Annotated in this window: 49 protein-coding genes and 1 pseudogene (1 of these 50 cut by a window edge); 17 read left to right on the top strand and 33 right to left on the bottom strand. The window is 71.5% G+C overall.

Translation table 11 applies throughout. The features are described from left to right. From ACWGKQ_RS38575 to ACWGKQ_RS38565, 3 genes are all read right to left on the bottom strand, one after another. Positions 1–619, bottom strand: partial view of a pirin family protein gene (locus ACWGKQ_RS38575; protein WP_453296710.1) — the 5' portion only. It extends 353 nt beyond the left edge of the window; the window shows 619 of its 972 coding nt (coding positions 1–619); the start codon lies at positions 617–619; its stop codon lies off the left edge, out of view. Between the two features lie 112 nt (positions 620–731). Next, the gene (locus tag ACWGKQ_RS38570; RefSeq protein WP_453296709.1) at positions 732–2687 is read right to left on the bottom strand and encodes an Ig-like domain repeat protein; all 1956 of its coding nucleotides are present in this window, start codon (positions 2685–2687) and stop codon (positions 732–734) included. A gap of 246 nt (positions 2688–2933) precedes the next feature. Further along, positions 2934–3416, bottom strand: a complete 483-nt coding sequence (locus tag ACWGKQ_RS38565) for an SseB family protein (RefSeq protein WP_453296708.1) — start codon at positions 3414–3416, stop codon at positions 2934–2936. Positions 3417–3592: 176 nt separating this feature from the next. Between ACWGKQ_RS38565 and ACWGKQ_RS38560 the strand changes: the two genes are divergently transcribed. From ACWGKQ_RS38560 to ACWGKQ_RS38540, 5 genes are all read left to right on the top strand, one after another. Further along, positions 3593–5419, top strand: a complete 1827-nt coding sequence (locus tag ACWGKQ_RS38560) for an acyl-CoA dehydrogenase (protein ID WP_453296707.1) — start codon at positions 3593–3595, stop codon at positions 5417–5419. A gap of 82 nt (positions 5420–5501) precedes the next feature. Further along, the gene (locus ACWGKQ_RS38555; protein ID WP_453296706.1) at positions 5502–6812 is read left to right on the top strand and encodes a M18 family aminopeptidase; all 1311 of its coding nucleotides are present in this window, start codon (positions 5502–5504) and stop codon (positions 6810–6812) included. An 87-nt stretch (positions 6813–6899) separates the two neighbouring features. Next, positions 6900–7145 (top strand): DUF6458 family protein, encoded by a 246-nt coding sequence (locus ACWGKQ_RS38550; protein WP_453296705.1) that lies wholly within the window; start codon positions 6900–6902, stop codon positions 7143–7145. Between the two features lie 166 nt (positions 7146–7311). After that, positions 7312–8418, top strand: coding sequence for a glycosyltransferase (locus tag ACWGKQ_RS38545; RefSeq protein ID WP_453296704.1), 1107 nt, complete (start codon positions 7312–7314; stop codon positions 8416–8418). Between the two features lie 70 nt (positions 8419–8488). Next, positions 8489–8647 carry a hypothetical protein gene (locus ACWGKQ_RS38540; protein WP_453296703.1) on the top strand — a complete coding sequence of 53 codons (159 nt, stop codon included), beginning with the start codon at positions 8489–8491 and terminating at the stop codon, positions 8645–8647. A 94-nt stretch (positions 8648–8741) separates the two neighbouring features. On the opposite strand, the gene ACWGKQ_RS38535 is transcribed toward ACWGKQ_RS38540, so the two are convergent. The 3 genes from ACWGKQ_RS38535 to ACWGKQ_RS38525 all read right to left on the bottom strand — a co-directional run bounded on the left by ACWGKQ_RS38535 (position 8742) and on the right by ACWGKQ_RS38525 (position 12048). Further along, positions 8742–10553 carry an NHL domain-containing thioredoxin family protein gene (locus ACWGKQ_RS38535; protein WP_453296702.1) on the bottom strand — a complete coding sequence of 604 codons (1812 nt, stop codon included), beginning with the start codon at positions 10551–10553 and terminating at the stop codon, positions 8742–8744. 99 nt (positions 10554–10652) lie between these two features. Next, positions 10653–11510, bottom strand: coding sequence for a calcium-binding protein (locus ACWGKQ_RS38530; RefSeq protein WP_453296701.1), 858 nt, complete (start codon positions 11508–11510; stop codon positions 10653–10655). A gap of 145 nt (positions 11511–11655) precedes the next feature. After that, positions 11656–12048 carry a cupin domain-containing protein gene (locus tag ACWGKQ_RS38525; RefSeq protein WP_453296700.1) on the bottom strand — a complete coding sequence of 131 codons (393 nt, stop codon included), beginning with the start codon at positions 12046–12048 and terminating at the stop codon, positions 11656–11658. A gap of 53 nt (positions 12049–12101) precedes the next feature. Between ACWGKQ_RS38525 and ACWGKQ_RS38520 the strand changes: the two genes are divergently transcribed. Further along, a complete protein-coding gene (locus ACWGKQ_RS38520; RefSeq protein ID WP_453296699.1) occupies positions 12102–13100 on the top strand; it encodes a GlxA family transcriptional regulator in 999 nt (332 codons plus the stop codon). Next, positions 13097–13591: an LURP-one-related/scramblase family protein gene (locus ACWGKQ_RS38515; RefSeq protein ID WP_453296698.1), complete on the top strand. Its 495-nt coding sequence runs from the start codon at positions 13097–13099 to the stop codon at positions 13589–13591. Before ACWGKQ_RS38520 ends, ACWGKQ_RS38515 begins: the two co-directional genes overlap by 4 nt. 7 nt (positions 13592–13598) lie before the next feature. On the opposite strand, the gene ACWGKQ_RS38510 is transcribed toward ACWGKQ_RS38515, so the two are convergent. After that, the gene (locus ACWGKQ_RS38510; protein WP_453296697.1) at positions 13599–14396 is read right to left on the bottom strand and encodes a carbon-nitrogen family hydrolase; all 798 of its coding nucleotides are present in this window, start codon (positions 14394–14396) and stop codon (positions 13599–13601) included. Between the two features lie 183 nt (positions 14397–14579). Here ACWGKQ_RS38510 and ACWGKQ_RS38505 point away from each other — a divergent pair, with 183 nt between their 5' ends. Together ACWGKQ_RS38505 and ACWGKQ_RS38500 are read left to right on the top strand one after the other, a co-directional pair. Then, positions 14580–15404: a maleylpyruvate isomerase family mycothiol-dependent enzyme gene (locus ACWGKQ_RS38505; protein WP_453296696.1), complete on the top strand. Its 825-nt coding sequence runs from the start codon at positions 14580–14582 to the stop codon at positions 15402–15404. A 108-nt stretch (positions 15405–15512) separates the two neighbouring features. Further along, the gene (locus ACWGKQ_RS38500; RefSeq protein ID WP_453296695.1) at positions 15513–16277 is read left to right on the top strand and encodes an SAM-dependent methyltransferase; all 765 of its coding nucleotides are present in this window, start codon (positions 15513–15515) and stop codon (positions 16275–16277) included. 107 nt (positions 16278–16384) lie between these two features. Here the strand turns inward: ACWGKQ_RS38500 and ACWGKQ_RS38495 are convergent, their stop codons facing one another. Both ACWGKQ_RS38495 and ACWGKQ_RS38490 read right to left on the bottom strand, forming a co-directional pair. After that, positions 16385–17686, bottom strand: coding sequence for an MFS transporter (locus tag ACWGKQ_RS38495; protein WP_453296694.1), 1302 nt, complete (start codon positions 17684–17686; stop codon positions 16385–16387). Further along, the gene (locus ACWGKQ_RS38490; RefSeq protein WP_453296693.1) at positions 17683–18333 is read right to left on the bottom strand and encodes a GntR family transcriptional regulator; all 651 of its coding nucleotides are present in this window, start codon (positions 18331–18333) and stop codon (positions 17683–17685) included. The genes ACWGKQ_RS38495 and ACWGKQ_RS38490 overlap by 4 nt, the downstream gene beginning before the upstream one ends. A 197-nt stretch (positions 18334–18530) precedes the next feature. Here ACWGKQ_RS38490 and ACWGKQ_RS38485 point away from each other — a divergent pair, with 197 nt between their 5' ends. Further along, complete coding sequence (locus ACWGKQ_RS38485; protein ID WP_453296692.1) at positions 18531–19430, top strand: D-alanyl-D-alanine carboxypeptidase family protein; 900 nt, start codon at positions 18531–18533, stop codon at positions 19428–19430. Between the two features lie 178 nt (positions 19431–19608). Continuing rightward, a pseudogene (locus ACWGKQ_RS38480) lies at positions 19609–20565 on the top strand (BRO-N domain-containing protein). Between the two features lie 181 nt (positions 20566–20746). Here ACWGKQ_RS38480 and ACWGKQ_RS38475 read toward each other — a convergent pair. From ACWGKQ_RS38475 to pdhA (ACWGKQ_RS38465), 3 genes are read right to left on the bottom strand one after another with little or no spacing between them, the layout of a single operon-like run. After that, positions 20747–22183, bottom strand: coding sequence for a dihydrolipoamide acetyltransferase family protein (locus ACWGKQ_RS38475; RefSeq protein ID WP_453296691.1), 1437 nt, complete (start codon positions 22181–22183; stop codon positions 20747–20749). Positions 22184–22193: 10 nt separating this feature from the next. Then, positions 22194–23174: an alpha-ketoacid dehydrogenase subunit beta gene (locus ACWGKQ_RS38470; protein WP_453296690.1), complete on the bottom strand. Its 981-nt coding sequence runs from the start codon at positions 23172–23174 to the stop codon at positions 22194–22196. Between the two features lie 2 nt (positions 23175–23176). Further along, positions 23177–24388 carry a pyruvate dehydrogenase (acetyl-transferring) E1 component subunit alpha gene (pdhA, locus tag ACWGKQ_RS38465; RefSeq protein WP_453296689.1) on the bottom strand — a complete coding sequence of 404 codons (1212 nt, stop codon included), beginning with the start codon at positions 24386–24388 and terminating at the stop codon, positions 23177–23179. Between the two features lie 545 nt (positions 24389–24933). On the opposite strand from pdhA (ACWGKQ_RS38465), the gene ACWGKQ_RS38460 reads away from it, so the two are divergent. Next, a complete protein-coding gene (locus ACWGKQ_RS38460) occupies positions 24934–25950 on the top strand; it encodes a phosphotransferase (protein ID WP_453296688.1) in 1017 nt (338 codons plus the stop codon). Positions 25951–26014: 64 nt separating this feature from the next. On the opposite strand, the gene ACWGKQ_RS38455 is transcribed toward ACWGKQ_RS38460, so the two are convergent. After that, positions 26015–27604, bottom strand: a complete 1590-nt coding sequence (locus tag ACWGKQ_RS38455) for a protein kinase domain-containing protein (RefSeq protein ID WP_453296687.1) — start codon at positions 27602–27604, stop codon at positions 26015–26017. Positions 27605–27922: 318 nt separating this feature from the next. Between ACWGKQ_RS38455 and ACWGKQ_RS38450 the strand changes: the two genes are divergently transcribed. After that, positions 27923–29578: a protein kinase domain-containing protein gene (locus ACWGKQ_RS38450; RefSeq protein ID WP_453296686.1), complete on the top strand. Its 1656-nt coding sequence runs from the start codon at positions 27923–27925 to the stop codon at positions 29576–29578. 77 nt (positions 29579–29655) lie between these two features. Here the strand turns inward: ACWGKQ_RS38450 and ACWGKQ_RS38445 are convergent, their stop codons facing one another. Further along, positions 29656–30195: a bacterial proteasome activator family protein gene (locus ACWGKQ_RS38445; RefSeq protein WP_351486401.1), complete on the bottom strand. Its 540-nt coding sequence runs from the start codon at positions 30193–30195 to the stop codon at positions 29656–29658. 189 nt (positions 30196–30384) lie between these two features. Between ACWGKQ_RS38445 and ACWGKQ_RS38440 the strand changes: the two genes are divergently transcribed. Next, a complete protein-coding gene (locus ACWGKQ_RS38440; RefSeq protein WP_453296685.1) occupies positions 30385–30981 on the top strand; it encodes a hypothetical protein in 597 nt (198 codons plus the stop codon). 36 nt (positions 30982–31017) lie between these two features. Here the strand turns inward: ACWGKQ_RS38440 and ACWGKQ_RS38435 are convergent, their stop codons facing one another. The 7 genes from ACWGKQ_RS38435 to pdhA (ACWGKQ_RS38405) all read right to left on the bottom strand — a co-directional run bounded on the left by ACWGKQ_RS38435 (position 31018) and on the right by pdhA (ACWGKQ_RS38405) (position 39145). Continuing rightward, complete coding sequence (locus tag ACWGKQ_RS38435; RefSeq protein WP_453296684.1) at positions 31018–31998, bottom strand: NAD(P)H-quinone oxidoreductase; 981 nt, start codon at positions 31996–31998, stop codon at positions 31018–31020. Positions 31999–32075: 77 nt separating this feature from the next. Further along, on the bottom strand, positions 32076–33173 hold the full coding sequence (locus ACWGKQ_RS38430) for a potassium channel family protein (protein WP_453296683.1): 1098 nt from the start codon (positions 33171–33173) through the stop codon (positions 32076–32078). After that, the gene (locus ACWGKQ_RS38425; RefSeq protein ID WP_453296682.1) at positions 33170–34552 is read right to left on the bottom strand and encodes a molybdopterin molybdotransferase MoeA; all 1383 of its coding nucleotides are present in this window, start codon (positions 34550–34552) and stop codon (positions 33170–33172) included. Before ACWGKQ_RS38425 ends, ACWGKQ_RS38430 begins: the two co-directional genes overlap by 4 nt. Continuing rightward, the gene (locus ACWGKQ_RS38420; RefSeq protein ID WP_453296681.1) at positions 34549–35463 is read right to left on the bottom strand and encodes an NTP transferase domain-containing protein; all 915 of its coding nucleotides are present in this window, start codon (positions 35461–35463) and stop codon (positions 34549–34551) included. The genes ACWGKQ_RS38425 and ACWGKQ_RS38420 overlap by 4 nt, the downstream gene beginning before the upstream one ends. A gap of 195 nt (positions 35464–35658) precedes the next feature. After that, on the bottom strand, positions 35659–36999 hold the full coding sequence (locus tag ACWGKQ_RS38415; RefSeq protein ID WP_453296680.1) for a dihydrolipoamide acetyltransferase family protein: 1341 nt from the start codon (positions 36997–36999) through the stop codon (positions 35659–35661). Next, on the bottom strand, positions 36999–38003 hold the full coding sequence (locus ACWGKQ_RS38410; protein WP_453296679.1) for an alpha-ketoacid dehydrogenase subunit beta: 1005 nt from the start codon (positions 38001–38003) through the stop codon (positions 36999–37001). Before ACWGKQ_RS38410 ends, ACWGKQ_RS38415 begins: the two co-directional genes overlap by 1 nt. After that, the gene (gene pdhA, locus ACWGKQ_RS38405) at positions 38000–39145 is read right to left on the bottom strand and encodes a pyruvate dehydrogenase (acetyl-transferring) E1 component subunit alpha (protein ID WP_453296678.1); all 1146 of its coding nucleotides are present in this window, start codon (positions 39143–39145) and stop codon (positions 38000–38002) included. Before pdhA (ACWGKQ_RS38405) ends, ACWGKQ_RS38410 begins: the two co-directional genes overlap by 4 nt. Positions 39146–39320: 175 nt before the next feature. Here pdhA (ACWGKQ_RS38405) and ACWGKQ_RS38400 point away from each other — a divergent pair, with 175 nt between their 5' ends. Next, positions 39321–39821, top strand: a complete 501-nt coding sequence (locus ACWGKQ_RS38400) for an Lrp/AsnC family transcriptional regulator (protein ID WP_453296677.1) — start codon at positions 39321–39323, stop codon at positions 39819–39821. Between the two features lie 34 nt (positions 39822–39855). On the opposite strand, the gene ACWGKQ_RS38395 is transcribed toward ACWGKQ_RS38400, so the two are convergent. Further along, on the bottom strand, positions 39856–40443 hold the full coding sequence (locus ACWGKQ_RS38395) for a TetR/AcrR family transcriptional regulator (RefSeq protein WP_453296676.1): 588 nt from the start codon (positions 40441–40443) through the stop codon (positions 39856–39858). Then, positions 40440–41954: a 3-hydroxyacyl-CoA dehydrogenase gene (locus ACWGKQ_RS38390; RefSeq protein ID WP_453296675.1), complete on the bottom strand. Its 1515-nt coding sequence runs from the start codon at positions 41952–41954 to the stop codon at positions 40440–40442. Before ACWGKQ_RS38390 ends, ACWGKQ_RS38395 begins: the two co-directional genes overlap by 4 nt. A 148-nt stretch (positions 41955–42102) precedes the next feature. On the opposite strand from ACWGKQ_RS38390, the gene paaN reads away from it, so the two are divergent. Continuing rightward, positions 42103–43794 (top strand): phenylacetic acid degradation protein PaaN, encoded by a 1692-nt coding sequence (gene paaN, locus ACWGKQ_RS38385; protein ID WP_453296674.1) that lies wholly within the window; start codon positions 42103–42105, stop codon positions 43792–43794. Positions 43795–44031: 237 nt separating this feature from the next. Here paaN and ACWGKQ_RS38380 read toward each other — a convergent pair whose 3' ends face one another. From ACWGKQ_RS38380 to pepN, 4 genes are all read right to left on the bottom strand, one after another. After that, positions 44032–44775, bottom strand: coding sequence for a TrmH family RNA methyltransferase (locus ACWGKQ_RS38380; RefSeq protein ID WP_453296673.1), 744 nt, complete (start codon positions 44773–44775; stop codon positions 44032–44034). Continuing rightward, the gene (locus ACWGKQ_RS38375) at positions 44772–45983 is read right to left on the bottom strand and encodes an HTTM domain-containing protein (protein ID WP_453296672.1); all 1212 of its coding nucleotides are present in this window, start codon (positions 45981–45983) and stop codon (positions 44772–44774) included. Before ACWGKQ_RS38375 ends, ACWGKQ_RS38380 begins: the two co-directional genes overlap by 4 nt. Continuing rightward, positions 45980–46735, bottom strand: coding sequence for a DUF5819 family protein (locus ACWGKQ_RS38370; protein WP_453296671.1), 756 nt, complete (start codon positions 46733–46735; stop codon positions 45980–45982). The genes ACWGKQ_RS38375 and ACWGKQ_RS38370 overlap by 4 nt, the downstream gene beginning before the upstream one ends. A gap of 370 nt (positions 46736–47105) precedes the next feature. Then, positions 47106–49550, bottom strand: a complete 2445-nt coding sequence (gene pepN, locus ACWGKQ_RS38365) for an aminopeptidase N (protein WP_453296670.1) — start codon at positions 49548–49550, stop codon at positions 47106–47108. A gap of 169 nt (positions 49551–49719) precedes the next feature. On the opposite strand from pepN, the gene ACWGKQ_RS38360 reads away from it, so the two are divergent. Next, positions 49720–50874: an acyl-CoA dehydrogenase family protein gene (locus ACWGKQ_RS38360; protein WP_453296669.1), complete on the top strand. Its 1155-nt coding sequence runs from the start codon at positions 49720–49722 to the stop codon at positions 50872–50874. 127 nt (positions 50875–51001) lie between these two features. On the opposite strand, the gene ACWGKQ_RS38355 is transcribed toward ACWGKQ_RS38360, so the two are convergent. The 6 genes from ACWGKQ_RS38355 to ACWGKQ_RS38330 all read right to left on the bottom strand — a co-directional run. Next, positions 51002–51331 carry a rhodanese-like domain-containing protein gene (locus ACWGKQ_RS38355; RefSeq protein ID WP_453296715.1) on the bottom strand — a complete coding sequence of 110 codons (330 nt, stop codon included), beginning with the start codon at positions 51329–51331 and terminating at the stop codon, positions 51002–51004. A 49-nt stretch (positions 51332–51380) separates the two neighbouring features. Continuing rightward, complete coding sequence (locus ACWGKQ_RS38350) at positions 51381–52193, bottom strand: hypothetical protein (RefSeq protein ID WP_453296668.1); 813 nt, start codon at positions 52191–52193, stop codon at positions 51381–51383. A 9-nt stretch (positions 52194–52202) separates the two neighbouring features. Beyond that, positions 52203–52667, bottom strand: coding sequence for a hypothetical protein (locus ACWGKQ_RS38345; RefSeq protein ID WP_453296667.1), 465 nt, complete (start codon positions 52665–52667; stop codon positions 52203–52205). A 48-nt stretch (positions 52668–52715) separates the two neighbouring features. Further along, complete coding sequence (locus ACWGKQ_RS38340) at positions 52716–54134, bottom strand: DUF2252 domain-containing protein (protein WP_453296666.1); 1419 nt, start codon at positions 54132–54134, stop codon at positions 52716–52718. A gap of 294 nt (positions 54135–54428) precedes the next feature. Continuing rightward, positions 54429–55088: a response regulator transcription factor gene (locus tag ACWGKQ_RS38335; protein WP_453296665.1), complete on the bottom strand. Its 660-nt coding sequence runs from the start codon at positions 55086–55088 to the stop codon at positions 54429–54431. Beyond that, positions 55061–55897: sensor histidine kinase (locus ACWGKQ_RS38330; RefSeq protein WP_453296664.1), on the bottom strand; the 837-nt coding region annotated here is incomplete at its 5' end. The genes ACWGKQ_RS38335 and ACWGKQ_RS38330, both read right to left, overlap by 28 nt.

The raw sequence follows: 55897 nt of genomic DNA, 5'->3' as shown, positions 1-55897 counted from the left end.
CCAGCGTCGCGTGCACCATGCTGATCGGGGTGTGGGTGACACCGGGACCCTTGTGGCCGTCCAGCTCACCGGCGATGACCCGCAGCAGCGCGCCGCCGTCCGGGGTGGTGAGCAGCTGGACCGTGCCACCGCGGATGTCCTGGTAGCGCGGGGCCATCATCTTGTCCTTGGCCGGGAGGTTCACCCACAGCTGGAGGCCGTGGAAGAGCCCGCCGGACACGACGAGGGACTCCGGCGGGGCCTCGATGTGGAGGAGACCGGCACCGGCCGTCATCCACTGGGTGTCACCGTTGGTGATGGTGCCACCGCCACCGTTGCTGTCCTGGTGGTCGAAGATCCCGTCGATGATGTAGGTGACGGTCTCGAAGCCGCGGTGCGGGTGCCAGGGGGTGCCCTTGGGCTCGCCCGGCGCGTACTCCACCTCACCCATCTGGTCCATCATGATGAACGGGTCGAGATGGCGGTAGTGGATCCCCGCGAACGCCCGGCGCACCGGGAAACCCTCGCCCTCGAAACCGCTCGGCGCGGTCGTGACGCCGAGCACGGGACGGGACACGGCGTCGGCCGACGCGGTCACCCGGGGCAGGGTCAACGGGTTCTCGACAGTCACTGCAGGCATGTTGGCTCCTCCTTGTGCGCCCAGTTTAGTTGAGCGTTGAACTTTCTGCCACCCCTAACGACGAAGGCCCGGAGGACATTCCCTCCGGGCCGGTCATCCCCCGTTCGGTGGATCAGTTGCTGAAGTAGAGGTACTTCCACCCGCCGTAGGTGGTCGAGTTCACGGTGTCGCCGGACGCCCCGTTGACGTACACCGAACGCATCCGCGCCCGGACACCGGACTCACCGGGGGCGTCGAACTGCACGGACGACTTGCCGCTCGTGCCGAGCTTGAAGTACTCGGAGTCCGTCGAGTACCACTTCCCCTGGTAGTAGACCTCCAGGTCAAGACGGTGCTCACGGCCCGGGTAGTAGGTCATGGTCGTGTTGAACACCGGGCCGGTGTTCTTGTGGAACCAGTAGTACGAGGTCGAACCGATCTTCGCCGTCTTGTAGTACTTGGAGAGAGAGGTGGAGATCTTGACCCGCGCGTAGGCCGTGGCCTTCACGGTCTTCGGCGCGTACCGGGCGTCGCCGTCGAAGACCGCGGAGACGGCCGTGTCACGGGTCATGTCGACCCAGGCGGCGATGTTCCCGTGGGAGTCCACCTTGCCGGTCTTGATCAGCTTGTTCGGCTTGTCGCCGCCGAAGGGGTCCGCGTAGATCTTGACCGAGCGGTTCTTGTACGTCGTCCCGAGGTGGGCGGTGAACTTCACGTCGGTGCCGTAGTTGTACAGCTTGCCGTTGTTGTTCAGGCTCAGGCTCGTCCCCGCACGGGAGACCGCGACCTTGTCGGAGGCGGTGGCCGTGGTGTGCCCGGCGTCGCCCGCGTAGGTCACCTTGTAGGTGACCGTGCCGCCGGCCGGCGGGGTGTCGGTGAAGGAGTAGGTGCCGTCCGCCTTGACGGTGACGGCGGCGAGCGCCTTGCCGCCGGGGCTCTCGACGTCGGTGCGGGTCACGGAGAGCTTGGCACCGGCGGGCAGCGGGATGGTCGCCGACAGCTTGCCGGTGACGGTGAGCTTCTTGGCGCGGGGCGCCGAGCTCGGGGCGTTGACCGTGAGCGTCGGCACGTTGAGCGTCGGCTGGGTCAGGACCTTGAGCGTGTAGGAGCCGCCGTTCGGCGCCAGCGCGAAGATCCGCGAGGAGTCCGGCGCCCAGCGCAGGTTGCCGGTGGTGTAGTCGGTCGAGGTGCCGACGTTGTAGGTGCGCAGCGGCGTGCTGGTGTCGGGCCGGTAGACCGTGACCTTGCCGGAGTTGAACTGGGCGACCAGGCCGTTCGGCGCGACGTCGGCGCTCCACGCGCCGGGGTAGGAGCCGGCCTTGCTGAACTTGCCGTCCGCCCACGCGTCCCGGTCGGTGCCGTTGATCAGCACCTGGTCCGCGCCGGGGACGAGGTCGATGTCGGAGATGCCGCTGTTCAGGGTGTAGTCGCCGTTGTACCAGGCGGTGAGCTTCGCGGTGCCGTCCGAGACGTCGAGGACGGCCATGGAGTCGGTGGAGATGCCGGTCTCCCCGACGGCCAGCAGGCCCGGCCGGGCCGGGTCGGTGTCCAGCAGCCCCTGGCCCCAGATGCCGGAGGAGGTGCCCTCGGTGGGGAACTGCGTCATCGCGACCGGGTCGGTCCCGCCCGCCGGGTCCACCGCCGGGTCGATGGACCCGATGTCGCCGTCCCACTGGTCGCCGTACGAGAACCACGCCTTGCCGCCGGCGAAGGCCAGGTGGCGTGGGCCGGTGTCGGTCGGGATGCTGTACGTCGTCTTCACGTCCAGCGTGGCCGCGTCGAGGGCGAGGACCTGATGGGTGTTGGGCAGGGCCGCGTACAGGGTGGAGCCGTCGTCCGACAGGGCCAGGTCGCTGACGCTGCCGAGGCCGGCGTCCGAGTCGACGAGGGTGCCGCTGTAGTCCGAGGCGACGATCCTGCCGTTCGCCGCGTCGCCGACGAACACCCGCTGGAGGGCGCCGTCCACGACGAAACCGCCGATGTTCGTGACGGTGGCGGCGGCCGCCGAGGCGGTCCCCGCCGCCACGACGCTCAGCGCCGCCGAGCTGAAGACGACCGCGAGCGCCGTCGCGACCGAAGTGCTGCGCATGCGCACAGTGATGAAACCCCCAGTGAGAACCCGGGACTGCCGGGTGGATGACAGCGCCGCGCGGCACCCGGACACGACCGCCTGAGAGCGGTTGAGCGCGGGGCGCGGCTGCCAGGGGGCAGCCTATGGCATGGCTGTGACAAACAGGGGGTGAGTTCCGACCGGGATGAGTTTCCGGAGGACGTCGTGAAGGCGTCGTGAGGGCGTGGCGAGGGCGCGGCGAGGGTGTGGTCCGGAGCTCGGCGCCTAGCCGTACATCCGGCGCATCGCGAACTCCACCATCTGCTCGACCGCCTTCGCGTCGAAGACCATCCGGTGCTCGCCCTCCATGTCCAGGACGAACCCGTAGCCGGTCGGGAGGAGGTCGATCACCTCCGAGCCGGTGATCACGAAGTACTTGGACTCCTTGCCCGCGTACCGGCGCAGCTCCTTCAGCGAGGTGAACATCGGGATCACCGGCTGCTGGGTGTTGTGCAGCGCCAGGAATCCAGGGTTGTCGCCGCGCGGGCAGTACACCTTGGACGTGGCGAAGACCTGCTGGAAGTCCTCGGCGGTCACCTGCCCCGTGGTGAAGGCACGCACCGCGTCGGCGAGCGAGGGCGGGGACGGCTCGGGGTAGAGCGGCGCCTGCTGGCCGTACCCGCCGAGACCGCCGGCCATCGGCTGCTGCGGGGAGGCGTACGGCTGCTGGGCCGCGCTCCCGTCCATGGGCTGGCCGTATCCATACATGCGCGCAAGCCTACCGAGACGCGCGGGGTCTGGGAGAAGGTAGACCCTTCTCACACTTCGCCCGATGGGGGTTGCGTCTTATTACCGACGGGTAGCATCATCGGGACCACTCGTTGGTATGTGAAAGCTTGCGCGAGGATTCAGTGCCTCGCCGATCCGGATACGGAGCCGTCACCATGGGGCACTACAAGTCCAATCTCCGCGACATCGAATTCAACCTGTTCGAAGTGCTCGGGCGCGACAAGCTGTACGGCACCGGCCCGTTCGCCGAGATGGACACCGACACCGCGAAGAGCGTCCTGGAGGAGCTGACCCGGCTCGCCGAGAACGAGCTGGCGGAGTCCTTCGCCGACGCCGACCGCAACCCCCCGGTCTTCGACCCGGAGACCAACACCGCGCCGGTCCCGGCGTCCTTCAAGAAGAGCTACAAGGCCTTCATGGACTCCGAGTACTGGCGCCTGGGCCTGCCCGAGGAGATCGGCGGCACCACCGCCCCGCCGTCGCTCATCTGGTCGTACGCGGAGCTGGTCCTGGGCGCCAACCCGGCCGTGTGGATGTACTCCTCCGGCCCGGCGTTCGCCCGCATCCTCTTCGAGGAGGGCACCGAGGAGCAGAAGAAGTGGGCGCAGCTCGCCGTGGACCGGACCTGGGGTTCGACCATGGTGCTCACCGAGCCCGACGCGGGTTCGGACGTCGGCGCCGGCCGTACCAAGGCGGTCCAGCAGGAGGACGGCTCCTGGCACATCGAGGGCGTGAAGCGCTTCATCACCTCGGGTGAGCACGACATGGAGGAGAACATCCTCCACTACGTGCTGGCCCGCCCCGAGGGTGCCGGCCCGGGCACCAAGGGGCTGTCCCTCTTCCTCGTCCCGAAGTACCTGTTCGACTTCGAGACCGGCGAGCTGGGCGAGCGCAACGGCGTCTACGCGACGAACGTCGAACACAAGATGGGCCTGAAGGCCTCCAACACCTGCGAGATGACCTTCGGCGACCGCCACCCGGCCAAGGGCTGGCTGATCGGCGACCGGCACGACGGCATCCGCCAGATGTTCCGGATCATCGAGTTCGCCCGGATGATGGTCGGCACGAAGGCCATCTCCACGCTCTCCACCGGCTACCTGAACGCCCTGGAGTACGCCAAGGAGCGCGTCCAGGGTCCGGACCTCGCGAACTTCATGGACAAGACCGCGCCCAAGGTCACCATCACCCACCACCCCGACGTGCGCCGCTCGCTGATCACGCAGAAGGCCTACGCCGAGGGCATGCGGGCGCTGGTGCTGTACACCGCCTCGGTCCAGGACGCCATCGCCGTCAAGGAGGCGAACGGCGAGGACCCGAAGACCGAGCACGCGCTCAACGACCTGCTCCTGCCGATCGTCAAGGGCTACGGCTCCGAGAAGGGCTACGAGCAGCTCGCCCAGTCGCTGCAGACCTTCGGCGGCTCCGGCTTCCTGCAGGAGTACCCGATCGAGCAGTACATCCGCGACGCCAAGATCGACACCCTGTACGAGGGCACCACCGCGATCCAGGGCCAGGACTTCTTCTTCCGGAAGATCGTCCGCAACCAGGGCGCGGCGCTGAACTCCCTCGCCGAGGACATCAAGAAGTTCCTGGCGCTCGGCACCGGCGGCGAGGAGCTGGCGGGCGCCCGCGAGCACCTCGCGAAGGCCGCCGTCGAGCTGGAGGCGATCGTCGGCCTGATGCTGACCGACCTCGCGGCCACCGAGCAGGACGTCAAGAACATCTACAAGGTGGGCCTCAACACCAGCCGCCTGCTGCTCGCCTCCGGTGACGTGATCGTCGGCTACCTGCTGCTCAAGGGCGCCGCGATCGCCGCCGAGAAGCTGGAGACGGCCTCTTCGAAGGACAAGCCGTTCTACACCGGCAAGATCGCGGCGGCTAAGTTCTTCGCGGCCAACGTGCTGCCCGGCGTCACCCTGGCCCGCAAGATCGCGGCCGACGTGGACCTCGACCTGATGGAACTGGACGAGGCCGCCTTCTGACCGTCGCGGCCGACCGAGTCGCCCACGGTGGCCCGCTCCCTCTCCGGGGAGCGGGCCACCGTACGTCGTTAAGGTGAGGCACATGAGCGCACCCTCCCGCTTCGACCGCGGCCACACCGACGACCTGATGTCCTTCCTCGCGGCGAGCCCCACGCCGTACCACGCCGTGGCGAACGCCGGCGAACGGCTGGAGAAGGCCGGTTTCCGGCAGGTCGCCGAGACGGACGCCTGGGACACGGAGACTTCGGCGGCCGGCGGCAGGTACGTGCTGCGCGGCGGCGCGATCATCGCCTGGTACGTCCCGGAGGGCGCCGCGCCCCACACGCCGTTCCGGATCGTCGGCGCCCACACCGACTCCCCGAACCTGCGGGTCAAGCCCCGCCCGGACACCGGGGCGCACGGCTTCCGCCAGGTCGCCGTGGAGATCTACGGCGGACCGCTCATGAACTCCTGGCTCGACCGGGACCTGGGCCTGGCCGGCCGGCTCAGCCTGCGCGACGGCTCCACCCGGCTCGTCGACGTGAACCGGCCGCTGCTGCGGGTGCCCCAGCTCGCCATCCACCTGGACCGTTCGGTCAGCAGCGAGGGCCTCAAGCTCGACAAGCAGCGCCACCTCCAGCCGGTCTGGGGCCTCGGCGACGACGTCCGCGACGGCGACCTGATCGCCTTCCTGGAGCAGGAGTCGGGCCTGCCGGCCGGCTCGGTGACCGGCTGGGACCTGATGACCTACGCCGTCGAACCGCCCGCCTACCTGGGCCGCGACCAGGAGCTGATGGCCGGCCCCCGGATGGACAACCTGCTGTCCGTGCACGCCGGTACGGCGGCCCTGGCGGCCGTGGCGACGGGCGCCGGCCCGGAGCTGCCCTGCATCCCCGTCCTCGCCGCCTTCGACCACGAGGAGACCGGCTCCCAGTCGGACACCGGCGCGGACGGGCCGCTGCTCGGCAGCGTGCTGGAGCGCTCGGTGCTGGCGCGCGGCGGGTCCTACGAGGACCGTGCCAGAGCCTTCGCGGCCACCGTCTGCCTCTCCTCCGACACCGGGCACGCCGTCCACCCCAACTACGCCGAGCGGCACGACCCCACGCACCACCCCCGCCTCAACGGCGGCCCGATCCTCAAGGTCAACGTCAACAACCGCTACGCGACCGACGGTTCGGGCCGCGCGGTATTCGCCGCCGCCTGCGACAAGGCCGGTGTGCCGTTCCAGAACTTCGTCTCCAACAACTCCATGCCCTGCGGCACCACGATCGGCCCGATCACCGCGGCCCGCCACGGCATCCGGACCGTCGACATCGGCGCGGCCATCCTCTCCATGCACAGCGCCCGCGAACTGTGCGGCGCCGACGACCCGTTCCTGCTGGCGAACGCGCTGGTGGCGTTCCTGGAGGGGTAGTTGCGCGGCGGGGTCGCACATACCCCGGCCGCCCCCGGGTACCCGGCGGGAACCGGAAGCACCGGACCTGAAGGGAAGGCGACACTCATGGGGCTCGGCGGGTGCATCATCCTCATCGCCGTGGGGGCCATCCTCACGTTCGCGACCGACTGGCACATGCAGGGCGTCAACCTCGATGTCGTCGGCCTGATCCTGATGGCCGTCGGGATCATCGGCGTCGCCACGTTCAGCAGCATCGCCCGGCGCCGCCGGGTCGTCGTGCCGCCGACGGCCGTGGTCGACGAAGAGCGGCATCACGGGCGTGACGGATACGGCAGCGGGTACGGCGCGTAAGGGACACAGCCACACCCACAGGGTCATCACAGGCAACCGTGAGCAATCCGTTACAGCATTCAACTATTCGAGTTGTAGGGGTTTCGTGAAGACTGTGGATCACTGACGGTTCCGGAACATCGACTTCCGGATCCACCACGGTCTTCACGACAGGGGGTACCGAGCCGTGCGCCGTCACGCCACGCGCCGTGCCCACGCCGCGCCCGAGGAGCCGGGCGACAGACCCAGAATCGCCGTCCTGATCCCGGCCCACAACGAGCAGAAACGTATCGCCGACGCGATCGACGGCCTCTGGGAACAGACCCGGCGCCCCGACCTGATCGTCGTCGTCACCGACAACTGCACCGACGACACGGCCGGCGTCGCCGCCGCCCACGGTGCCCAGGTCTTCCCCACCCAGGGCAACACCCACAAGAAGGCCGGTGCCCTCAACCAGGCCATCGCCTGGGTACTGCCGCACCTCGACGACCGGGACCTGCTGCTCGTCCAGGACGCCGACACCGTCCTCAACCCCTGGTTCGTCGAGACCGCGCTCACCACCTTCAACCGCAAGGTCGGCGCGGTCGGCGGGGTCTTCTACGGCGAGGCGGGCGGCGGCCTGCTCGGCCTGCTCCAGCGCATGGAGTTCCACCGCTACGCCTGGGAGCTGGAGCGCACCGGCGGCAGGGCCCAGGTCCTCACCGGCACCGGCACGATGTTCCGCGCCCGCGTGCTGCGCGAGGTCCGGGCCGCCCGCCGGGCCGGCGAACTCGGCGGCGGCACCGGCTACTACAGCCTCGCCTCGCTCACCGAGGACGACGAGATGACCAAGGCGGTCAAGACCCTCGGCTACCGGGCCATGTCCCCGGCGGGCTGCGCGGTCACCACCGAGGTCATGCCCACCCTGCCCAAGCTCTGGCACCAGCGGCTGCGGTGGCAGCGCGGTGCGCTGGAGAACCTCCGCGACTACGGCTGGACCCGGGTCACCGCCCGCTACTTCCTCCAGCAGTTCCTGATGGGCTTCGGCGCGCTCTCCTTCCTCGTCTACCTGACCTTCATGGCCACGTACACCTCGATGTACGGCTGGCCGGGCCTGTCGCCGTTCTGGACGGCGATCGGCCTGATCTTCGTCGTCGAGAAGACCGTCTCCGTACGGCGGGCGGGCGCCAGGGCCGTGCTGGTCGCCGCCGTGATGATCCCGGAGATGCTCTACGACCTCTTCCAGCACGCCGTCTACTTCACCTCGCTGTGGGGGCTGGTGCGCCGCAGCGAGGAGAAGTGGGTCGCGACGTGAGCGGGTGCCCGTTGCCGGGCAACCCCACCGACCCCGCCCCCCACATGGACACCCTCATAGGAGAAACACGATGTACGGACGAGTGATCGGCGCGGGCACGGCGGGCGCGGGCGGTGCGACCCTGGCCGCCACCGGGCTGTGGATCAACAGCATGGCGCTGGTGGTGACGGCCACGACGCTGGTGGCGGCCGGGGTTGCCGTGTTCAAGTTGGTTCCGCGGAGGCGGTAGCCGGGTTGGCCGGTTGTGTTGTGGCTGCGGGTGCGTGGGGGCTGAGCGCGCCCACGCGGCGGCAGCCGCAAATCGACACAGCCCCGCGCCCCTTTCAGGGGCGCTGATCCATCCCGGCGAGAATCAGTGGAAGCCGGTCCGTGCCGCCCTGCGTGATCCGCAGCGGTACGCCCCAGTCCTGCTGGTGGACATGGCAGGCCGGGTACTCGTTCGCCGGGTCGTCGTCGCAGCTCGCTGCCATTGCCGAGACGTGCAGGACGCCCTCCTCGATCGCCGGGTTCAGGTCCAGCTCTCTCGACAGGTCGGTGTCGGCGCCCTCGCCCTTGAGGAGCAGCTCCGGCGGGGTCGAGGACACCAGCAGCCGCGTCGACGGACCGTACCTCGTGTCCAGCTTCTGGCCTGCCGGGGCCTGGAAGATCACGTCCAGGCGGAGCTCGCCCGGGGCCACCTCGGTCGCGGCGCGCCGGGTGCGGTGGGCGACCGACTCCACCCGGACGGCCTCCTCGGGCAGCCGCAGCCGGGTCAGCCGGTGGCGGGCCGACTCGACCACCAGGATGTCGTCGCCGGCCAGCACCGCGCCGCTGGGCTCCCGCAGATCCGTCGCCAGGGTGGTGACCTCGCCGGTCGCCGGGTCGTAGCGGCGCAGCGCGTGGTTGTAGGTGTCGGACACCGCGACCGAGCCGTCGGGCAGGGCCGTCACGCCCAGCGGGTGCTGGAACAGGGCCTGGCCGGCCGCGCCGTCCCGGTGGCCGAAGTCGAAGAGGCCGGTGCCGACGGCCGTGTGGACCTCTCCGTCCGGGTCGACCCAGCGCAGGGCGCTGCTCTCGGAGTCGGCGAGCCAGAGCCGGTCGGCGGTGGCCGCGAGGCCGGACGGCTGCGCGAACCAGGCCTCGGCGGCGGGGCCGTCCACCAGCCCCTCGTTGGTGGTGCCCGCGGCGACGGCGACCTCGCCGCTCTCCGGGTCGTACGTCCACAGCTGGTGCACGCCCGCCATGGCGATCCACACCTTGCCGCCGAAGACCGCCACGTCCCAGGGGGAGGAGAGATCGATCTCACGGGCCGGGCCGGAGGTCGGGGAGCCCTGCCACCACTGGCGGCCGGTGCCGGCGAGGGTGCTCACCTCGCCGGTGGCCGGGTCGAGGCGGCGCAGGGCGTGGTTGACGGTGTCGGCGACGACCACCGAGCCGTCGCCGAGGAGGGCGAGGCCCTGCGGTTCGCTGAAGGAGGCGGTGTCCGCCGTACCGTCGGTGAAACCGCGCGTGCCGGAGCCGAGCCGCCGTACGACCGTCTCCGCGTCCTCGGCCAGCTCCACCAGCTGGTGCCGGGTGGTGTCGCTGACCAGGAAGTGCCCCGAGGGCAGCTGCAGGGCCTTGCCGGGGAAGCGCAGGGCGGTGGGCTCGGGCTCCGGCGGCACGTACGGGCCGTCGCCGCGCCGCAGGGTGCCCTTCGCCTCGTGCTCCGCCTCCAGCTCCTCGACCAGCCGCGCGATCGCGTGCGCGTGGCCCTCGCCGGCGTGCTGGGCGACGACGTACCCCTCGGGGTCGATGACGACCAGCGTCGGCCAGGCCCGGACCGCGTACTGCTTCCAGGTGGCGAGCTCCGGGTCGTCCAGCACCGGGTGCTCCACGCCGTACCGCTCCACGGCGTCGACGACCGCCTGGTGCTCCGCCTCGTGCACGAACTTCGGCGAGTGCATCCCGATGATCACCACCGTGTCCCGGTGCCGCTCCTCCAGCTCTCGCAGCTCGTCCAGGACGTGCAGGCAGTTCACGCAACAAAATGTCCAGAAATCAACAATTACGATGCGCCCACGGAGCTCCGCGAGGCTGAGCTGCTTGTCACCTGTGTTGATCCAGCCGCCCTTGCCGATCAGCTCGGGGGCGCGGACACGTACGCGTTTTGCCATGATTCAAGCCAACCACACGCACGCGTGACGCTATTCCTCACCAATGTCGCACCCGGACGATCCGGGGCCCGGCTGCGGGCCCCGGACCCGTCGGTCCGCTCAGTTCTGGTGCACCACGTTCCGGCCGGGACCGCCGGAGAGCCTGTCGCTGCCGGGACCGCCGTACAGCTTGTCGTTGCCGCTGTTGCCGTACAGCACGTCGTTGCCGCTGTTGCCGTAGAGGACGTCGTCGCCCTTGCCCCCGTACAGCGAGTCGTTGCCGGTTCCGCCGTAGATGGTGTCGTTGCCGTCGTCGCCGGACAGGTACTGGGCCCCGGCGCCGCCGTGCAGCACGTCGTTGCCCTTGCCGCCCTGCACGATGTTGTCGCCGCCGCTCGCGTAGATCGTGTCGTTGCCGTCACCGCCCCACGCGAGGCCCTCCGCGCCCACGGTGAGGGTGTCGTTGCCCGCGTCGCCCGAGACGTAGCCGCCGTCGAGGCGACCCGAGTCGGTCGATCTGTCGTTGCCGGCGCCCAGCGAGATCTCGGCGTACGCATAGACCTGGTCGGTGTTGTTCTTGTACGCGAGCGTGTCGTCGCGGTCACCGAGGTCCACGATCAGGGCGGCGTACGGGTCCTGGGTGTCGATGAAGGTGACCGTGCAGGAGACCTTCGTGCGGTCCGCGCTGTCGGGGTGGACGCAGCCCTGGCCTGCGTCGATCGGGACGACGTCGTTGATCACATAGGTTATGCCTGTTTTGTCCGCGGTGAGGGTCCCCGTGACGGCGGCCTTGTTGGTCTGGCCGGGGGCGGCCTTGTAGGTGAGCTGCCAGCCGTGGTTGACCACGGCGGTGGCCGGTGTCGTCGCGGCGTCGGCGGTGCCGGCCGTGGTGAGTGCCGCGGCCATGGCCGCACCGAGAGCCAGCGCCATCGCCGGGACGGCGCGGATGACCCGGCGGCGGACGGGACGAGCGTGCATGGAGACCTCCGAGAGGAAGGTGCGCGATTGCGCGGACTACGCACTGTCGGACTCGGAGCCCACCTCGTTGGTTGGGCGGCTTCCGCACACGCACGAGGACTTCAACTCCCGGACACCCATTGGACCGAGGGAATCCGAGACCCGGTCAGGAGAGGACGTGTCCGGTCGTCGCGTCCACGTGGGACGGGATGTCGTCATGCCGGTCGCCGACCGTGGACGTGCCGGTCGGCTCGAAGAGGAGGATCGCCGTTCCGGAGGCGGCGGCCGGCTTGTGCTCGGTGCCCCGGGGGACGGTGAAGACGGAGCCCTTCGGGAGGACGACCGTGCGCTCGCCGGCCGGCTCCCGCAGGGCGATGTGCAGTTCGCCCTCCAGGACCAGGAAGAACTCGTCGGTGTGGTCGTGCACGTGCCAGAGGTGCTCGCCCTCGACCTTGGCGACGCGGACGTCGTAGTCGTTGACGGCGGTGACGATCCGCGGGCTCCACAGGTCCCCGAAGGAGGCGAGGGCGGCGGAGAGGGAGATGGGTTCGCTGGTCATGGCGGCCATCCTCGGCTCTCGTCCGGTGTCCGCGTGAGTGCTAGAAATCGCATATGGCGCAAGAATCCTCTCAGTCGTCCCATCGGGTGGCGGTGATCGTCGACGCGGGCACCAACCCCTTCGAGGTCGGCGTCGCCACCGAACTGTTCGGCCTGCCGCGGCCCGAACTGGAGCTGTCCGTACCGCCGTACGAGGTGACGCTGTGCGCGCCCACCCGCGAAGTACGCATGAACCACGGCTTCTTCACGCTCACCGGGGTGGCCGGGCTGGGCGCGGTGGACCGGGCCGACACCCTGGTCGTACCGGGGCGCCCCGACAACGTCGTACCGCGCGGTGCCGACGTTCTCGACGCCGTCCGGCGTGCGCACGCGCGCGGGGTGCGGATCGTGAGCTTCTGCACCGGGACCTTCGCACTCGCCGAGGCCGGGCTGCTGGACGGCCGGCCCGCCACCACGCACTGGCGCTGGGTGGACGCGTTCCGGGAACTGCATCCCCGGGTGCTGCTCCGGCCGGACGTGCTGTTCGTCGACGACGGCGACCTGCTCACCGCCTCCGGCAGCGCGGCCGCGCTGGACCTGGGGCTGCACATCTGGCGGCAGGACCACGGAGCCGAGATCGCCAACGCGGTCTCCCGGCGACTGGTGTTCGCCTCGCACCGGGACGGCGGGCAGCGGCAGTTCGTGGAGCGGCCGGTGCCCGAGGTGCCGGACGAGTCGCTCGGGCCGTTGCTGGCGTGGGCGCAGGAACGCCTCGGCGAGCCGCTGACCGTCGCCGGCCTGGCCGCACGCGCGGCCGTCTCCCCCGCGACCCTGCACCGCCGGTTCCGCGCCCAGCTGGGCACCACCCCGCTGGCCTGGCTGACCGAGGAGCGGGTGGCCCTCGCCTGCCGGCTGATCGAGCGCGGGGAGGAGCGGCTGGATGTGGTGGCGGCGCGCAGCGGTCTCGGTACGACGGCCAATCTGCGCGCGCGTCTGCGCCGCAGGACGGGGCTCAGTCCATCGGACTACCGTCGGCGTTTCGGACCGGTCGCCCGGGAAGGGGTAAGGGCATGAGATTCCTGGTGCGGGACCGGCTCCTCGGGTTCGGGGAGGACTACTGGATCGAGGACGAGCACGGCGGCAAGGTGTTCCTCGTCGACGGCAAGGCCATGCGGGTGCGCGACACGTTCGAGCTGAAGGACCGGCAGGGGCGGGTGCTCGTCGACATCCACCAGAAGATGTTCGCGCTGCGCGACACGATGGTGCTCGAACGCGAGGGCGAGCCCCTGGCGACCATCAGGCGCAAGCGGCTGTCGCTCCTGCGCAACCACTACCGGGTCAACCTGGTCGACGGCACCGAACTCGACGTCAGCGGCAAGATCCTCGACCGGGAGTTCGCCGTCGAGTACGACGGCGAACTGCTGGCCGTGATCTCCCGGCGCTGGCTGCACGTGCGGGAGACCTACGGCGTCGACGTCGTCCGCGACGACGCGGACCCGGCGCTGCTGATCGCGGTGGCGGTGTGCGTGATCCACCTCGCGGACAAGGAGCGGGACGAGGACTAGGGAGGGCCTAGCGGTGGCGCGGGGGGTCCAGGCCCAGGAGGCGGTCCTTGAGGGCCGGGAACTGTTCGCGGGTGGCGGCGACCTTGGCCGGGTCGAGGTCGACGGTGAGGATCTCCTCGCCGGCGCCCGCCTCGGCCAGCACCTCGCCCCACGGATCGACCACGATCGAGTGACCCGCCTGCGGAACTCCGGCGTGCGTCCCGGCCGTTCCACACGCGAGCACGAACGCCTGGTTCTCGACCGCCCGCGCCTGGGCCAGCAGCGTCCAGTGCGCGCGTCGCCGCTCGGGCCAGCCCGCCGAGAGCACCAGCGTCTCGGCGCCGGCGTCGACGAGTCCACGGAAGAGTTCGGGGAAACGGAGGTCGTAGCAGGTGGCCAAGCCCAGCGTGGTCTCGGGCAGCCGGACCGTCACCAGTTCCCGTCCCGCGCCCATCAGCACCGCCTCGCCCTTGTCGAAGCCGAAGCGGTGGATCTTGCGGTAGGCCGCGGCCAGCTCACCGGAGGGGGAGAAGACGAGAGCCGTGTTGTAGAGGGGGCCGTCAGGGTCTCGCTCGGGGATCGAACCAGCGTGCAGCCAGACGCCCGCGTCGCTCGCCGCCTTCGCCATCGCCTCGTACGTCGGGCCTTCGAGCGGCTCGGCCTCCGTCGCGAACTCCTCGTAGGCGAACGCGCCCGTGGTCCACAGTTCGGGCAGTACGACGAGATCGGCATCCGTCTGCTCGCGCACCAGGGCGGTCACGCGTTGCCGACGAGATTCGACCGATTCGCCCTCGTTTACGTCGATCTGGATGAGCGAGGCGCGCACACTACCACCGTCCTGGCAATTCGAGCCGTCCACACGGGCCTACGATCGTCACACGAAAGCACTGCCGGGGTGCCTCACAGCAGCGTAACTTAGCGTCTCAAGACACCCGCCGACAGCAGCCACCGCCCACTGGCAGCGCCGCCATCACCTGCCCGAGTACCGACCGCCGAGGGGTCCCGTTCCGTGAGTCTGCATCCCACCCTCCAGCCCTACGCCGACGCTTGGACCCACTCCATCGAAGCGATATCCGAGCTGGTGACGCCGCTTGTCGAGGGCGAGTGGAACCGGCGGACACCGTGCCCGGGCTGGTCGGTGCGGGACGTGGTCTCCCACGTCATCGGCCTGGACTGCGAGATGCTCGGCGACCCGCGGCCCATCCACACCCTGCCGCGCGACCTCTACCACGTCACCAACGAGGCCCAGCGCTACACGGAGATGCAGGTCGACGTACGACGCCACCACACGGCGCCGGAAATGACCTCGGAGCTGGAGTACACGGTCATCCGCCGCAACCGCCAGCTGCGCAACGAGTCGCGGGAGCCGGGGCACCTGGTGCGCGGGCCGATGGGCAAGGAGATCACCCTCGAGGACGCCATGCGCAACCACGCGTTCAACGTGTGGGTGCACGAGCAGGACCTGCGGGCGGCGCTGGGACGGCCGGGCAACCTCGACTCGCCGGGCGCGCAGGTCGCCCGGGACGTGCTGCTCGGCGAGCTGCCCCGGGTGGTCGCCAACGACGCCGACGCGCCGCGCAGCTCGGCCGTCATCTTCGACGTGCACGGGCCGATCGAGTTCCTGCGCACGATCCGCATCGACATCCAGGGCCGCGGCACCCTGGAGGCCACCCCCGCCCTCGGCCCCGCCGCCATCTTCACCCTCGACTGGGAGACCTACGTCCGCCTGGCCTGCGGCCGCACCACCCCGGACGCGGTCGCGGACCGGGTGAAGGCGGAGGGCGACCAGGAACTGACGGCGGCGATCCTGCGCAACTTCGCGGTCACGCAGTAAAAAACGGGAAAGAAAAGAGCGCGCCGGCAGCCGGGGCACGCGGCGCCGTCAATTCGGTCACCGTTAATTCAGTGCCCTGCGGGGGCCGTCGCGACCTATCTTCCCGGCATGACCACACCCACCGCACCACAGGACGACCTCCCGCCCCGCCTCACCCGGCTCACCTTCCACGGCCCGCTCTCCGAGGCCCGCGCGGCCGCGATGACAGGGCGCCTGGCCGGCACGGATCCCGGCAGCGTGCTGGACATCGGCTGCGGCTGGGGTGAGCTGATGCTGCGGCTGCTGGCGGCGGTGCCGCGGGCGCGCGGGGTCGGTGTGGACGTGAACACGGCGGACCTGGAGCGGGGACGGCGGGCCGCCGGGGCGCGCGGGCTGGCCGACCGGGTGGAGTTCGCCGAGGAGTCGGCGGTGGGCACCGGCCGGGGTCCGGCCGACGTGGTGCTGTGTCTGGGGGCGAGCCAGGCGCTGAGCGAGGACCTGGTGCCGGCCCTGCGGGAGTTGCGGCGGCTGGTGGCCGACGGCGGGCGCGTGCTGCTCGGCGAGGGCTTCTGGCAGCGCACCCCGACCGAGGCGGAGCTGGCCGGGATGTGGCCGGGCGCCTCGGCCGCCGACCACCACGACCTGGCCGGCCTGGTCGACCTGACGGTGGCCGCCGGCTTCCGCCCGGAGTGGATCGAGACGGCGAACCTTGACGAGTGGGAGGAGTTCGAGTCGGCCTACCAGGCGGACAGGGAAGTATGGCTGGCAGCCAACCCCGGCCACCCCCTGGCAACGGAGACCCGCGAACACCTCGACACCCACCGCACAGCCTGGCTCACCTACCGAGGCATCCTGGGCCTGGCCTACCTGACCCTCGCCCCGACGGCGGCCTGACTCTGTACACCTGACCCTGTATACGGAAAGCCGCCGACGGCGATCGCCCCCACAGGTCGCCCGGCCTCTCTGCCAACGGTGAACGGGCGGTGCGCGGGTGGGAAAACTCATGCAGGGACGTGCACCGTCTCCACCCGGCTCGCCACCAACCGCTCCCGCTCCCGCCGAACCGCCCGCCCCCGCAACCGCAGAATCTGGCTCACCCCCACCGCCTGGAGCACGAACACGCACGAGAAGGCCACCGAGTAGTTGTCGCCGGTCGCATCCAGCAGCACACCCACCACGAACAACGTCGTCATCGAGGCCACGAACCCACCCATGTTGGTGATCCCGGACGCGGTCCCCTGCCGCTCCGGCGGATTCGCGGGACGCGCGAAGTCGAAGCCGATCATCGACGCCGGCCCGCACGCCCCCAGCACCGCGCACAACACCACCAGGAGCCACATGGGCGCATGGTCGGCCGGATACACCAGCGTCGCCGCCCACACCACGGCCGTCGCCCCGACCGTGCCCAGCGCCAGCGGCAGCCGCGCCGTGTGGTGCCGGGCGACGATCTGGCCGTAGACGAGGCCGACCATCATGTTGCAGAGGACGACCAGGGTCAGCAGCTCACCGGCCGTGGCACGGGACAGTCCCTGCGCCTGGACCAGGAACGGCAGCCCCCACAGCAGCAGGAACACCATCGCCGGGAACTGGGTGGTGAAGTGCACCCACAGGCCCAGCCGGGTCCCCGGCTCCCGCCAGGACGCCGCGATCTGCTTCCGGACGTAGGCCGCCCCCTGGTGCGGGAAGGGCTCGGGCTCGTACCCCTCGGGGTGGTCCTTCAGGAACAGGAGGACGAGGACCAGGACGACCGCACCGGCCAGCGCGCTGCCCGCGAACGCCGGGGTCCAGCCGATGCCGTGCAGCAACCGGGCCAGGACCAGCGTGGAGACGAGGTTGCCCGCCATGCCGACCAGACCGGCGAGCTGGGCGACGAGCGGGCCGCGCCGGGCCGGGAACCAGCGGGTGCCGAGCCGCAGCACGCTGATGAACGTCATCGCGTCACCGCAGCCCAGCAGCGCCCGCGAGGCGAGCGCGGTGCCGTACGACGGGGAGAAGGCGAAGCCCAGCTGTCCGGCGGTGAACAGCACCGCGCCGATGACCAGCATCTTCTTGGTGCCGAGCCGGTCCACCAGCAGGCCGACGGGTATCTGCATGCCGGCGTACACCAGCAGTTGGAGGATCGAGAACGTGGACAGGGCCGAGGCGCCCACGTGGAAGCGGTCGGCGGCGTCGAGGCCGGCTACCCCGAGGGACGTACGGAAGATGACGGCGACGAAGTAGACCGAGACGCCTATGCCCCAGACGGCGACGGCCCGGCGGCCGCCCGGCGGATCACCGGGCAGCGAGGCGCTGCCGCGGCTCATCGGACCTCACCCCGCGCCAGGTGCGCGAACCAGTCGACGTGCCGGTGCACCAGATCGACCGCGCGGTCGGCATCCCCCGCGCGCAGCGCGTCCAGGATCTCCTCGTGCTCGGTCAGCGACTTGGCGATGCGGTCGGGGTGCGCGTGCATGATGGCGACGCCCATCCGCAGCTGGCGGTCGCGCAGTTGGTCGTAGAGGCGGGAGAGGATCTCGTTGCCGCCGTCGCGGACGATCGCGGCGTGGAAGCAGCGGTCCGTGACGGCCGCGGCGGCCAGGTCGCCGGCGGCGGCCTCGGTCTTCTGCCGGTCGAGCAGTTCCTGCAGCCGGGCCACCAGCCCCGCCGACGCCGGTACGGCCTTGCGCACCGCGTGCTCCTCCACCAGCATCCGGGTCTCCACCACGTCCGCGATCTCCTGTGCGGAGACCGGCAGCACCATGGCGCCCTTCTTCGGGTAAAGCTTGATCAGGCCCTCGACCTCAAGACGCAGCAGCGCCTCGCGGACCGGGGTGCGGGACACCCCGACGGCCTCGGCCAGCTCGCCCTCGGTGAGGAGCGTGCCGCCTTCGTAGTGGCGGTCCAGGACACCCTGCTTGACATGGGAGTACACACGGTCGGCGGCGGGGGGCTGCTTGACGGCCAGGCTCATGCCTACAGCTTAGATACAACACGTACACAAGGGACCCGTTCGTCCATCATCCGGACGTGATGTAAATCGCCCTCAGCGACCGCACAACCATCTGTGCTACTTACGTGTCACACACGTGCGGCCCCACTCGCTTCGGCACCCCCAACTCGGCCGCACGCCAGGGGCATTACGACTCGACTCGACTCGGGGTATTTCAGTTGATTACCGGTTTTAAGGGCACCAGTCTCCGCAGGGCCGTCGCCGTCGCCGTCACGTCCGGCGCGATGCTCGCCACCGGCGCCCTCACCGCGGCTCCCGCGCAGGCCGTCACCGCGCCCACGATCGTGGCCAAGGGCGGCTACGTCATGAACAACGCGAACGCGAAGACGCTGTACACGAAGAAGGCGGACACCGAGCTGTCCACCGGCTCCACCACGAAGATCATGACCGCCAAGGTCGTGCTCGCGCAGTCCAACCTGAACCTCGACAAGAAGGTGACGATCCAGAAGGCGTACAGCGACTACGTCGTCGCCAACAACGCCTCCCAGGCGCACCTGATCGTCGGCGACAAGGTCACCGTCCGCCAGCTGATGTACGGGCTGATGCTGCCCTCCGGCTGCGACGCCGCCTACGCGCTCGCGGACACGTACGGCACCGGCACCACCCGCGCCAAGCGGGTCGCCAACTTCATCGCCAAGATGAACACCGCCGCGAAGAGCCTGGGCCTGACCCACACGCACTTCGACTCCTTCGACGGCATCGGCAACGGCAACAACTACTCGACGCCGCGCGACCTGACGAAAATCGCCAGCAGCGCGATGAAGAACAGCACGTTCCGCACGGTCGTCAAGACGAAGAGCTACACGGCGAAGACGATCACCAAGACCGGCTCCACCCGCACCATGACGGCCTGGACCAACACCAACACGCTGCTCAGCAGCTACAGCGGCGCCATCGGCATCAAGACCGGCTCCGGCCCCGAGGCCAAGTACTGCCTGGTCTTCGCCGCCACCCGCAACGGCAAGACGGTCATCGGCACCGTCCTCGCCTCCTCCTCCATCACCCAGCGCGCGACGGACGCCACGAAGCTCCTGAACTACGGCTTCTCGACGATCTGACCCGACTCGAACCGAGCAGACGAAGGCCCGCCGCACCCCATGCGGCGGGCCTTTTGCCATACCCGTACGCCCCAACGCAGCAGAACTACCGTTCTTCCCTCGCAATCGTGAACATGCGGTTATTTGACTGGCATATTCGATTTTCTCCGCCCTAGGTTCCGCGGCGGAGGTGGTTCACATGAACGAACCCAACAAGCAAGCGAAACCCGCCGGCCGCCACGAGGCCATCGACGTCAGCGACTTCGTGTACGCGGCGACCGGGGCACGAGTACGACGGCTGACGATGCCGGACGGCGCTCATTGGTTCCCAGCAGTGGATGTCTGCAACCGGTTGGGTCACACCAACCCGCAGAAGGCTCTCGCCGACCATGTCCCAGAAGCCCATCGAGAGATTCTCGAGACCCTAACTGGAGGTTACGGTCTCAGCATTCCCGCAGGTAGGGAGTGACGCCGAGACCTGAATGTCATCTCTCTCCAAGGTCTCATCCTCCTCGTCAACTCCTGCACCAAGCCCGCCTGCGCCCCCTTCAAGCAGTGGGTCGCCGAAGTCATCGAGACCGTGCAGCGAGACGGGTCTTACACCCTCGAGAAGGCCGAGGTACAGCCGACCGAACCGGGTGCGCCCGTCGCGTACGCCATGCCGGAGCAGGTCGCGGATGCCATCGTCCGGCTTGAGGCGCACAACCTTCAGCTGGACGAGCAGCTCGCAAACGGGCAGCGCGAGTCGATCGAGTTGCAGCGAGAGATGCTGGCCACGCAGAAGGCCACGTTGGCCGTACAGCAGGCCATGGTCCGCGCGATGGAACGCATCGCGGACCGGCTCGACGCCCTCGTCCTCGAACGTCGTACGCCCCCCGACAGTCCCGCAGCCCTGCCGACCACCGAGTCCGTACTCGGCGACTGGCGACGGCGGTTGTCCGTGACCGAGGACGTGTGGACGGTGGCCGTCGTCATCGCCCCGGTCCTCGTCGAGAAGGGTGAGCTGCGCGAGCCGCTCGAATCGATCGCCGCGCGTACCGGCCTGACGGTGCACCGCGTCAACGAGTGTCTCCGGCTGCTGCGCAAGCACGCCTGCATTCATTCGCGGGGTGGGACGGAGGAGGGGGCGCCGGTCTACGTGCTCAACCAGCTCTAAAGGGAGTGGGCGGTCGCAATCGGAAGTTGCGGCCGCCCGCCCTGAGCCTATCCCTCTCCGGCCGAGAGTGTCCGTGAGACCGTAACCAGAAGTTACACTCTCAGCGTTTGCGCAGGTCAAAGAAGGGCGAGAGCCTGACTGGAAGTCACGCTCTCGCCCTTCTCTCAATTCTCCCCGGGGCTCACCCCCACGTGATCAACCGCTTCGGCTGCTCCAGGACCGCCGCCACGTCGGCCAGTACCTTCGAGCCCAGCTCGCCGTCCACCAGACGGTGGTCGAAGCTCAGGGCCAGCGTGGTCACCTGACGCGGCTTCACCTTGCCCTTGTGGACCCACGGCTGGAGCTTGATCGCGCCGACCGCGAGGATCGCGGCCTCGCCGGGGTTGAGGATCGGCGTGCCCGTGTCGATGCCGAAGACGCCGACGTTGGTGATGGTCACCGTGCCGCCCTGCATCGCGGCGGGTGACGTCCTGCCGTCCCTCGCCGTGCCGACCAGTTCGCCGAGCGCCTCCGCCAGTTGCGGGAGCGTCTTCGCGTGGGCGTCCTTGATGTTCGGCACGATCAGGCCGCGCGGGGTGGCCGCGGCGATGCCCAGGTTGACGTAGTGCTTGAGCACGATCTCCTGGTTCGCCTCGTCCCAGGACGCGTTGATGTCCGGGTTGCGCCGGATGGCGACCAGCAGGGCCTTGGCGATGAGGAGCAGGGGGTTCACCCGGAGGCCTTGCAGGTCCTTGTCCTGCTTCAGCTCCTCCACCAGCTTCATCGTGCGCGTCACGTCCACCGTCACGAACTCCGTGACGTGGGGTGCCGTGAACGCCGAGCCGACCATCGCCGCCGCCGTCGCCTTGCGGACGCCCTTGATGGGGACGCGGGTCTCGCGGGCGGTGTCGTGCGAGACGACGACGGGGGGCGCGGCGGTCTCGGGGACCGCCGGCTGCGGCGCCGCCGTCGGTGCGGCCGTCACCGCGGTCACCGCCGCGTGCACGTCCTCGCGCGTGATGACGCCGTCCGGGCCGGACGGGGTCACCGTGGCCAGGTCGACGCCGAGGTCCTTCGCCAGCTTGCGCACCGGCGGCTTAGCCAGCGGGCGGGCGGAGCGGTCCTCCGTGGCCGGGACCGGGGCCGGGGCGGGAACAGGAGCGGTGGCGGGAACCGGCGCGGGGCCGTGGCCGTTCAGCTCCTGCTGGACCGCGGACCGGACCGCCGTCTCGGCGGCCGTGGTCTCCGGACCCTTGCGCGGGCGGCGCTTGGTGGAGGAGGCCGCCACGCCGTAGCCGACGAGGACCGGCTGGCGGCCCTCCGGCTTCTTCTCCGGCTCCGGGGCCAAAGCCGCGGCGGGCTCCTCGGCCGGCGCCCCGCCCGTCACGTCCACCGCGATGATCGCCGTGCCCACGTCCACCGTGGTGCCCTCGGCGAAGCGCAGCTCGCGGACCACGCCGTCGTAGGGGATGGGCAGTTCGACGGCCGCCTTCGCCGTCTCGACCTCGCACACCACCTGGCCGTCGGTCACCGTGTCGCCGGGCTGGACGTACCACTTGAGGATCTCGGCCTCGGTGAGCCCCTCGCCCACGTCCGGCATCCTGAACTCGCGTACGGACGCTTCCGTCATCGTCGTCACGACCCTCTCCTCAGTACGCCAGGGCACGGTCGACGGCGTCGAGCACCCGGTCAAGGCCCGGAAGGTACTCCTCCTCCAGGCGGGCCGGCGGGTAGGGGGCGTGGTAGCCGCCGACCCTGAGGACCGGGGCCTCCAGGTGGTAGAAGCAGCGCTCGGTGATGCGGGCGGCGATCTCCGCGCCCGATCCGAAGAACACCGGCGCCTCGTGGACCACGACCAGCCGGCGGGTCTTCTCGACCGAGGCCTGGATCGAGTCGAAGTCCAGCGGGGAGACGGACCGCAGGTCCAGGATCTCCAGGGACTTGCCCTCCTCGGCGGCCGCGTCGGCGGCCTCCTGGCAGAGCTTCACCATCGGGCCGTAGGCGGCGAGGGTGAGGTCGGTGCCCTCGCGGACCACGCGGGCCTTGTGCAGCGGGCCCGGGATGGATTCGGTGTTGACCTCGCCCTTGTCCCAGTAGCGCCGCTTGGGCTCGAAGAAGATCACCGGGTCGTCGCTCTGGATGGCCTGCTGCATCATCCAGTAGGCGTCCGAGGAACTGGACGGGGAGACGATCTTCAGGCCCGCCACGTGCGCGAAGAGCGCCTCGGGGGACTCGGAGTGGTGCTCGACCGCGCCGATGCCGCCGCCGTAGGGGATGCGGACGACGACCGGCATCTTGACCTTGCCCAGCGAGCGGGCGTGCATCTTCGCGAGCTGGGTGACGATCTGGTCGTACGCCGGGAAGACGAAGCCGTCGAACTGGATCTCCACCACCGGGCGGTAGCCGCGCAGGGCGAGGCCGATCGCGGTGCCGACGATGCCGGACTCGGCGAGGGGGGTGTCGATGACGCGGCTCTCGCCGAAGTCCTTCTGGAGGCCGTCGGTGACCCGGAAGACACCGCCGAGCTTGCCGACGTCCTCGCCCATGACGAGGACCTTGGGGTCCGAATCCAGCGCGCGGCGCAGCGACTCGTTGATCGCCTTGGCCAGAGCCATCTTCTCCGCTGCCATGGTCAGGCCCCCTCTACGTCTGCGAACGACGCCTGGTAGGCGGCGAACTGGGCTCGCTCCTCGTCGACGAGCGCATGCCCGTCGGCGTACACGTTCTCGAAGATGGCGAAGTTGTCCGGGTCCGGCATGGCGCGGACCGCTTCGCGCACTCGCCTGCCCAACGCCTCGGACTCGGCCTCGAGTTCCGCGAAAAATCCGTCGTCCGCGTGGTTTGAGGCCTCCAGGTACCGGCGCAGGCGCAGGATCGGGTCCTTGGCCTCCCAGGCCTCGCGCTCCTCGTCGGCCCGGTACTTGGTCGGGTCGTCGGAGGTGGTGTGGGCGCCCATCCGGTAGGTGTACGCCTCGACCAGCGTCGGGCCCTCGCCGCTGCGGGCGCGCTCCAGCGCCCACTTGGTGACCGCGAGGCAGGCCAGCACGTCGTTGCCGTCGACCCGGACGCCGGGGAAGCCGAAGCCCTGGGCGCGCTGGTAGAGCGGGACGCGGGTCTGCTTCTCGGTGGGCTCGGAGATCGCCCACTGGTTGTTCTGGCAGAAGAACACGACCGGGGCGTTGTAGACCGCGGAGAAGGTGAACGATTCGGCGACGTCGCCCTGGCTGGAGGCGCCGTCGCCGAAGTAGGCGATCACCGCCGAGTCAGCGCCGTCCTTGGCGACGCCCATCGCGTAGCCGGTGGCGTGCAGCGTCTGGGAGCCGATGACGATCGTGTAGAGGTGGAAGTTGTTGGTGTTGGGGTCCCAGCCGCCGTGGTTGACGCCGCGGAACATGCCCAGCAGGTTGGTCGGGTCGACTCCGCGGCACCAGGCGACGCCGTGCTCGCGGTAGGTCGGGAAGACGTAGTCGTCCTCGCGGGTGGCCCGCCCGGAGCCGATCTGGGCGGCCTCCTGGCCCAGCAGGGACGCCCACAGGCCCAGCTCGCCCTGGCGCTGCAGGGCGGTGGCCTCGGCGTCGAAGCGGCGGGTGAGCACCATGTCGCGGTACAGGCCGCGCAGCTCCTCGGGGGTGATCCCGGCGACGTACGCGTCGTACTCGGCGTTCTTGACCCGCTTGCCCTCGGGGGTCAGCAGCTGGACGAGTTCGGGATCCGTGCTCTTCTTCGCGGTGGTGCGACTGGTGGTGCGAGTGGTGCGCTTGGTGCCGGTCTTGCTGCCGGTGGTGCCGGCTTTGCCTGCGGCGCTGCGTCGCGGTTCGCTCGCGGCACTGCTGTCCACGGTCACGTGTGCTCCTCCGTCGGTCCGGCCCCCGGGGTTGCCGGGTGAACCAGTGCGGCTCACCTGTTTCCGACACCCGTGGCACGGGGTGGGTGCCACTCGGCCGGGAACAGGCGTGACAGGTGCCCCGGCGAGCGCCCTGCAACATGCACGTTACCCAGTGCTCCACATTTCTGTGAAACCCCTTCTGACCTGCGTTTTTGCTTGGAAATCCAAGTACTTTTTGCTTGGATTTCCTAGTAAATCGACGCGGGCCGGAAGGTCGCTGGTCAGAGCCTTGCAGGAGGCCGGAGCAACGGCACGTTATCCCGCCGCCCGGGGCCACGGGAAGACATCGCGGGGTCCGGTCTGCTCGCCCGGCGCCGAGCGCGGCGCGGCGACCCTATGCCTCGCGGCACGCCTCCGGGACACATCTTTCGTACTTGTATTCGCCGCGGTCCATCGCGTGACCGAAAGCGACCACCAGCGACTACCTGTGACAACGCCCAGCTCACAGGGCTGACGCTTGCCCTAGCATCTGGCGCGTGCCGCGCTCTTGTTTACCACCCCCCGTGCCTCACGCGCCCCCTCTGGGCGCCCTGCTCCGGCTGTACGCCGCCGGTTCCGCACTCGCCTGCGAGCCCGTCGAACAGGGCCTGCTCAACCGCGGCTACCGCCTCCGCACCACCCGCGGCCGCTACTTCCTGAAGCACCACTTCGACCCCGCCACCGCCGACCCGGCCGCCATCGAGCGACGTCATCTGGCCACCCTGCGACTGGCCGCCCTCGGCGTCCCGGTCGCCCCGCCCCTCGCCCACCGCGACGGCCGTACGGTCGCCGTCGTCGGCGGCCACGCCTACGCGCTGCACCCCTGGATCGACGGCCGCCACCGGCACGGCGGACAGCTCACGCGCGGGGAGTGCGCACGGCTCGGCGCGCTCCTCGGGGCCGTGCACGCCTGCCTGGAGCGCGTCATGCCCCCCAAGGGGCGCACCCGCCCGGCCACCAGCCCCCATCCCGTCGAGAGCGCCGACCCCGCCGACACCTTCGCGCTCATCGACGACCTGCTCGCCCACGTCAGCCGGCACCGCCCCGCCGACGCCTTCGACGAGCTCGCCCGCCACCGGCTGCTCGAACGCCGTGCGCTCCTGGAGCAGCACGCCGGCCGACGCCCCCCGCGCGGTGCCTCGGTGGGCTGGGTGCACGGCGACTTCCACCCGTTCAACCTGCTCTACAAGGACGACGCGCCCGCCGCGATCGTGGACTGGGACCGGCTCGGCGTGCAGCCCCGCGCGGAGGAGGCCGTACGGGCGGCCGTGATCTTCTTCGTCCGCCCCGTGGGGGCGCTCGACCTGCGGAAGGTACGGGCGTACGCGCGCGCGTACCGGCGCGCGGCCGGGGCCACGCCCTCGGAGCTCGCGGCGGCCGTGCACCGCGTGTGGTGGGAGCGGCTCAACGACTTCTGGATGCTGCGCTGGCACTACGAGCGCGGCGACACCCGCGCGGACCCCCAGTTCCCGGCCGCCTCGGCGCTCGCCGTGTGGTGGACCAGGGAGTACGACGCGGTGTGCGACGCCTTCGTCCAGTAGCAGGACGCCTCGGCCCCATGGCAAGCGACCGGCGTGCCGGTCAGCCGAAGGGCGTCGGTGTCCTTCAACCGCCGCCCAGGCCGGTGCCGGAGATCGTGCCGCCACCGCCGTCGTCGCCGCCGTCGTCGCCCGCGCCCGTCGTGTCGGAGGGCTGCCCCGCCGGCGAACTCTCGGTGTCGGTCGGCTGCGAGGCGCTCGCCGTGTCGCTCGGCTCGTCGCTCGGCTCGCTGCTCTGCGTCTGGGACTGGGTGTACGACGGGGTCTGCGACGGCGTGTACCCGTTGCCGTTGCCGGTGTCCGAGCTGCTCGTGTCGGTCTCGGTGTCCGTGGCCGTGTCGCTGGCCTCGTCGGACGGGCTGGCGCTGGCGGTCTCGCCCTTGGTGGTCTGCGAGGTGGTCGGCGACTGCGACGTACCGGTGCCGCCGTCGCCGCCGCCACCGCCGCCGTTCAGCGCCAGCGCGACGCCGGTCGCCACCGCGATCACCGCGAGGACGGCCAGGATCCACAGCTTGCCGCGGCCGCTGCCCCGGTTGCCGTGCCCCTCGAAACCGCCGTCGTCGCCGCCCCCGTAGCCGCCCGGCAGGATCGGCTGCGGGATCTGCGTGGTCCCGGCGGTGGCCGGGTGCGGCATCACGGTCGTCCCGGCGAAACCCGCCGCCGGGGTGTTGCGGCCGTCGTGCACGTTGACCGGGCCGGTGTTCCAGGTGCCGGTGTGGCTGCCCTGGTCGTACAGCATCTGGAGGCCGTACTGGACCAGGCCGCGCATCTCCTCGGCGGTCTGGAAGCGGTCGTCGGGCTCCTTGGCGAGCGAGCGCATGACCAGGCCGTCCAGCTCCGGCGGGGCGACGCCCTCGGAGGTCTGGGACGGCGGCACCGGGATGTCCTGGACGTGCTGGTAGACCACCGCCAGCGGGGTCTCGCCGATGAACGGGGGACGCAGGGCGAGGAGTTCGTAGAGCAGGCAGCCGGTGGCGTACAGGTCGGAGCGGTGGTCGACGGCCTTGCCGAGCGCCTGTTCCGGGGAGAGGTACTGGGGCGTGCCCATGACCATGCCGGTCTGCGTCATCGTCGTGGACGCGCCGTGCAGCGCACGGGCGATGCCGAAGTCCATCACCTTGACGGCGCCGTTGTTCGTGATGATCACGTTGGCGGGCTTGATGTCACGGTGCACGATGCCGTGCTGGTGCGAGTAGGCCAGCGCCTCCAGCACCCCGGACGTGATGATCAGGGCCTGCTCGGGGCCCGGCGCCTCGGCGTTGATCAGCAGGTCGCGGATGGTGCGGCCCTCGACCAGCTCCATCACGATGTACGGCACGGACTGGCCGCCGACCACGTCCTCGCCGGAGTCGTACACCGCCACGATCGCATGGTGGTTGAGCCCGGCGACCGACTGTGCCTCGCGGGTGAAGCGGGCCTTGGAGACCGGATCCTCGGCGAGATCGGCGCGCAGCAGCTTGACCGCCACGGTGCGGCCGAGCCGTACGTCCTCGGCGGCGAACACCTCTGCCATGCCGCCCCGGCCGAGGCGGTGGGTAAGCCGGTAGCGGCCGTCGCCGACCAGACCTCCGTTGCCCCACAGCTCAGGCGCGTCCGACATGCCGCCGCCAGCCGCCTCGGGGTCGGACGGGCCCTGGGCGCTGTGCGTCTGTGCCATCGGTCCTCGCCGTCGTTTCTGCCCGCGGTGCGCGCGGTGTTGTCACGGTCTCCGTCGGCCACGCTACAGCCTCGGCGCAACCCGCAGGTCCGGGATCCGGCCCGTGGACGGACCGGCCATCCAACCCGTACCACGCGCCGTCGTGCAAATTCTGTGTACCGGGCGTACGGCCGCTGTAACGCTTCCGCGACTCTTCTTTCTCGTACGGTCACGGAACGGGCACCGCGCTTGACGTGTCAGGGCCCTCGGGCAGACTTGGCCGGGAATGAGACATTCGATCAACAAGGGTGCCTGAGTGCCGGGCGGGGGACGGGGAAAATGAGCCAGGACGGCGCACACGGCCGTTACACGGGGCGGGCTCTGGCCGGTGGCCGCTACCAGCTGCGCGACCTGCTCGGCGAGGGCGGCATGGCCTCCGTGCACCTGGCGTACGACGCGGTCCTGGACCGGCAGGTCGCGATCAAGACCCTGCACACCGAACTCGGCCGGGAACAGGCCTTCCGCGAGCGCTTCCGCCGCGAGGCCCAGGCAGTGGCCAAGCTCACGCACACCAACATCGTCTCCGTCTTCGACACCGGGGAAGACGAGTTGGACGGCTCGACGATGCCGTACATCGTCATGGAGTACGTCGAGGGCCGCCCGCTCGGCTCGGTGCTGGACGAGGACGTACGGCAGCACGGCGCGATGCCCGCCGACAAGGCGCTGAAGATCACCGCCGACGTGCTGGCCGCACTGGAGATCAGCCACGAGATGGGGCTGGTCCACCGCGACATCAAGCCCGGCAACGTGATGATGACCAAGCGCGGCGTCGTCAAGGTGATGGACTTCGGCATCGCCCGCGCCATGCAGTCCGGGGTCACCTCGATGACGCAGACCGGCATGGTCGTCGGCACCCCGCAGTACCTCTCGCCCGAGCAGGCCCTCGGCCGCGGCGTGGACGCCCGCTCCGACCTCTACTCGGTCGGCATCATGCTGTTCCAGCTGGTCACCGGCCGGCTGCCGTTCGACGCGGACTCGCCGCTGGCCATCGCCTACGCGCACGTCCAGGAGGAGCCGGTCGCTCCCTCCTCGATCAACCGTGCCCTTCCCCCGGCCGTGGACGCGCTGGTCGCCCGGGCGCTGAAGAAGAACCCGAACGAACGCTTCCCGACGGCCGAGTCCATGCGCGACGAGTGCCTGCGGGTCGCCGCCTCGCTCCAGCCGGCCGCGCCGAGCATCGTCCCGGGCATCCCGCCCACGCAGAGCGGCTCCGGGGTCGGCTCCGCGGTGTTCCCGCCGGTCGGCCAGGCGACGCCGGCACCTCCGGGGCCGGTGCAGACGCCGTACCAGCCGACTCCGGCCCCGAATCCTTACGGGGCCGCGGGTCCTTCCCCCGCCTACGGCTATCCGCAGCAGCAGGCGGGCTACCAGACCCCGGCCGGGTACGCCCAGCCGGTGCCGTCGACGCCGCCCCCGTACAACATCACGCCCCAGCCGGCTTCCGGTGTCGGTGGCGGCGGTGGCGGTGGCGGGAAGAGCAACCGGCCGGTGGTCATCGGGTCGATCGCGGTGTCGCTGGTCGCGGTGATCGGCCTGATCGTCGCTCTGGCGCTGAACAACGGCGGCGGCGATGACGACACCGGCGGCAGCGGCAGCGGAGGCAGCACCGCGAGCACCTCGGCCTCGCACGCGTCGGGCTACCGCGGGCCCGACACCTCGAAGACCATCGAGAAGACCGAGTGCACCGAACCGCAGGAGTCCTACGACGACCCGGACAAGATCCAGGTGCCGGACTTGAAGTTCAAGTACATCAAGTCGGTCAAGGAGTGCTTCCAGGCCGCCGGATGGCGGATGAACGTCGTCTCCGTGGACGAGAACACGTACGGCGACGGCTCGGTCATGGACCAGTTCCCGGCCTCCGGCACGGACGTCGACCCGGAGAACATGCCGACCATCGAGCTCAAGGTGTCGACGGGCAACCCGGCGACCGGCTGACGCGAGGCGCAGCGGGAAGGAAGGGCCCGGCGGTCGTCCGCCGGGCCCTTCGCCGTCTCGGGAGTGTCCTGGGGTGTCTAGAGGTACGGGCCGCCGGAGCGGCCGGCCGGGCCGTGCTCCTCGCCCTCGTGGCCGACACCCGGCGGCAGCGCGCGCCGCATCGACTCCAGCTGGGCGCGGGCGGCCATCTGCTGGGCGAACAGGGTGGTCTGGATCCCGTGGAAAAGCCCCTCCAGCCAGCCCACCAACTGGGCCTGCGCGATACGCAGTTCCGCGTCGGAGGGGGTCGCGTTCTCGTTGAACGGGAGGGAGAGCCGCTCCAGCTCCTCGACCAGCTCCGGCGCCAGACCGTCCTCCAGCTCCTTCACGGAGCTGGCGTGGATCTCCTTGAGCCGGGCCCGGCTGGCCTCGTCGAGGGGAGCCGCGCGCACCTCCTCCAGGAGCTGCTTGATCATGCTGCCGATCCGCATGACCTTGGCCGGCTGCTCCACCATCTCCGTCACCGGGATCTCGCGGGAGTCCTCGTCCCCGTTGCCGCCACCGAGTGCCATCCCGTCCTGGCCCACGACCAGGATCTGGGGATTCTCGGGCGACCGTTCGTTCCTCGGCATCTCCATGCCGCCATTCTCTCGCACCCGTACACCTCACCACCGTGGTGCCCCCCATGGGGGCTGATCCACCTTCCTGCAACCGCCCCGGACAGGCCGTAGACCCATCGGCCGAATCAGAAATGCCGGGTTTGCCGGTGAATGTGAGGGTGGTGTTCGTCTGCCCTGACGACGACTGTGCTCCGGGAGGTCACCGACGTGACTCCAAGGCCGCGACTCCCCCTTCCCCTCCCTCTCCCCCTCGCCGCGCTCGTCCGGCTGCTGCTCGTCCTCGCGGCGGTCCTGCTGCCGTGCGGCATGGCTGTCGCACACAACACCGAGCCGCCGCCCTCGGACTCCGCCGGCGCCTCGGCCGCGCCCGAGCCGTCGCTGGCCGGCACGCTGGCCGGGGAGGGCCGGATGCGGCCGGGGCGGCCCCAGGGACCGGCGACGAAGATCGAGGGCCAGGAACCCGACGACCCGAACGGCCCCGACGACCCCGATGACGAGGGGACGGCGACGGAGCCCGCGGAGAGCGGCGGCCGGAGCAGCGACACCGGGAGCATCGACGGCGGCCGGAGCAGCGATGCCGGGAGACCGGCGGCCGGCTCCGCGCAGCCGCCCCGGGAGGCCGTCCTGGCCCCCGCCACATCCCCTACCGCACCCCGGCCGCACCCCGCCGGCCAGGCCATCGGCTCCGACCAGGACGACGGCACCGAGCCCATGCTGCACATCCTTCCGCTCGGCAGCGGCCTGGTCCTGATCGGCCTCGGGCTCGGCCTCGCCTTCGTCGGCCTGCGGGTACGGCGGGGATAGGGCGCGGACAGGCCGGGGACAGGCCGGGGCCGGTTGCTACTGGGTCACCAGCAGGACCTTGCCGATGTGCTCGCTGGCCTCGACCGCCCGCTGGGCCTGCGCCGCGTCCGCCATCGGCAGCTCCCGGTCGACGACCGCGCGGACATGGCCCTGGGCGATCAACGGCCACACGTGCTCCCGCACCGCCGCGACGATGGCCGCCTTCTCGGCGAGCGGCCGGGCGCGCAGCGAGGTCGCGCTGATCGCCGCCCGCTTGCCGAGCAGGGCGCCGATGTTCAGCTCGCCCTTGACGCCGCCCTGCATACCGATGATCGCAAGCCGTCCGTTGACCGCGAGCGCCTGCACGTTCCGGTCCAGGTACTTGGCGCCCATGTTGTCGAGGATGACGTCGGCACCCGCGCCGTCGGTGGCCTGCTTCACCTCGGCGACGAAATCCTGCTCGCGGTAGTTGACGAGGATGTCCGCGCCCAGCTCGGCACAGAAGTCCAGCTTCTCCTTCGTGCCCGCGGTGACCGCCACCTTGGTGCCGATCGCCTTGCCCAGCTGGATCGCCATGGTGCCGATGCCGCTGGAGCCGCCGTGCACGAGGAGGGTCTCACCGGGACGCAGGTGGGAGATCATGAAGACGTTCGACCAGACCGTGCAGACCACCTCGGGCAGCGCGGCCGCCTGCTTCAGGTCCACGCCCTCGGGCACCGGCAGCAGCTGCCCGGCCGGCACGGCGACCTTCTCGGCATAGCCGCCACCCGCGAGCAGTGCGCACACCTCGTCGCCGACCGACCAGCCGGAGACACCGGGACCGAGCGCGGCGATCCGCCCGGAGCACTCCAGACCTGGATACGCGGAGGCGCCGGGCGGCGGGGTGTAGTTGCCCTGCCGCTGGAGGATGTCCGCGCGGTTGACGGCGCTGGCCACCACCTCGACCAGCACTTCGCCCTCGCCGGGCACGGGATCGGGAACCTCGTCCCACACCAGCGCCTCGGGCCCACCGGGTTCGGGAATCGTGATCGCATACATGCGGCCGACGCTACTCCCCGCCCGGCCGCGTTCCAGGTCAGCCCCGGTCGGCGCGAGTCAGCCCCGGTCGGCGCCGGTCAGGCGCGGGGCAGCGGTCGTACGTCCGGTGCGACCCGGCTGCCCGGGGAGGCCCGCACGATCGTGATCAGGCGGTCCGTCGGCTCGATGGTGCCGACGGCCGGATCGTCGTACCCGAGCACCCGGTGTCCGCGCAGCACGCTCACCACCAGGTCGGCCGTCTCGCGCGGGGTCCTGCCGACCTCGGCCTTGACCGCCGGGCGTTCCACGAGGTCCAGGCCGCTGCCCTGCTGGATGAGGTCCTCTATGACCATGCCGGCGGCCGGGCTGAGCACCGACAGCCCGAGCAGTCGTCCGGCCGCACTGGCGCTGGTGATGACGGCGTCGGCGCCGGACTGCTTGAGCAGCGGCGCGTTCTCCTCCTCGCGGACCGCGGCCACGATCTTCGCGGCCTTGTTGAGCTGCCGGGCCGTCAGGGTCACCAGCACGGCCGTGTCATCGCGCTGGGTCGCGATGATGATCTGCCGCGCCCGCTGCACCTCGGCCCGCTTCAGCACCTCGCTGCGGGTCGCATCGCCGATGACTCCCGCGTATCCGTCGGCGGTGGCCGCGTCGATCACCCCGGAGCTCGGGTCGACCACGACCACCTGCTCCTTCTGCAGACCGGTCGCACAGACGGTCTGGATCGCCGACCGCCCCTTCGTCCCGAACCCGACGACGACGGTGTGATCCCGCAAGGCGGACCTCCAGCGGTTCAGGCGCCATTCCTCCCGGGTGCGTTCGGTGAGGACTTCGAGCGTGGTGCCGACCAGGATGATCAGGAACAGCACGCGCAGGGGCGTGATGACGAAGATGTTGGTGAGCCGCGCGCTGTCGCTGACGGGGGTGATGTCACCGTAGCCGGTGGTGGAGAGGGTGACGGTCGCGTAGTAGAAGGCGTCCAGGAGGTCGACGGAGCTGTCGGAGTTGTCGTTGTACCCGTCACGGTCGACGTAGACGATCAACGCGGTGGCGACCAGCACCAGCAGGGCCAGGGACAGCCGCTTGACGACCTGGAGGATCGGCCGCTCCACCACTTTCGTCGGGAGTTTCACCCGATGGGTCACCAGATGTTCGTCCGCCTGGCGGGCGATGGCGTCATGGCCCGGAAGTTTCACGTGAAACACACCCCGATACCGGCGGCCGCCCATGGCAGGTCAAGGAGTTCCATCTCCTCACCCTGCTGTGCTCCGCCTGGCGGTACGACCGCGAGCGCGTCGGCGGCGGCGATGCCACGGAGCATGGCCGGGCCGTTGTAGTGCAGCGGGATCGCGGTGTCGCCGCGCAGGACGACCGGGACCAGCCGGGTGTCGTACGGATGCCCGTGCGCCGCCTCCGCCAGGGGAAGCGCGTACGGCTCGGGGGCCGGGCGGGCGGCGAGGGTGCGCAGCAGGGGTTCGGCGAGGGTGAGCAGGCCGGAGACGGCGGCGAGCGGGTTGCCGGGGAGGCCCACGAGGTGCTGGTCCTGCTTGGTCCGGGCCAGCAGCATGGGGTGGCCGGGCCGCACCTTGACGCCGTCGACGAGGAGTTCGGCGCCGATGCGCTCCAGGGTGGGATGGATGTGGTCGACCGGGCCGGAGGCGGTGCCGCCCGTGGTGACGACCAGATCGGCCGACGAGGAGGTGATCGCTTTGTGCAGGGCCTTGGCGTCGTCGCTGAGCCGGCGTACGGCGGTGACCTCGGCGCCGAGCGCGCGCAGCCAGGGCGGCAGCATCGGGCCGAGCGCGTCCCGGATGAGTCCGTCGTGCGGGAGTCCCTCGGTCAGCAGTTCGTCGCCCAGGATCAGGACCTCAGCGCGGGGGCGGGGGACAGCGGTGACGGTGTCGTATCCGGCGGCCGCGGCGAGGCCGAGGACGGCCGGGGTGGCCAGGGTGCCGACGGGCAGCAACTGGTCGCCGCTACGGCACTCCTGGCCGCGTGGGCGGATGTCCTGGCCGTGGACCACCTCACGGGTGGGGTGCAGCCGGCCCTGGGCGTCGAGACGGCCGTGCTCGCTGCGCAGCACCGCGGTGGTGTCCGCCGGGATCCGGGCACCGGTGGCGATCCGGACGGCCTCGCCGTCGGTGAGCTGCTCGGGCTGCGCGTGCCCGGCCAGCACGCCTTCCTCGCGTACCTCCCAGGGGCCGGGGCCGGCGACCGCCCAGCCGTCCATCGCGGAGGTGTCGAAGGAGGGCAGGTCGGTGAGCGCGTCCAGCGGGGCGGCGAGGGCCAGTCCGAGAGCCTCGGCCAGTGGTACGGAGACGGGGGCGCGGCGGGCGCCGGACCGGGCGGCGCGGGCGGCGGTCTCGCGGGCCTGGGGCCAGGGAGTGGCGCGGTGGCGGTGGCCGTGGGCCGACGGTCCGCCGTGCGCGTGTTCGCGGCGGGGGGTGGGCGCGGAGGTCGCGTCCTGCCGGGGCTCCCTGGGCTCTCTCACGAGGGCGAGCGCCTCCTCGACGTCGAAATCGTCGTCGGTGTCCGCGGCGGCGGGCGTGCCGGCCCGGGTACCGGGGGCGGTCACCGGCCGGGCCCGGGGGCGGGGTTCTCGGGGGCCGGCTTGTCGGAACCCGGCTCGTCGGTGGCGTTCGCCTCCTCCGCCCAGCGCAGGGCCAGCGCGGCGGCCTTGTGTGCCGCCTCGGCGACCGCCTCGGCGCCGCCCTTGCCCTGTGCGGCCGCGTAGCCGACGAGGAAGGTGGTCAGCGGCGCGGCGGGGCGGTCCACGCCGTGCGCGGCGTCCCGGGCCAGGTCGAGCAGAAGGCGGATGTCGACGTCCAGGTCGATGCCCAGTTCGTCCTTGACTGCGGAGATCCATTCATCCAACACGTGCCCATGCTCCCTGATGCGTGCCCTGGCGTCGGCGATGTCGTCCCAGGTGTCGCAGTCGAAGGACGCGAGGGGGTCCGGGACACGGGTGAGGTTCAGTGCGGCGGTCAGGCGCCGCAGGGGGAGGCCGGTGAGGCCGCGGTCGCCGTTGCCTTCGGCGAGGGCCGAGAGGGCGTGGCGGAGTGCGGTGGTGCGGTAGGCCGCGACGAGGGGCTGGTCCCGGCCGTCGGCGTCGGTGAGCAGCGCGGCGTCCGCGCCGGAGGTGCGCAGCGCCGACAACAGGCGCTCCACGGTTGCCTCTTCGAGGAACGGGAGGTCTGCCGACAGTACGACCGCGTAGTCGGCGGTGGTGTGACGCAGGCCGGCGTCGAGGGCGGCGACCGGGCCGCCGCCCGGGGGGTCCTCGCGGGTCCAGTGGACCGGGCGGGAGGTGGGGCGGGGGGCCGCCACGACGACGGTCCGCCGGGCGCCGGCGCAGGCCGCGAGGACGCGGTCGAGGAGGGGGCGGCCGCCTACCCGGACGGCGGGCTTGTCGGCCCCGCCGAGGCGCCTTGCGGCGCCGCCGGCCAGCACGATCGCGTCGTAGGGCGGGGGGGCGGTGGCGGTCACCTTTCGAGTATGGGGGGCGTTCTGATCACCTGGAACCGATGGGGAGGCATGAGATGCGCAGGGTGTGGTTGCGTGCGCCCGAGGGGCGGGGTGTGGCGGCCGTGCGCGAGTGCGGGTTGTGTGTGGCTGGTCGCGCCCACGCGGCGGAGCCGCATATCGATACAGCCCCGCGCCCCCAAGGGGCGCGCGCTGCAGTCAGAGTGTCCTGAGAAGGACCGTCGGGTTCTCCACGCAGTCGGCCACGTACCTCAGGAAGCCGCCCGCCGTGCCGCCGTCGCAGACCCTGTGGTCGAAGGTGAGCGACAGCTGAACGACCTGGCGGACCGCCAGCTCTCCCTCGTGGACCCAGGGCTTCGGGGTGATGCGGCCCACGCCGAGCATCGCTGCCTCGGGGTGGTTGATGATCGGGGTGGAGCCGTCGACGCCGAAGACGCCGTAGTTGTTCAACGTGAAGGTGCCGCCGGTGAGTTCCGCGGGGGTGAGGCGGCCGGTGTGGGCGGCCTCGGTCAGTCGGGCGAACTCCGCCGTCAGGGCCTCGGCGTCGCGGGAGTGGGCGTCCTTGACGACAGGGACGACCAGGCCCCGGTCGGTCTGGGCGGCGAAGCCCAGGTGGACGTGGTCGAGCTGGACGATCTCGCGGGCCTCGACGTCGACGTAGGAGTTCAGCTCGGGGTGGCGGGCCAGGGCGGCCGTGCAGATCCGGGCGAGGAGTGCGAGCAGGGAGATCTTCGGGCCCGCCGCCGCGTTCATCGCGGTCCGCGCACGCATCAGTTCGGTCGCGTCGGCGTCCACCCAGCAGGTCGCGTCGGGGATCTCCCGGCGGCTGCGGGAGAGCTTGTCGGCGACCGCGCCCCGGATGCCCTTGAGGGGGACACGGGTGCCGGAGGGGGCGTTCAGAGGGGCGGGCGGGGTCTTGGGGGCGGCGGCGCGGGCCGCGCTGACCCGCAGGGCGTCCTCGACGTCGGCGCGCAGGATCAGGCCGTCGGGGCCCGAGCCGGACAGCCGGCGCAGGTCCAGGTCGTTGTCCCGGGCGAGGCGGCGGACCAGCGGGGAGATCACCGGGACGGGGCCCTCGGTGAGCGGAGTGGGCGGTGCGGGCACCTGCGCGTGGGTCGCCGTCGCCGTGACGGCGGTGTGCGGCGCCGGGTCCTGGGCGCCGCCCCGGTCGGCCGTGCCGTTGGCCCGCTCCGGGGCGGTGTTGCGGACCCGTCGGCGGCGTGCCGGAGGTGTCCCCGTGCCGTATCCCACCAGGACGTTGCCGGAGCCCTCCGCCTCGGGGACCGCGGTGGCCTCGCCGACGGCGACCGTCAGGAGCGGGGCGCCGACGGGCAGTTCGGTGCCCTCCTCGCCGAAGCGGGCGGTGACCACACCGCCGTAGGGGCAGGGCACCTCGACCATCGCCTTGGCCGTCTCGACCTCCACGACCGGCTGGTCGATCGCGACGACCTCGCCGACCTGGACCAGCCAGGTGACGATCACCGCCTCGGTGAGCCCCTCCCCGAGGTCGGGCAGTTTGAACTCCAGCACCTGTGCCATCAGCCCTCGGCCTCCCATTGCAGACGCGCCACCGCGTCCAGGATGCGGTCCACGCCGGGCAGGTGGTGGCGCTCCAGCATCGGCGGCGGGTAGGGGATGTCGAACCCGGCCACGCGCAGCACCGGCGCCTCCAGGTGGTGGAAGCAGCGCTCGGTCACGCGTGCCGCGATCTCCCCTCCCGGTCCGCCGAACCCGCCCGACTCGTGTACGACGACCGCGCGCCCGGTGCGCCGTACCGACGCGCAGACCGTCTCGTCGTCGAACGGCACCAGGGAGCGCAGGTCGACGACTTCCAGGTCCCAGCCCTCCGCCTGGGCGGCCTCGGCGGCTTCGAGGCAGACCGGGACGGACGGGCCGTAGGTGATGAGCGTGGCGCTGCGCCCGGTTCGGCGCACCACCGCGCGGCCGATGGGTTCAACGTCCGTCGGGTGCTCGGGGTTCCAGGTGTCCTTGGACCAGTACAGGCGCTTGGGTTCGAGGAAGACCACCGGGTCGTCGGAGGCGATGGCCCGGCGCAGCAGGCCGTAGGCGTCGGCGACGGTGGCCGGGGTGACCACGTGCAGGCCGGGGGTGGCCATGTAGTAGGCCTCGGAGGAGTCGCTGTGGTGCTCGACGCCGCCGATGCCGCCGCCGTAGGGGACGCGGACGGTGATCGGGAGGGGCATCCGGCCGCGGGTGCGGTTGCGCATCCGGGAGACGTGGCTGATCAGTTGCTCGAAGGCGGGGTAGGCGAAGGCGTCGAACTGCATCTCCACGACCGGGCGCAGCCCGTACATGGCCATGCCGACGGCGGCGCCGAGGATGCCGGCCTCCGCGAGGGGGGTGTCGGTGCAGCGGGTCTCGCCGAACTCCTTGGCGAGGCCGTCGGTGACCCGGAAGACCCCGCCGAGGGTCCCGACGTCCTCGCCCATGACGTGCACGGCGGGGTCGGCGGCCATGGCGTCCCGCAGCGCGCGCGTGAGGGCCTGCGCCATGGTGGCGGGCTTGACGGCGACGGTCGTCATCGCGGCCCGCCTTCCTGGTCCTGCTGCTCGGCCTCCAGCTCGGCGCGGAGCAGGGCGCGCTGTTCGCGCAGTTGCGTGGTGGTCTCGGCGTACACCTGGTCGAAGAGGTCCATGGGGTCGAGTTCGGGCTCGCGGTTCATGCGTTCTCGCAGGTCGGCGGCCATGGTCTCGGCGTCCTCGCGGGCCCGCCCGACGAAGTCCTCGTCGAGGAGTCCGCGGTCGGTCAACTCGCGCTCGAGCAGCTGGATCGGGTCGTGGTCGCGCCAGGCGTCGACCTCGGTGTCACCGCGGTAGCGGGTGGCGTCGTCGGCGTTGGTGTGGGCGTCGATCCGGTAGGTGACCGCCTCGACCAGGGTCGGGCCGCCGCCCTCGCGCGCGTGCCGTACGGCGGCGGCGAGGACCTCGTGCACGGCGGCCGCGTCGTTGCCGTCGACCAGGCGGCCCGGCATGCCGTATCCGACGGCCTTGTGGGCCAGGGAGGGCGCGGCGGTCTGCTTGGCGAGCGGGACGGAGATGGCGAAGCCGTTGTTCTGGACCAGGAAGACGACCGGGGCCTGCCAGACGGCGGCGAAGTTCAGGGCCTCGTGGAAGTCGCCCTCGCTGGTGCCGCCGTCGCCGACCATGGCGAGCGCGACCACGTCGTCGCCCTTGAGGCGGGCCGCGTGGGCGAGGCCGACGGCGTGCGGGAGCTGGGTGGCGAGGGGGGTGGAGAGAGGGGCCACGCGGTGGGCGTAGGGGTCGTAGCCGGTGTGCCAGTCGCCGCGCAGCAGGGTGAGCGCCTCGACGGGGTCCACGCCACGGGCGATCACCGCGAGGGTGTCCCGGTAGCTGGGGAAGAGCCAGTCGCGCTCTTCGAGGGCGAGCGCGGCAGCGACCTCGCAGGCCTCCTGGCCGGTGCTGGAGGGGTAGACGGCGAGGCGGCCCTGCTTGGTGAGGGCCGTCGCCTGGGCGTTGTACCTGCGACCGCGCACGAGCTGGGTGTACAGCCGGCGCAGCAGCTCCGGGTCGGCCTTGGCGGCCGCCTCGGTCCCGAGGACGCGGTACGGGCGCTCGTCGGGCAGCAGCGGCGCGGGGTCCGTCCGGGGCTGCCAGGCGGGCGGCGGCGACGGGCGGTATGCGCCGCGCTGCTCCATGACCGTCATGACGGCACCTCCTTGTGGGGGTGGCTACGGGAGACGGGTCGACTGTGACCCGTCCCACCTACCGATTGTTCGGTCGTCGGCACATTTTGGCTACAGGCGGCTTCAGGCTGTGGACAAACGGTTCTCCACAGCCTGGAATGAACGCAGTACGTCCATGGTAGGGAGGCGGGGGGACATGGCACCTGAACAAATGGCCGAGGGCCCGCAGGACCGCGCCGCCCTGCCGCCCGCGCGCCCGCTGGACGCCATCGATCAGGACATCCTCCAGATCCTCCAGGCGGACGGCCGGGCGTCGATACGGTCGGTCGCCGAACGCGTCCACGTCTCACGTGCCAACGCCTACGCGCGTATCAACCGGCTCATCGAGGACGGGGTGATCCGCGGTTTCCGCGCCCGCGTGGACCATGAGCGGGCCGGCCATGGCACCTCGGCCTACATCACGCTGAAGATCGTCCAGAACAGCTGGCGCACGGTCCGCGAGCAGCTGCGGCAGCTGCCCGGCGCCTCCCACATCGCCCTGGTGGGCGGGGACTTCGACGTGCTGCTCCTGGTGCACACGCCGGACAACCGGGCGCTGCGCGAGCTGGTGCTGACCCGGCTCCAGGCCATCCCCGAGGTGCTCAGCACCCGCACCCTGCTGGTGTTCGAGGAGGAGGACCTGGAACCGGAGGCCTGAGCCCGGTGTGCACAGGCCGGCGAAGGCCGCCGGGTCAGTGCGCGCGCAGGCCCGAGAAGGCCAGCCGGACGACCGCGTCGGAGACCTCGCGCTCGCTCATGCCGTGTCCGTTCGGGCGGTACCACTCCACGATCGAGTTGACCATGCCGAAGACCAGCCGGGTCGCGAGGCGCACCTCGACGTCGGCGCGTATGTCCCCCTCGGCGGCGGCCGCCTTCAGCAGGTCGGCCACCCGGTGGTCGAAGTCCCGGCGCCGCTCCAGCGCCCACCGCTCGGTGTCGGTGTTTCCGCGCACCCGCAGCAGCAGCGTCACGTACGGCAGTTCGGTGATCAGCACCTCGACCATGCGCCGGACGACGTGCTCCAGGCGGTCGGCGGCGGAGCCCACGCGCGCGTGCTCCTCGTCGAGGATCCCGAACAGACCGTCCAGGGCCCGGCTGACCGCGCGGCGCAGCAGTTCCTCCTTGCCGGAGACGTGGTGGTAGATCGACGACTTGGAGATACCGGCCGCCTTGGAGAGGTGCTCCATGGAGGTGCCGTCGTAGCCGCGCTCGTTGAAGACCTGGACGGCCACCGAGAGCAGGGTCTCGGGGGTGTAGGTGTCGCGCTTGGCGGTGGTCATGAGGCGCCCTCCCGCTTCTCGGTGGCGTAGGCGTGCCGGTAGAGCGCGAGGGAAGGCGCGTAGCGGCCGCTGGGATCGCGCAGGTGCAGGTCGTCCAGGAGGTCGTAGGCGAAGTCGCGGCCGAGCCGACGGCTCCACTCGAAGGGGCCGAGCGGGTAGTTGACGCCCAGGCGCATCGCGGTGTCGATGTCCTCCTCGGTGGCGACGCCCTTGGCGACGGCGTCGTGCGCGAGGTCGACGATCCGGGCGACCGTGCGGGCGACGATCATGCCGGGGACGTCGCCGATGACGCTGACCTGCTTGCCGAGCGCCTGGAAGAGGCCGATGGCCTCGCCGAGCGTCTGCGGCAGGGTGTCGTGGCCCGCGGACAGGGCGATCCGGGTGGCGCGGCGGTAGTCGAGGGCGAGGTCGAAGTAGACGACGTCCCGGAACTCCACCGAGGTCTGGCCGTCGGTGAGGACCAGCTGGCCGCCGCTGGGGAGCACCAGGCGGGTGCCGTGGTCCTCGTCCTCCTCGCGGACCTGGATGCCCGCCTCGCGGATCATCAGGAGCAGTTCGGCCGCGGGGCCCAGGCCGCCCTCGGCGACGACGTAGGCGGGCCGGTCGGCGGGCTCGGCGGTGTGCGGCTCGGCGGGCTCGGCGTCGTCCGCGTAGTCGTACCAGCCGTGCCCGGTCTTGCGGCCCAGCCGGCCGGACTCGACCAGCCGGCGCTGGGACAGCGAGGGTGCGAAGCGGACGTCCTGGAAGAAGGCCTGCCAGACCGAGTGCGTGACGGACTCGTTGACGTCCTGGCCGATCAGGTCGGTCAGTTCGAAGGCGCCCATCCGGAAGCCGCCGCACTCGCGCAGCACCGCGTCGATGGTGGCCGGGTCGGCGCCCTGCGCCTCGTGGACCGCGAACGCCTCGGCGTAGAAGGGCCGGGCGATGCGGTTGACGATGAAGCCGGGGGTGTCCGCGCAGGCGACCGGCGTCTTGCCCCAGGAGCGGGCGGTCTCGTACGCGCGCGTGGCCGACGTGACGTCGGTGGCGAACCCGGAGACGACCTCCACCAGCGGCAGCAGCGGGGCCGGGTTGAAGAAGTGCAGGCCGACCAGGCGGGAGGCGCTGCGCAGGGCGCCGCCGATGGCGGTCACCGACAGGGAGGAGGTGTTGGTGGCGAGCAGACAGTCCTCGCCGACGATGTCCTCCAGCGCCCCGAACAGCTCCTGCTTGGCCTCCAGCCGCTCCAGGACGGCCTCCACGACCAGCGTGCAGTCGGCGAACTCGGTGAGCTCGCCGGCGGGCAGCAGCCGGGCGCGGGCGGCGTCCCGGGCGGCCGCCGTCATCCGGTCCTTCTCGACGAGCCGGTCGAGGCGGGCGACGATCGCCGCGGCCGCCTCCCCGGCCCGCCCGGGGACGGTGTCGTACAGCCGGACGGGATGGCCCGCGACGAGTGCGACCTGGGCGATGCCCTGGCCCATGGTGCCGGTGCCGACGACGCCCACGGTGCTGCTGAGGTCGAGTGCTGTCATGTGCGCGATCCTCCCGCACGGGGTTTTCCACAGATGCGGCAGGCCCCCTTGTCCCGACCGATCGTTCGGTTACTCTAACTCTGTCCGGCCGTTTCCGCCCAGGTCATGAGCTTCGAGGGGAGCTCATCAGACGAGGAGTTGGTCCCGCATGACCGCCGAACTCACCGCGCACGAGCTGATCGCCAAGCACCGGCCCACGCTTGACCAGGCGCTGGAGGCGATCCGCACGCGCGCGTACTGGTCCCCCCACCCCGAGCACCCCAAGGCCTACGGCGAGCACGGCAGCCTGGACGCGGCGGCCGGCAAGGCCGCCTTCGACGCCCTCCTCGGCACCCGCATCGACCTCGGCCAGCCCGGCACCGACGACTGGACCGGCGGCGAGGTCTCCCCGTACGGCATCGAGCTGGGCGTGACCTACCCGCATGCCGACGTCGACACACTGCTGCCGGCGATGCGGGCGGGGCAGCGCGCGTGGCGCGACGCGGGCGCGGAGGCGCGCGCGGTGGTGTGCCTGGAGATCCTCAAGCGGATCAGCGACCGGACGCACGAGTTCGCGCACGCGGTCATGCACACCAGCGGCCAGGCCTTCATGATGGCGTTCCAGGCGGGCGGCCCGCACGCCCAGGACCGCGGCCTGGAGGCGGTGGCCTACGCCTACGCGGAGCAGGTCCGCACCCCCGGCACGGCCGAGTGGTCCAAGCCGCAGGGCAAGCGCGACCCGCTCGCGCTGACGAAGGCGTTCACGCCGGTCCCGCGCGGTGTCGCGCTGGTCATCGGCTGCAACACCTTCCCGACGTGGAACGGCTACCCGGGCCTGTTCGCCTCCCTCGCCACCGGCAACGCGGTCCTCGTGAAGCCGCACCCGCGCGCGGTGCTGCCGCTGGCCCTCACCGTGCAGGTCGCCCGCCAGGTGCTCACCGAGGCCGGCTTCGACCCGAACCTGGTGGCGCTGACCACGGAGCACCCCGGCGAGGGCATCGCCAAGACGCTCGCGACCCGCCCCGAGATCAGGATCATCGACTACACCGGCTCGACCGCCTTCGGCGACTGGCTGGAGGCCAACGCCCGGCAGGCGCAGGTGTACACCGAGAAGGCCGGTGTCAACACGGTCCTGGTCGAGTCGACCGACAACTACAAGGGCATGCTCTCCAACCTGGCCTTCTCGCTCTCCCTCTACAGCGGCCAGATGTGCACCACCCCGCAGAACCTGCTGATCCCCCGCGACGGCATCCGCACCGACGCGGGCCCGAAGACGTACGACGAGGTGGTCGCCGACATCGCCCGCGCGGTCGACGGCCTCCTCGGCGACGACGCCCGGGCGAACGCGCTGCTCGGCGCCATCGTCAACCCCGACGTCAAGGCCCGCCTGGAGGCCGCCGCCGGGCTCGGCGAGGTCGCCCTCGCCTCCCGCGAGATCGCCAACCCCGAGTTCCCGGGCGCGGTCGTGCGCACGCCGGTGATCGTCAAGCTGGACGGCGCCAAGCCGGACGACGAGGCCGCCTACATGAGCGAGTGCTTCGGCCCGGTGTCCTTCGCCGTCGCCGTCGACTCGGCCGCCGACGCGGTGGAGCTGCTGCGGCGGACGGTCCGCGACAAGGGCGCCATGACGGTCGGCGCGTACACGGTCGACGCCGACGTGGAGGGCGCGGTGCAGGAGGTCTGCCTGGAGGAGGCGGCCCAGCTGTCGCTGAACCTGGTGGGCGGGGTGTACGTCAACCAGACGGCCGCCTTCTCCGACTTCCACGGCTCGGGCGGCAACCCGGCGGCGAACGCGGCACTGTGCGACGGGGCGTTCGTGGCGAACCGGTTCCGGGTGATCGAGGTGCGCAGGGAGGCATAGCCGACGCGGCTTCGGCCGCCGACGATCACCACTCGACGCGCCTTTTCCGGTGGGATCACTCGGCGGCCGTCTCCGACCGAGGTTTCTTGTCCGCCGCAACGGCGCGCCGCCACGACGGCGTTGATCGGCGGTGCCGAGCCGGGCGGTACCCGCCGTTGTGACGGACGACCGTTGGACGGGTGCGGCGCCGTTGGGGCTGGTCGCGCAGTTCCCCGCGCCCCTGACGGGGCGCTCCGCTCACGCCTCCTGCAAAGCGCTCCAGTGGTACAAGGTCATCGCCACGCTCGTTGCCAGGTTGTAGCTGCTCACCTGGGGGCGCATCGGCAGGCGCAGCAAGTTGTCGGCTCGGGCGCGCAGGTCGGCCGAGAGTCCCGTCCGCTCGGAGCCGAAGGCGAGGATCGCGTCGTCCGGGAGTTTCACTCCCCTGATGTCCTCGCCCTCCGGGTCGAGCGCGTACAGCGGGCCCTGCGGCAGCTCCGCCACCGTCAGCCGCTCCACCGCCGTGGCGAAGTGGAGGCCCGCGCCGCCGCGGACGACTGTGGGGTGCCAGGGGTCGAGGGTGCCGGTCGTGATGACGCCCGTCGCTCCGAAGCCCGCCGCGAGGCGGATCACCGCGCCCGCGTTGCCCAGGTTGCGCGGCTCGTCGAGGACCACGACCGGGGCCGTGCGCGGAAGGCGGGCCAGCGCCCGCAGGTTGGCCTCGCGGGACGGTCGTACGGCCAGGGCGGCCACGGCCGTGGGATGCGGGCGCGGGACCAGGGACGCGTACGTCTGCGACGGCACCTCCGTCAGCAGCGCGGCCAGCGCCTCCCGCACGTCCGGCGCCAGCTCCTGCGCCAGCGCCAGTGCCGCCGCCCGGTCCGTCGTGACCGCCACCGGCACCTCCGCGTCGAAACGCAGCGCGTGCTTGAGGGCGTGGAAGCCGTCGAGGAGGACGGCGGAACCGGCCAGCCGCGCCCAGTGGTCCAGGGGGTCGGTCATGCCCCGAAGCCTACGCGGGGCTGCTCGTCGGCCTCCGGGAAGCGCTGCACGGGCAGCTCCGGACCGGACCGGCGGAGAACGCGGTCACGCGCGCGTGCCGCCCAGCCGCCGACCCGGCGCAGGAACGACGCCGGCAGGAACACGGAGTCCGCCGCGATCATGGCCAGGGAGAAGAAGGGCAGACCGAGGACGACTGCGATCACCGCGTGCTCGGTCATCATCGCGGCCAGCAGCACGTTCTTGACCCGCCGGTTGAACAGCGTGAACGGGAAGGCGACCTGCACCATGACCGTCCCGTAGGTCACCAGCATCACCAGCGTGCCGTTGGCGGACAGCAGGTCGGCGAGGGCCGGCCAGGGCGAGAAGTAGTCCAGGTGGAGCGGGTAGTAGACGGCGGTGCCGTCCTGCCAGCGGGAGCCCTGGATCTTGTACCAGCCGGCGGTGGCGTAGATCAGGCAGGCCTCGGCCATGATCACGAACAGGGCGCCGTTGTGCAGGATGTTGGCGATGACGTCGAGCAGGATCCGGGGCTCGGGGGTGCGAGCCCAGCGGCCGGCCGCCCACCACAGGGCGGTGCCCGCCCAGGTCGCCCACAGCAGGGCCGGGACCAGCCAGCCGCCGCCGGTGCGGCCGGTGAGCGCCGCCGCGAGCAGGACGAGGCCCGACACCGCCCACAGGGCGGGGCCCGCCCGGTCGGGGGCCACGCGCTCGCCACGCGCGCGTGCGGCGCTCGCACGGGCCGCCCTGCGCGCGTCCAGGGACCACACCTGGCCGCAGCGCGTGAACACCAGGTAGAAGGACATCAGGTGCAGCACGTTGTCGCCGCCGTCGCCCACGAAGACGCTGCGGTTCTGGAGGGACAGCACACCGACCATGAACAGCAGGGACGTGGCACGGGTGCGCCAGCCCGCCAGCAGCAGGGCGCTGGACAGGACGGCGAGGAAGTAGCAGACCTCGAAGAACGCCTGGCTGTCGGAGGCCAGCAGCGCCGTGAAGGCGTGGTTGTCGGCGGTCAGCTGCTGGGCGAGGTCGAAGCTCCAGGGGCCGTCGGGGCCGTACAGCTCCTGGCGGTGCGGGTACTCGCGCAGCAGGAACAGCAGCCAGGTGGCGGCGAAGCCGATGCGGACGACGGCCGCCTGGTAGGGGCCGAGGGCCGCCTCGGTGACCCGGGCGATGGCACGGGACAGGCACAGGGCGAGACGGTTCACCGCACACCGCCGTTCGCTTCGTCCGCCGTGACCGTCCACCAGGGCAGCACCCGGTAGAGGGGCGTGTCGGAGACCTTCTCGCCGCTCCAGCCCGGCGGCGGCACGTTGGTGGTGCTGGAGCGCACCTGGACCCGCTCGATGGTGCCCTTCCGGCTCGTGGCGTCCCCCGCGTACATGCGCATCACGACGATCCGGCGCAGGTACTGCTGGGACAGGGAGCCGCGCAGGCCGATCGGGCGGTTGTCGGTGCCGTGCGTGGTCGTGAAGAAGTCCCAGGCCCGGCGCAGCTCGTTCTGCACGGTGTGGCTGGGCACCAGGCTGCCGTCGATCGCCCTGCCGTCCTGTGCGGACAGGTCGTTCCAGCCGGTGGTGGTCGTGGTGCCGTCCGGCATCAGCACGTCGGCGCGCACCTGTACGGCGATGTTCTGCTGGAGCGGGTTCGGCGCGAAGAGCTTCCAGTTCTGTTCGAACTCCGGGTACACCCATTCCTCGATCGCCTTGCCGTGCTGCTTGGTCACCGTGTTCGCCGGCGCCACGCTCAGGAACACCATCCCGAGGTGCACACAGGCGGCGACGGCGACCAGGGCGAGGGCGAGGGCCGCGCCGACCTGGTAGCGGGGGGAGAGGGCGGCGACACCGGTACGAGGGAGGCCGGGCGGGGCGGACTCCGGCTCGGGAAGCGTCCCGCCCGGGCTGTCCGGGCCGTCCGGCCCGTGCCGGGCGTCCGCGCCCTCGTCGTACGCGTCGTCCATGCCGCCCCGTTCCCCGATCCCGCCACGTCGTCCGGGCGGCGGATCCGGGACCGCCCGGTGTGCCGCTGCCCGGCACTCGCACGGAACGGTACTCAGCACCGGCCGCCGGGCGCAGCCCCGAAGACGAGGCCGACGGCGTGGTCATCGCCACTCCGGGCAAGGCCGCCGACCCGCCGGACCCGGGGTGCCGGGAGCCGGCATCCCGGGGTCTTCCCAGGTCATACGGCGTCCGGACCTGCTCGCCGGCCGCGCTCCCGCGAGTTTTCCACAGATCGCGGCCGAGGTTTTCCACAGGGGTTGATCGTTCGCCGGGGCCCGGCGACCATGGGAATGGCCGAAACCGAACGATCGGACGGGACGCCGTCCGGGGTCAGGCGTTCACGGCCCGGGCGCGGAGCATGCGGCGCACCGCGTCCGAGCGTTCCACGAGGGTCTTGCGGACCACGGGGGCCGCTTCCTGGGCCGCCTGCCGGGCCTTCTCGAGGTACGCGGGATCGATGGCGTACGGCGGGAAGAGATTGGAGGCGTAGGTCATCGCCGGGATCATGCCGCCCTGGTGCAGTTCGGGGACCGCGGCCAGGTAGCGCTCGGCGTAGGGGGCGAGCAGGGCGTCCTGGCCGGGGCGCCAGAAGGCGGCCGCCACCGCGGAGACCGCCGCGACGGGCACCTCGCGGTCCACGGCCAGCCGCCGCCAGGCCTCGGCCTTCGCGGCCGGGTCGGGGAGGGCGGCCCGGACCGTGAGGGCGCGGACCCAGGCGTCGGGGTCGGGGTCGCGGTCCAGCAGGGCCGCGGACCCGGCGGTGACGTCGCCGCCGAGTTCGGCCTCGCGGACGAGGGCGCGCCAGTGCAGGTCGACGTCGTCGCCGGCCTGCTCGCGGAGCCAGGCCAGGTCCTCCGCGCCGGTGGCGGTGCGGGCGAGGCCGCGCAGGGCGACCCGGCGGCGGCCCGGGTCGGCGGCGAGCCGCCGGCAGACCGTGGCCACGGCCTCCGTCAGTGCGGGGCGTTCGGCGGACGGGGCCCAGAGTTCGGCGATGTTGATGACGAGCGTGAGGTAGGGCTCGATCACGGCGTCGGACGTCTCGGCGGCGAGCACCGCGGTGAGGGAGCGCCCGGCCTCGGCCGCCGTGGCCTCGCCGGCCGTGAGCATGTCCCAGACGGTGGCGGCGGCCGCGCCCCGGGAGATGGCCGTGGGCAGCTGGGCCGCCGCGCGGAAGTAGGTGTCCCGGGTGGTGGGGTCCGGGCGGGTGGTGGCGAAGGTGAGGTCGTCGTCGTTGACCAGGAGGAGGTCGGACGTGGCAGGAAGACCGGTGACGGGGGTACGGGCCTCGGTCACCTCGACGCGGACCAGCGCGGTGCGTTCCAGGGCGTCGCCCCCGTCGCGGGCGCGGTCGTACGCGCCGACCGCCAGGACCTGGGGGCGCGGGCTGCCGTCGGCGACCAGGGTGACGGTGTCGCCGTCGTGCTCCAGGGTGAAGCGGTCGGTGCCGGCGGTCTCCAGCCAGGCCTTGCGCCAGGCGGCCAGGTCGCGGCCACTGGCCTCGGCGAGGGCGTCGATCAGGTCCTGGAGGGTGGTGGTGCCCCAGGCGTGACGGGCGAAGTAGGCGGCCATGCCGGTGCGGAAACGGTCCTCGCCGACGTAGGTCATCAGCTGGAGGAGGACGGAGGCGCCCTTGGGGTAGGTGATGCTGTCGAAGATCGACGCGGCCTGGGCCACGTCGTGGATGGGCTGGTGGATCGGGTGCGAGACCGGGCCCTGGTCGGAGAGGTAGGCCCTGATCTTGCCGCCGAGGAGGTGGCCCGCCCAGGCGTCGGTGTAGCGGGTGGCGCCCTCGGCGGCCCAGTGGCAGGCGAACTCGGCGAAGGCCTCGTTCAGCCAGAGGTCGTCCCACCAGCGCATGGTGACGATGTTGCCGAACCACATGTGCGCCATCTCGTGCAGCAGCACGACGGCGAGCAGCTCACGCTCGGCGGGGGTCGGCTCGGCGCGCCGCAGGAAGGCGTCCGACCAGGTCACACAGCCGTAGTTCTCCATCGCGCCGCCGAACTCGGGCATGAACACCTGGTCGTACTTGCGCTGCGGGAACGGCATCGCGAAGGCCTCGGCGTAGAAGGCGAGGCCCTGGCGGGTGAGGGTGAAGATTTCGTCGGCGTCGCGTTCCAGGACCTCGGCGAGCGAGCGGCGCGCGTAGATGCCGAGGTCGTGGCCGTCGGCCTCGCGGCGGATCTCGTGGAAGGGGCCGGCGTTGACGACGGTGTTGTACACGGACAGCGGCGGGGTGTCCGGGAAGCTCCAGCGGCGGGCCGTGCCCTGCTCCTCGATCCGCGGGTCACCTGAGTTGCTGAGGACGGTCCAGGCGGCCGGGGCCGTGACGGTGAAGGCGTGCGGGGCCTTGAGATCGGGCTGGTCGAAGCAGGCCCAGACGAAGCGGGCCTCGTCGGGTTCGAAGCTCGTCCAGACGTACACCTCGCCGTCGGCGGGGTCGGTGGCCTTGTGCACGCCCTCGCCGGCGGTGGTGTCGGCCTGGACGCTCTCGACGCGCAGCACGTTGTGCGCGGCCAGGCCGGGCAGCGGGATCCGGCCGTCCCCGGAGGGGGTGAGCGGGGCGCCGTTCAGGGTGGCGGCGCGGACCTCGGCCGCACAGTCGACGAAGCTCTCCGCGCCCGGCTCGGCACAGGTGAAGGCCACCGTGGAGACGCAGCGGACCTCCGGGCCTTCGGGCAGGGCGGTGAGGTCGATGTCGACGTCGTACCGCTCGACCGTGATCAGTGCGGCCCGGCGTTCGGCCTCGGTACGGGTCAGGCTTCGGATCCCCATGCGTCCTCGTGTCCTCGCTCGTGTGTCCGTCCCCCATCGGCGGACAGCGGCCGTCAGCCTACGACGGGAGGAGCTGGTGATCGGAGGGGTTTTAGGTTCCCTTCTTCTAGAACCTGTTCTATCTTGACGGACCGTCAGATCAGCGGAGACCCGCCGGGAGGACAGGACCGTGGACTTCACCTTCACCGAGGAGCAGTTGGCGGCGGCCGAGGCGGCGCGCGGGGTGTTCGCCGGGGTGGCGCCGGACGCGGTGCCGAGCCCGGCGCTGACCACCGGTGCCGTGGCCGAGAGCTTCGACCGGGAACTGTGGGACAGGCTGGCGGGCGCGGACCTGCTGAGTCTGCTGCTGGGCGAGGAGTACGGCGGGGCCGGTCTGGACGCCATCGCGCTCTGTCTGGTGCTCCGGGAGTCGGCGAAGGTGCTGGCCAGGGTGCCGTTGCTGGAGCACAGCGCGGCCCTGGCCGCCGTACAGACGTACGGGACGGCGGAGTTGAAGGACCGGCTGGCGGCACCGGCGGGGCGGGGCGAGCCGGTGCTGACCGTCGCCGCGAGCGGGCGCACCGGGCACGACCCGGCGGAGCTGGCGGTGACCGCCCGACGGGACGGTGCCGGGTGGGTGCTGGACGGGGTGCAGACGGCGGTGCCGTGGGCGTACGACGCCGACCTCGTGGTCGTACCGGCGCACACGGAGGCGGACCGGAGCGTGCTGGCGCTGGTGGCGCCGGGAGGCGAGGGGGGCGAGGGGGCCGCGGCCGGGGTCACGCTCGCCGAGCAGGTGTCGACCAGCGGGGAACGGCTCGGGGAGCTGCGGCTGGAGTCGGCGCGGGTCGCGGAACGGGACGTGGTGACGGCGGACGGGGCCTGGGAGTGGCTGCGGGAGCTGCTCGCGACCGGGACGTGTGCGCTGGCGCTCGGGGTGGGTGAGCGGGTGCTGCGGATGACCGCCGAGTACGCGGGGAAGCGGGAGCAGTTCGGGCATCCCATCGCCACGTTCCAGGCGGTGGCCGTGCAGGCCGCCGACCGGTACATCGACCTGCGGGCCATGGAGGCGACGCTGTGGCAGGCGGCGTGGCGGATCGGGTCGGGGGCGGCCGGGGCGTTGCCGGCGGCCGGGGACGTGGCGGTGGCGAAGATCTGGGCGGCGGAGGGGGTGCGGCGGGTGGTGCAGACCGCGCAGCATCTGCATGGGGGGTTCGGGGCCGACACCGAGTATGTGCTGCACCGGTATCACGCGTGGGCGAAGCAGATCGAGCTGGCGCTCGGGGGGGCCGGGGCTTATGAGGAGGCGCTGGGGGAGTTGCTGGCTGCGCATCCACTGGGGTAGGGGATGAGAAAGAGCGGGGGCGCTCGGTCGTACGGAATCTGCGGGCCGGTGGGGCTCATCGCGCCCACGCGGCGGAAGCCGCATATCGAATACAGCCCCGCGCCCCTTTCGGGGCGCTTCAGTCCCCTCAGATGACGAAGCCCGGTTCTCCGCCGTCCGTGACGACCTCGCGGCCCGCTGCCTGCCATACCTGCATGCCGCCGTCCACGTTGACCGCGTCGATGCCCTGCTGGGCCAGGTACATCGTGACCTGGGCCGAGCGGCCGCCGGAGCGGCAGATGACGTGGACGCGGGCGTCCTGGGGGGCCGCCTCGGTGAACTCGCCGTAGCGGGCCACGAACTCGCTGATCGGGATGTGCAGGGCGCCGGCGGCATGGCCCGCCTGCCACTCGTCGTCCTCGCGGACGTCCAGCAGGAAGTCGCCGTCCTTGAGGTCCGCGACCTCGACCGTGGGCACACGCGCTGCGAAGTTCATACCTCCGACGCTACCCGACCGGAGCGGAGCGTTACTCCTGGGTCAGCAGGGCCGCCAGTTCCGTCTCGCGTTCGGCCACGTCCTTCTGGAGCCGCTCGGCGATCTCGTCGAGGAGGCCGTCGGGGTCGTCCGGGGCCAGCCGGAGCAGGCCGGCGATGGGGCCGTTCTCCAGCTCCTTGGCGACCAGGGCGAGCAGTTCCTTGCGCTGGGAGAGCCATTCCAGGCGGGCGTACAGCTCCTCGGCCCGGCTGGGCTTGCGCTCCGGCGGGACCGGGCCGGCCGCCCACTCCTCGACCAGCTCGCGCAGCAGGGCCTCGTCGCCGCGGGCGTAGGCCGCGTTGACCCGGCTGAGGAACTCCTCGCGCCGCTCCTGCTCGGCCTCGTCCTGCACCAGGTCCGGGTGGGCCTTGCGGGCCAGCTCGCGGTAGAGCCGGCGGGCCTCCTCGCTGGGGCGGACCCGCTGCGGAGGCCGGACCTCCTGCTCGGTGAGCATCGCGACGGCCTCCGGGAACAGGCCGTCGCCGTCCATCCAGCCGTGCAGCAGTTCCTCGACGCCGGGGATGGGCAGGACCCGGGCCCTGGCCTCCTCGGCGGCTCGGATGTCCTCGGGGTCACCGGTACGGGCGGCCTTGGCCTCGGCGATCCGCGCGTCCAGCTCCTCGATACGGAGGTAGAGCGGGCCGAGTTTCTGTTCGTGCAGGCGGGAGAAGTTCTCGACCTCGACGCGGAAGGTCTCCACCGCGATCTCGTACTCGATCAACGCCTGCTCGGCGGCCCGCACGGCGCGCTCCAGCCGCTCCTCGGGCCGCGGTGCCTGGGACTGCTCAGCTTCCGGGGTCGTCACCCGACCAGCCTAGGGCCTGTCGCCGTCGGCGGTGGCCGGTACCCACTCGGCGACCAGATCGGTGCAGGCCACGACGAGGGTGCCGGGGCGGCAGGCCAGCTCGTGGGTGCAGCCGTCCGGGTGCGGGAGGATCTCGTCGAGGATCACCTCGCCGAGCGAGGCGATGTCGCAGGCGCCCAGGATGTCCGTCTGGAAGCGGGAGACGCCCGTGTAGCGGACGATCAGGTCCTCGTCGTGTTTGAAGCAGTTGTGGCGGAAGCGGATCTCCATGTCGGCGGGGGCCGTGCGGCGCATGTCCAGCGGGTGCAGGTCCTTCACGCAGCGACGGCCGCCGAACTCGTAGTGGCGCGGGTCGGTGGCGAAGGCGCGGGCGCCGGGCGGCAGGGCGGCGGCGAGTTCCGGCAACCGCGCCAGGTAGGGGCCGGGGTCGATGGAGACCGCGGTCGTGCCCTCGCCGATCTCGACGTACTTCACATCAGCACCTCCCCGAAGGCCGGCCACCGAGTCCGCCGGTCACGCGGCTCAGACCCCGAGCTCGGCCGCTGTCCGCCCCGCCCGCACCGCGGCCACCAGTTCCTCGTGGTCCGCCTCCGTGCGGTCGGCGTAGGTCACCGCGAACGCGGCGACCGCCTCGTCCAGCTCCTCGTTCTTGCCGCAGTAGCCGGCGATCAGGCGCGGGTCGGCACTGTGCGAGTGGGCACGGGCCAGCAGGGCGCCGGTCATCCGGGCGTAGTCGTCGATCTGGTCGGGGGACAGGGCGGCCGGGTCGACACTGCCCTTGCGGTTGCGGAACTGGCGGACCTGGAAGGGGCGGCCGTCAACCGTGGTCCAGCCGAGCAGGATGTCGCTGACCACCTGCATCCGCTTCTGGCCGAGGACCACCCGGCGGCCCTCGTGGTCGACGGCCGGCGTCTCGAAGCCGGCCGTGGCGAGATGCGGGACGAGCGCCGACGGGCGGGCCTCCTTGACCTGGAGGATCAGCGGCTCGCCGCGGTGGTCCAGGAGGAGGACGACGTAGGAGCGGGTGCCGACGCTGCCGGTGCCGACGATCCGGAAGGCGACGTCGTGCGGGGTGTGCCGGGAGAGCAGCGGGTGGCGGTCCTCGGAGAGCGTGGTGACGTAGTGCTCCAGGGCCGCGGTGACCGCCTCCGCCTCCGCGTCGGGGACCCGGCGCAGCACCGGCACGGCGTCGACGAAGCGGCGGCCGCCGTCCTCGGTGGGCTCGGTGGCACGGGCCGCGAACCGGCCGCTGGTGTTGGCGCGGGCCTTCTCCGAGACCCGGCGCAGAGTGCCGAGCATGTCGTGGGCGTCGGAGTGGGAGACCAGTTCCTCGTCCGCGATCGCGTTCCACGCGTCCAGCACCGGGAGCTTGGCCAGCAGGCGCATGGTGCGGCGGTAGGCGCCGGCCGCGTCGCCCGCGGCCTTGCGGCAGGTGTCCTCGTCGGCGCCCGCTTCCCTTCCGGCCAGCACCAGGGAGGCGGCGAGCCGCTTGAGGTCCCACTCCCAGGGGCCGAGCACCGTCTCGTCGAAGTCGTTCAGGTCGATGACGAGGTCGCCGCGCGGGCCGCCGTACAGGCCGAAGTTGGCCGCGTGGGCGTCACCACAGATCTGGGTGCCGATCCTGGTCATCGGGGTACGGGCCAGGTCGTGCGCCATCAGGCCGGCCGAGCCGCGCAGAAACGCGAAGGGGCTCGCGGCCATCCTGCCGACCCGTATCGGGACCAGCTCCGGGATGCGGTCCCGGTTGGACTCCGCCACCGCGCTCACCGCGTCGGGACGGGAGCCGTCCAGGTCCAGGGCGGCGTGGCTGCGGCGCGGGACCGCCGAACGCAGCGCCTTGCCCTCCTCCTTGGGGGAGCCCTGCGGGGGCCACTGCGCAAAGCCCTTCGGCGCGGGCAGCTTCCGCCCGCCGACCGCCGTCGGCTCTTCCGTTCCGGTCACGTCGACCGCCTCCCCCGTACTCCACGCACACGCACGAACATCAACTCGTGGAGACGGTACAGGTGGGGGCCGAAACACGTCAGACCCTGTGGATAACTTCGGGGCGGCCTGGGCGGTCGCCCGTCCGCGGGCCGGTGGGGGCCGTTCGCGCAGTTCCCGCGCCCCCAAGACAGGTGGGTCCACTGGTCCCACCTCAAAGGGGCGCGGGGAACTGCGCGAGCAACCACGACGCACCCGCAGCCGAAAGCACCACGGAACGCCCCCAAATCAGAGCCACAGCGCCCCGAAAGAAAGTCACGCCCTCAGATACGCCAGCACAGCCAGCACCCGCCGATGGGAATCCTCCGCCGGTGGCAGGTCCAGCTTCGTCAGGATGCCCCCGATGTGCTTTCCCACCGCCGCCTCCGAGACCACCAGCTCTCTCGCGATCGCCCCGTTCGACTTCCCCTCGGCGACCAGCGCCAGCACCTCCCGCTCGCGCGGGGACAGCCGCTCCAGCGGATCCCGGCGCCGGCGCAGCAGTTGCCGTACGACCTCGGGGTCGACCACCGTCCCCCCGTCGGCCACCTCCCCCAACGCCGCGACGAACTCCGTCACCTGTCCCACCCGGTCCTTGAGCAGGTACCCGACGCCCGACCCGTCCCCGGAGTCGAGGAGTTCGGCGACGTAACTGCGCTGCACGTACTGGCTGAGCACCAGGATCGGCAACGTCGGCCGGGCGGAACGCAACCGCACCGCCGCGTGCAGCCCCTCGTCCTGGAAGCCCGGCGGCATCCGTACGTCCGTCACGACGACGTCCGGCGCATGCTCCGCCACCGCCGCGACCAGCGCCTGTGCGTCGCCCACCGCCGCGACCACCTCATGGCCGAACCGGCCCAGCAGCCCCGCGATCCCCTCCCGCAGCAGCACGCTGTCCTCGGCCAGGACTACCCGCAGAGGTCGATCGGCTCGCACGGCAACTCCACACGCAGCAGGGTCGGTCCGCCCGGCGGGCTGGACAGGGAGAGTCTGCCATCCAGCACCGACACCCGGTCCGCGAGCCCGGTGAGGCCGCTGCCCGCCGCGGCGTCCGCACCGCCCCGGCCGTCGTCGCGCACCGCCAGGTGCAGCCGGCCGTCCCGGTGCCCGCCGGTCACCTCGGCGCGGCCCGCGCCACTGTGCCGGTCGACGTTGGCGAGCGCCTCGCGCACCACGAAGTACGCGGCCGCCTCGACCGGCTCCGGCAGCCGCACCGGCAACCGGAAACCGACGTCCACAGGAACGGCCGTTCGATCCGCCGCATCCGCCACGGCCGCCTCCAGGCCATGGTCGGCCAGCACCTTCGGATGGATCCCGTGCACGATCTCCCGCAGTTCGGCGAGCGCCTCGCCCGCCTCCCGCCGGGCCTTGGCGAGCTGGTCGGCGAGCGGGCCCGGCGGGGCGTCCAGGTGGGCCAGGCCCAGGGTCATCGACAGGGCGACCAGGCGCTGTTGGGCCCCGTCGTGCAGATCGCGTTCGATGCGTCGCCGTTCCGCCTCGAACGCGTCCACCAACCGCGCCCGGGATCGGGCCAGTTCGACCACCTGTTCCCCCAACCCGTCCTCGCGCGGCGCGATCAGCAGCCGGGTCAGCCCGGCCCGCGCACCGGCCGCCACGCCCAGCGCATAGCCGCCGAGGGCCAGCAGGAACAGCCCGGCCAGCGCAGCCCCGAAGGCGGTCGGCCAGCCGGTGACCGTCCACACCTTCAGCACCTTCGTCTCCCGGCCGCCGCCGGCCGCTGTCTC

The sequence above is a fragment of the Streptomyces sp. NPDC054770 genome (assembly GCF_053611985.1).
This window is presented reverse-complemented; position numbering and strand designations above follow the sequence as displayed.

Excerpts from the sequence above, each read along its gene's own strand:
- ACWGKQ_RS38570 (WP_453296709.1), bottom strand. The coding sequence starts at position 2,687 with ATGCGCAGCACTTCGGTCGCGACGGCGCTCGCGGTCGTCTTCAGCTCG.
- ACWGKQ_RS38565 (WP_453296708.1), bottom strand. The coding sequence starts at position 3,416 with ATGTATGGATACGGCCAGCCCATGGACGGGAGCGCGGCCCAGCAGCCG.
- ACWGKQ_RS38560 (WP_453296707.1), top strand. The coding sequence starts at position 3,593 with ATGGGGCACTACAAGTCCAATCTCCGCGACATCGAATTCAACCTGTTC.
- ACWGKQ_RS38555 (WP_453296706.1), top strand. The coding sequence starts at position 5,502 with ATGAGCGCACCCTCCCGCTTCGACCGCGGCCACACCGACGACCTGATG.
- ACWGKQ_RS38550 (WP_453296705.1), top strand. The coding sequence starts at position 6,900 with ATGGGGCTCGGCGGGTGCATCATCCTCATCGCCGTGGGGGCCATCCTC.
- ACWGKQ_RS38540 (WP_453296703.1), top strand. The coding sequence starts at position 8,489 with ATGTACGGACGAGTGATCGGCGCGGGCACGGCGGGCGCGGGCGGTGCG.
- ACWGKQ_RS38535 (WP_453296702.1), bottom strand. The coding sequence starts at position 10,553 with ATGGCAAAACGCGTACGTGTCCGCGCCCCCGAGCTGATCGGCAAGGGC.
- ACWGKQ_RS38530 (WP_453296701.1), bottom strand. The coding sequence starts at position 11,510 with ATGCACGCTCGTCCCGTCCGCCGCCGGGTCATCCGCGCCGTCCCGGCG.
- ACWGKQ_RS38525 (WP_453296700.1), bottom strand. The coding sequence starts at position 12,048 with ATGACCAGCGAACCCATCTCCCTCTCCGCCGCCCTCGCCTCCTTCGGG.
- ACWGKQ_RS38520 (WP_453296699.1), top strand. The coding sequence starts at position 12,102 with ATGGCGCAAGAATCCTCTCAGTCGTCCCATCGGGTGGCGGTGATCGTC.
- ACWGKQ_RS38515 (WP_453296698.1), top strand. The coding sequence starts at position 13,097 with ATGAGATTCCTGGTGCGGGACCGGCTCCTCGGGTTCGGGGAGGACTAC.
- ACWGKQ_RS38500 (WP_453296695.1), top strand. The coding sequence starts at position 15,513 with ATGACCACACCCACCGCACCACAGGACGACCTCCCGCCCCGCCTCACC.
- ACWGKQ_RS38495 (WP_453296694.1), bottom strand. The coding sequence starts at position 17,686 with ATGAGCCGCGGCAGCGCCTCGCTGCCCGGTGATCCGCCGGGCGGCCGC.
- ACWGKQ_RS38490 (WP_453296693.1), bottom strand. The coding sequence starts at position 18,333 with ATGAGCCTGGCCGTCAAGCAGCCCCCCGCCGCCGACCGTGTGTACTCC.
- ACWGKQ_RS38470 (WP_453296690.1), bottom strand. The coding sequence starts at position 23,174 with ATGGCAGCGGAGAAGATGGCTCTGGCCAAGGCGATCAACGAGTCGCTG.
- ACWGKQ_RS38455 (WP_453296687.1), bottom strand. The coding sequence starts at position 27,604 with ATGGCACAGACGCACAGCGCCCAGGGCCCGTCCGACCCCGAGGCGGCT.
- ACWGKQ_RS38450 (WP_453296686.1), top strand. The coding sequence starts at position 27,923 with ATGAGCCAGGACGGCGCACACGGCCGTTACACGGGGCGGGCTCTGGCC.
- ACWGKQ_RS38445 (WP_351486401.1), bottom strand. The coding sequence starts at position 30,195 with ATGGAGATGCCGAGGAACGAACGGTCGCCCGAGAATCCCCAGATCCTG.
- ACWGKQ_RS38435 (WP_453296684.1), bottom strand. The coding sequence starts at position 31,998 with ATGTATGCGATCACGATTCCCGAACCCGGTGGGCCCGAGGCGCTGGTG.
- ACWGKQ_RS38415 (WP_453296680.1), bottom strand. The coding sequence starts at position 36,999 with ATGGCACAGGTGCTGGAGTTCAAACTGCCCGACCTCGGGGAGGGGCTC.
- ACWGKQ_RS38410 (WP_453296679.1), bottom strand. The coding sequence starts at position 38,003 with ATGACGACCGTCGCCGTCAAGCCCGCCACCATGGCGCAGGCCCTCACG.
- pdhA (WP_453296678.1), bottom strand. The coding sequence starts at position 39,145 with ATGACGGTCATGGAGCAGCGCGGCGCATACCGCCCGTCGCCGCCGCCC.
- ACWGKQ_RS38400 (WP_453296677.1), top strand. The coding sequence starts at position 39,321 with ATGGCACCTGAACAAATGGCCGAGGGCCCGCAGGACCGCGCCGCCCTG.
- ACWGKQ_RS38395 (WP_453296676.1), bottom strand. The coding sequence starts at position 40,443 with ATGACCACCGCCAAGCGCGACACCTACACCCCCGAGACCCTGCTCTCG.
- ACWGKQ_RS38390 (WP_453296675.1), bottom strand. The coding sequence starts at position 41,954 with ATGACAGCACTCGACCTCAGCAGCACCGTGGGCGTCGTCGGCACCGGC.
- paaN (WP_453296674.1), top strand. The coding sequence starts at position 42,103 with ATGACCGCCGAACTCACCGCGCACGAGCTGATCGCCAAGCACCGGCCC.
- ACWGKQ_RS38380 (WP_453296673.1), bottom strand. The coding sequence starts at position 44,775 with ATGACCGACCCCCTGGACCACTGGGCGCGGCTGGCCGGTTCCGCCGTC.
- ACWGKQ_RS38370 (WP_453296671.1), bottom strand. The coding sequence starts at position 46,735 with ATGGACGACGCGTACGACGAGGGCGCGGACGCCCGGCACGGGCCGGAC.
- pepN (WP_453296670.1), bottom strand. The coding sequence starts at position 49,550 with ATGGGGATCCGAAGCCTGACCCGTACCGAGGCCGAACGCCGGGCCGCA.